Here is a 57,671-nt window from a genome sequence, read left to right on the forward strand (position 1 = left end):
ATTATGGGCGAAAGCCGGCGACAGCGGCAAACTTGACGGTGCAGTCAACGCCGAGCGGCTTTAGCCGACCGGGCATTCGGGGCTATGCTCGGAGCATGACGCCCTTCGACACGCTGACCGACCTGCCCACGCAACTGCACCAACCCCCGGTGCGCGACCTGGCGTGGGCACTGCTTTCGCCACCCCTGCTCGACAGCACGCCCTTGGCCCAGCGCCATCCACTCAGCGCCAGCCGCTGGAGCCGCCAGCCGGGCCTGCTGGCCGACTGGCTGCGCGGCCTGGATGCCGACAGCACCGCGCTGCAGCACTGGCTGGCGCAAAGCTCGGTACGTCGCCTCGGCCTGTACTACGAACGGCTCTGGCAGTTCGCTCTGAACGCCGCCCCCGATGTCGATGTGCTCGCGGCCAACCTGCCCATCCGGCAACAGGGGCATACCCTGGGCGAGCTGGATCTGCTGCTGCGCGATGAACAGGGCGTGCATCACCTGGAACTGGCGATCAAGCTCTACCTGGGCCCGGCACAGGCCGGCGGCGAGGATCACGCACACTGGTTAGGCCCCGGCAGCCATGACCGCCTGGACCTCAAACTCGCCCACCTGTGCCAGCACCAGCTGCCCCTCTCGGCCGGCAGTCAGGCCCTGTCGGTACTCGCCGAACTGGATATTCAACAGACCCAGGCCGCCCTCTGGCTGGCGGGCTACCTGTTCTACCCCTGGCGGCACGGTTGCAACCCGCCGCAAGGAGCCAACCCGCAACACCTGCGCGGGCGCTGGCTGCATAGACGTGACTGGGCGGAATTCGTCAGCCACCCCGCCGCCGGCTATTGGCAGCCCCTGGCGCGCCAGGCCTGGCTGGCACCGGCGCGCTTGGCAAGCACGGAACTGTACACGCCCGCACAGTTCGAGCAATGGCTGGCGGCATTGCCGGCACAGGCCAATGCACAGCTGCTGGTGCGTCTAGTCGAAAGCCCCGCAGGGGACTGGGTAGAGGCCGAACGGCTGTTTCTGCTCAATGACCTCTGGCCCGACCAGGCGAGCTGACAGCCCTCGACCGCTTAGCGGCTGCGCTCGGTGCGCCCGCCCGAACGTGCCAGATAGCCGGAGCCACTTTCACAGAGCAAGGCATCGCGCTGCACCGCCGGCAGGGCATCAACACCGTCGCGCAGGGCGTAGGCACTAAAGCCCAGCTGCGACAGCAGAAAGACCGCACTGGCACTGCGCTTGCCGCTGTCGCAGTAGCACAGGTAGATGCGCTGTTTATCCAGCAGGCGCGCCTTCAGGCGCAGCAACTGCAGGGGCATATTCAGCGACTCCAGGGCATGGGCGCGCTCGTACTCACTTTGCAGGCGCACATCCAGCCACTGCGCCCCCGCGCTAAGCAGGCGCGAGGCCTCACCCAACGAAACCTCATCGACCACCGGGGCCTTGAGCAGAGAAAAGAAATCCTGCCGATCCAGGCGCAGCACCACCCCGGCTTCGAGCATGGTCACCGTGGCGTTGCGCGGGCTGTCGGCGAGCAGTGCTTCCTCACCAAAACAGGCCCCCACTTCCAGCTCGGCCAGCACCTGCTGGTCGCTACCGGCCCCGCGAATCACCTCGGCCCGGCCGCTGTTGAGGAAGTAGCAGCAATCGCCCGACTCACCCTCGCTGAGGACCCGGCTGCCCGCGGGCAACTCGACACGCTGCAGGCGTTCGAGCATGGCGCGCACGTTGGAGGGCGGCACCTTGGCGAACAGCGGATTCTCCAGCAGCTGCTCCAGCCACTCCACTTCTTCGTGATTCTGGCCGAGTTCGAGCAGCAGGTCCTGATAGGCCAGCCGCCAGGTCAGCAGGCGGTTAAGCGTTGCACTGTCGAGCGCCAGCACACTGGCATCGCTCAAGGCGCGCGCCTCGTGCAAGCGCGGCAGGCTGGGCGACAAGGGATGGCAAGTGGCCTCAGTACCAGCGCGCAACAGCTGCTGCTGACCATCGGCGGACTGCAATTGCAGCTCACCGGCCAACAGGTAATAGGTGACACGGGCCTGATCGCCCAGACGGAACAACGACTGCCCAGCCAACAGCGGCTGCGGCACCAGCTGCCCGCGCAACTCACGCCACTGCTGCTCAGACAACACATTGAGTGGTGTAAGGCTGCGCAGCTGTTCGGGATTGAGGGGTTCGCTCATGGAAATGCTCAGGCTCCGCTGGTCAAGAGTCAGTCTAGCCGGCCGGCTTGCTGATATCGCTGCAGTGCTGCTGTACGCCCTTGCAGGCCACCCGTGTGGACAAACAGCAGGCGGCTGCCACGGGCAAAGTAACCGGCCTCGACCTGCCCGCGCAACGCCATTAATGCTTTGCCGGTATACAGCGGTTCCAGCGGCAAGCCACTGGCCGCCTCGCTGGCGAAGATAAACTCGAGCAACTCGTCATCGACTGCGGCAAAGCCGCCACGGCAGGCCTCCAGCAGCCGAAAGGAGCCACCAACCAACCCACCGGCCTGCACAATGGCCTGCACCTGCTGCTGCACCCCGTAATCGGCCGGCACCGCCAGCGCGCCATACACCGGGTGGGCACCCGCCTCGGCCAGCACCAGGCCGGCCAGGGTAGTGCCAGTACCTGCAGCCAGCCACCAGCCGTCATAGTCGTCCCAGCCCAGGCCAGCCAATTGCCGACGCGCCAGGGTCAGCAAGGCGGCGCAGCCCAGGGCACCGGGTAAACCGCCGCCACCCTCCGGCACCGTAGAGAAGCCCGGATAAAGCGCCAGCCATGGCTCCCAGAATCCCACTTGATGACGGGCGCGATAACCGCCATAGCCGAGCCAGTGCAGTTGCATGCCGAATGCCTGCAGATCGCGCACAGTGGGCGTGTCCTGCGGCTCACCGCGCAGCAAGCCCACAGTGGCGAAGCCGAAGCGCCGACCAGCCGCAGCCAGGGCGTGCAGATGATTGGAATGAGCCCCGCCCAGACTGATCAGGCCCTCGGCCGCCGCAGCTGCGGCGGCCTGCAGATGATGGCTTAGCTTGAACCACTTGTTGCCGCTGATCAGCGGATCGATCAGGTCCAGGCGCAGCACCGCCAGTTCGATACCGGCGGCAGCCGACCAGTCGAAACCCAGGTGCTGCAGCGGTGCATCGGGGGTCCAGTCAGGCAGAACAACTGGCACTAACTGACGGTACGCAGGCGGCTACTGGCCTTGTGCCGGGCACAACAGTTGCTGTCGTCGAGGATAAAGCGACTCGGCGTGTCCACCCGATCGATTGGAATGGCGCAACGTTCGCCGCTGGGCAACAGCGCCTCGCAGCTCGGCTGTTGATAGTGCAACAGCCAGTGGCGGTACTGATCTTCGTTGACAAAGCACTTGGCCGCCGCATAGGCCATGGGATTGTCCTGGTAGGCAGAGATGTCCTGCAACGCAATGGTCAGGTGCCCGGCTCCCGGGTGATACACCACAAACACCACACCGAGCTTGGCCAGGCGCTCCAGAATCTGATCTCCGCCCTGGCTGGCGAGTTCGGCATAAGCGCGCTTGAGTCGGGTGATTTCCTGCAGCGACTGCGTGTCCTGCTCCTTGCGGTAGGCCAGTTCCATATCGCGAATGGCAATCTGTTCCTTGTACTCCACCACCGCCGAGGCGATTTTGGCCTGCATCTCGCTCTCGAACTGCGCGCGCAACACATCGCTCTCGCTGCGGCCGTGCAGTTCCAGATTGCGCAGTTGTTCGGTCATGTCTTCGCGCGAGGTCTGGAAGCTGGCGGCCTGCACCGCCAGTTGCGCCTTGAGGCTGGCATTCAGCTCGACCTGCTGGCGCAACGCCTGCTGCAGTTCCTCGACTTGCCCCTGACGCTGTTTGTTATCGGCCTCGCCGGCCAGCTTGAGCTTGGCCAGCTCCTCCTCGTGTTGCTGGCTGAGGCTGCTGATGCGCAAACGCTGCTGCTTGATCAGTTGCGCGGTTTTCAACCGATGCTCCTGATCGAGCTTGTCCTTGGACTTGGTACCCTCCTCCGGGACGAAGTCCGGAGCGTACCATTTGTCCTCGGAGGCCATTTGCAGGCGTTCGGTCACTACCGACTGAGCGTTTTCCTCTTCGACCAGAATGCCCAGGTTATTGCGCCGCACTGCGTCGCGCAGCAGCACCAGATCATTCTGCCCAGGAGCCAGATTGGGGTCCCACAGGTGCATCTGGTGCCAGGACACCGGGCACTGACTACGGCAGCCCAGACGAATCGGCCCGGCACCCAGATCGGGACCGCGCCCGGCACGCTCGGCCAGGTGCTGCAGGGGAATATTCCAGCCGGAATCGGGCGCGCCCTTCTCGTCGAAATCCAGGTAGAAAAACACCGCGGCCTTGATCATCAGGCGCGGGTTGATCGAGACATAGGCAATGCGCATCTGCTGGTCGGCAAACTCCGGCATATTGACCACGCCGTCGAGCAAGGCCTCGAACTCGGTAAAGAACATTTGCTTGCAGATACCGCCGCGTTCACTGAAGAACATCACGGCTTCAACCATCTGCGGCTTGTTCTGCATGCTCATCGGTTTCCCTCTAGGGCCGAAACGGAACAATCCGTTCAGCTGGCGCACAGCCTGCACGACAGCGAAAAACCGCCATAGCGAGCATGCACCAGCAAGATTTGGCAGGTTATACGCGGCCTCTGATACAGGCGCTACACCCTTATTCAGCCAAGTCTAGGGGAAAAACCGCAGCCAGCAATGTGACTGGGTTGGCAGTCGACCTGTCGACTAGCCGATAAATGTCTGCGGTGGAGCAAAACTGTGATGGGCTTGGTGCAACGGCTCAGGGTTTAGCCCCGGCCAGATAGGGTGCCAGGCGTCGCCCCATCTCCTCGCCAAGCGCCTGCAGGCCACTGAGCGGGCGAATCATGACCTCGAACTCGACGATCTTGCCGGCCTCATCGAAGCGGATCATATCGATCCCCTTGAGCTCGCGCTCGCCCACCTTGGCGCTGAACTCCAGCACCACACTGAGGCCGTCGGCACTGGCCAGCTCGCGGTGATAGGCAAAATCGACGAAGACCTTGCTCACGGTATTGAGAATCAGCGACACCATGGGCGCGCCGACGTACGGCTTGTGCGCCACGGGCGAACGGAACACCGCCTGCGGGTGCAGCAGTTCGGGCAAGGGGCTCAGGTCGTTGTTTTGCATCAGGCCATGCCACTGCGCAAGGGTGGCGGCAGCAGCCGGTTGCAGTTGAGGGTTATGGGACATAACGGGCTTCTCCTTAATTGTTGTAAGCCACATACAAAACGCCCCGCACACAGGTCTGTTCCTGCTTCAATTCGCGAACCGCGAATGAAGCAGGAACAGACCCCTGGGGCGTTGGCTGTTTAGAGTACGGCGGCGAGGCGCGAGCCCTGGTTGATCGCGCGCTTGGCGTCCAGCTCGCTGGCCACATCAGCACCGCCAATCAGGTGCACGTTCTGCCCGGCGCTTTCCAGGCCTTCCTGCAGCTCGCGCAGCGGGTCTTGCCCAGCGCAGACAATCACCGTATCCACTGGCAATACCTGCGGCTCGCCACCGGCGATGCTGATATGCAGGCCGGCGTCGTCGACCTTGAGGTACTCGACCGAGTTGAGCATCTGTACATTCTTGTTCTTCAAGCCGGTGCGGTGAATCCAGCCGGTGGTCTTGCCCAAACCGTCGCCCACCTTGGACTTCTTGCGCTGCAGCAGGAACACCTGACGCGCCGGGGCGTGGGGTTCGGCCTTGATCCCGGCAACACCGCCGCGGGCCTCCAGAGCCGCGTCGATGCCCCACTCCTTCCAGAACTCCTCGCGATTGAGGCTGGTCGACTCGCCCTGATGGGTGATGAACTCGGACACGTCAAAACCAATGCCGCCGGCCCCGATCACCGCAACCTGCTGGCCGACCGGCTTGCGCTTGAGGATGGCGTCCAGGTAGCTGATCACCTTGGCATGTTCGATACCTGGAATAGCCGGGGTACGCGGCGCGATACCGGTGGCCAGGATGATTTCGTCATAGCCACCCTGCGCCAGCTCGGCGGCCGAAACGCGGGTATTGAGGCGCAGATCGACGTTGGTGGTTTCCAGCTTGCGCTTGAAATAACGCAGGGTTTCGAAGAACTCCTCCTTGCCTGGCACGCGCTTGGCCACGTTGAATTGGCCGCCGATTTCGCTGGCGGAATCGAACAGGGTCACGCTATGACCACGCTCGGCGGCCACGGTGGCGGCGGACAGCCCGGCGGGGCCGGCACCGACCACGGCAATCTTCTTCACCGCAGTGGTTGGAATGTAGTTCAGCTCGGTTTCGTGACAGGCACGCGGGTTGACCAGGCAACTGGTCAGCTTGCCGCCAAAGGTGTGGTCCAGGCAGGCCTGGTTGCAGCCAATGCAGGTATTGATTTCGTCGCTGCGGCCTTCTGCAGCCTTGTTGACGAAATCCGGGTCGGCGAGGAAGGGACGCGCCATCGACACCATGTCGGCGTCGCCCTCGGCCAGCACTTGTTCGGCGATTTCCGGGGTGTTGATGCGGTTGGTGGTGATCAGCGGAATGCTCACTTCACCACGCAGCTTGGCGGTGACCTTGGTAAAGGCCGCACGCGGCACCTTGGTGGCGATGGTCGGGATTCGCGCTTCGTGCCAGCCGATACCGGTGTTGATCAGGGTCGCACCGGCTTTCTCGATGGCCTTGGCCAGCAGGACGATTTCGTCCCAGGTGCTGCCACCCTCCACCAGGTCGAGCATGGACAGACGGTAGATGATAATAAAGTTCGGCCCCACAGCCTCCCTGACGCGGCGAACGATTTCCACCGGCAGGCGCATGCGGTTTTCGTAGCTGCCGCCCCAGCGGTCGGTGCGATGGTTGGTGTGGGCGACCAGAAACTGGTTAATGAAGTAGCCTTCCGAACCCATGATCTCGACGCCGTCGTACTCGGCCTGCTGGGCCAGCACGGAGCAGTTGATAAAGTCCTGGATCTGCTTCTCGATGCCCTCCTCGTCCAGCTCGCGCGGCTTGAACGGGTTGATCGGAGCCTGGATGGCGCTAGGGGCCACCGACTTGGGGCTATAGGCATAGCGCCCGGCGTGGAGGATCTGCATGCAGATCTTGCCGTCGGCCTCATGCACCGCACGGGTGACGACCTTGTGCTTTTCGGCCTCTTCGGCGGTGGTCAGTTTGGCCGCCCCGGAATACACCCCACCTTCCTCATTCGGGCCAATACCGCCGGTCACCATCAGGCCGACACCGCCACGGGCACGCTCGGCGAAATAGGCGGCCATGCGCTCGAAGCCGCCCGGTTTCTCTTCCAGACCGGTGTGCATGGAGCCCATCAGCGCACGGTTCTTCAGGGTGGTAAAACCCAGGTCCAGCGGGGCAAGCAGGTGCGGGTAAGGAACGGCGGTCATGGGAGTCTCCACATCAGACATAGCTATTTCACGGAAATGCCGCGGCTTCGGTCGAGCCACAGTCGATATGGGATAGACGATAAAGAGCCAACCCGCACGGCTCAATGACCCAAAGTGACAACTTATTGATCAAAACGTGCAGCACTGCTTGGCAAGCACAGCGGCGCACCCTACCCTGAGCCTTCACTATTTCAGCAGCGCCCGAGCCATGCCTGAACGCATCAGCCAGTCCTTCCTTAGGGAATACCGATGAAACGCTCAAGAGTCCGCCTGGGCGACCTGGCGGTGGGGTTTGTCGACAGCCTGGCAGCCGCCATGCGCAGCCTGGGGCAAGACCCGCGGCCCCTGCTGCTCAGCTATGGCCTCGACCCCGCGCGCCTGGCCGAACCCCGCGCGCGGCTATCGATTCCACGCTATATGCGCCTGGGCCATAGCGCCATTCAGCAAACCGCAGAGCCCGGCATCGGCCTGTTGATGGGCCGCTGCAGCCGCCTCAGCCAGGTCGGCCTGGCCGGCGTGACCGCAGCCCAGGCCCCCACCGTGCGCGAAGCCGCGCGCACTCTGATCCGCTTCGAGCCGCTGTATGCGGCCAACTACCGTGGCCAATCCAGCCTGCACGAGGACGCCCAGGGTGCCTGGCTGCGCTTCTATTCGATCAGCCCCTACAACGACTACAACCGCTTCGTGATCGACTCAGTGCTGGCCAGCTGGGCCCAGCAACTGAGCAAGCTGGCGCAGCAACCACTGCCCGTGGAAAAGGTGCAGATCGAATTCCCCGCCCCCGGCTATGCCGCGCAATACTCCGAACTGTTTGCCTGCCCGGTGGAGTTCGCCTGCGCCCATAACCAGCTGCGCCTGAACCAGCACAGCCTGAATATGCGCAATCCGGAACACTGCCCGAGCACCTGGAAACACCTGCTGGAAATCTGTGAGGGGGAACTGGAACAACTGACCCGTACCCGCAGCCTGCGCGAGCGCATCACCCAGTTGCTTGGCCCCCTGCTGCATGGCCGCGAACCGGACCTGAGCGAGGTGGCCGCGCGCCTGCAACTGCCGAGCTGGACATTGCGGCGCAAGCTGGCCGAAGAAGGCACGCAGTTTCGCACCATCCTCAACGACACCCGCCGCGACCTGGCCATGGCCTATATCCGCGACACCGAACTGGCGTTCGGCGAGATCGCCTACCTGCTCGGCTTTGCCTCAGCCGAAGCCTTCCAGCGCGCCTTTAAGCGCTGGAACCAGCAAACCCCGGGGGAATACCGCCGCGAGCAGCGGCGGGCGCTATAACAACTCTAAAACGGATCAGAGCTCGGTAGCGTCTTCGTCGCGCTCCGGCACATCCTGCTCGGTGGCGCGAGCTTCCAGCAGCTCTTCTTGATAATCGTCCATTGCCTGTTCCTCCCACTCGATATGTCAGCAACCGCTCATTGCGTAAACAAAGAGCATGCCAATAAAGCTAGAGGAAGCTGATGAACGCAAGATGACAGGTTGTCGCGCAACCAGGTTCAGGCCAATCGCCAGAAATCAAAGACAATAAAAAACCCGCTGATATCGCTATCAGCGGGCTTCATATATGGCGCAGCGGACGGGACTCGAACCCGCGACCCCCGGCGTGACAGGCCGGTATTCTAACCGACTGAACTACCGCTGCGTGTCGGTGGACTTGCGTCCATGGAACTCTTGCTTCATCTGATGAGGCCGCCGGTGAGGGCTTTTTCATCTCAGCCTGAGCGAACTCAAGCTGGAAAATATGGCGCAGCGGACGGGACTCGAACCCGCGACCCCCGGCGTGACAGGCCGGTATTCTAACCGACTGAACTACCGCTGCGCGTCGGTGGACTTTCGTCCGGTTTCACAAGAGTGGTGGGTGATGACGGGATCGAACCGCCGACCCGCTGCTTGTAAGGCAGCTGCTCTCCCAGCTGAGCTAATCACCCGCTGCTTGCGAGGCGCGAAATTTACGCAAGGGCCGATGCTAAGTCAATACCCTGCTTCAAGTTTTTCTAAAAAGATGGAAAACCCAGTGCCCCCATGCGGTGCCCATTTACCGCGTCGCGCACCGCCATGCAGCCTGGCGCGGCGCTTATGGCGCGACCCGCAGGCTCAAACGTGCAGCTACCTTGCTGTCCTCGGCACGGTCCAGCCCCGCCTCGACAATCTGCACCCCCTGGGCCTCCAGCGCGGCGAACCAGCGCAGCAACTGGGCAAAAGATGCCGGCTGCACACTGACCTGCAAGGCACCGCCACTGTCGCTGTCCAGCCGTTCGATGCTCAGGCCCTGCGCCCCGGCACTGGCCGTCACCAGACCCTGCAGGCGCGCCGGTTCGACGCTCACCTGGGGCCGGCTCGCCAGGCTGCGCGCCAGCGGAGCCCGGCTCTGCAGGTAGGCATGCAATTCGCGCTGGGTTTCGAAGGCGCTACGCGCACTCGCCAGACGCTGCTGGGCGGGCTGCCAGAGCGCCAGGTAGAGCAGCACCAGCAGGACAAACAGCGCCAGGCAGGTCAACGACAGTCGATCGCGAGGGGCCAGGGCGCGCCAGCGCTGGACCAACACCGAGCGTTCCAGCTGGGCAGCAAAACCTTTATCGAGCTCGAGCATACTCATCCTCCGATCACCACGCGGGCACTGACACCATCGGTTTCCCGGCTGGCCGAGCCCAGTTGCACGGCCAGCCCGCTTTCCTGCAGGCGCTCACGCAGCCGTTCCAGCTCGGCAAAGCCTGCGGCCTGCACCTGCATGGCCAGGTCGCCGCGGTTTTCGCTAAAGTCCACCTGCCTGATTTGCACCTGCCCGCCCTCGGCCACCACGGCCTGGCTGACCTGCGCCAACAAACTCAGCAAACGCGCCTGGCCCGGCCCACTGCCCGCCCCCAGATGCTGATCGAACTGCGCCCGCAAGTTGACCAGTTTGCTGTCCTGGGGAAACAGCTCCTGATACAGCGCGGCGCTGGCCGCAGCGTAGTTATCGGCCTGGCGCTGCAAATGCCAGCCCTGGGCCAGGTCGAAGCCCCATTGCAGCACCAGCCAGATGCCGAGCACGCCCAGCAGCGGTTTCCAGCGCTGCCACTGGCCGCCACTCGACTGCGCGGCAAAGGCCTCCTGCGCCAGGTTGGTGCCCGTTGTCTGCTGCGCCAACCAGAGCAGCGGTGCGTCGATCTGCACACGCTCATCCACCGGCTGCGGGGCCTCCTGGCCGGGGCAACACCAGGCCTGCTGCGGGTGCGCGCAAAGCGCCGCCAAGGCCGGCCAGTCGGCAGCCGTCAGGGCCAGGCGGGCAACCCCTTCGCCCCCCAGCAACCAGCGGCCATGCAGCTCCAGCAACTGGCTGCCGGTTGCCGGCAGCAAATCGGCATCGACGACGATGCGCTGCGGTGGCGTGTCGCATAGCGCCAACCAGGCGGCCAGCCAGCTGCGGCGTACGGCAATCACCCGATAGCGACCATCGGCCAGGGCCTCCCCCAGCGCCAGATGCATCAACTCGACATCCTCGGCCAGCAACTCCTCCACGGCGAAGGGCAGCGCCTGACGCAGCCAGCGCGTTTTGCGGGTCGGCAGATTGACCGCGCAGGCGGTCACCGCCTCGACCGGCAGCACCAGGGTCCAGTTGCCTGACAGCTGCGCCTGCACCTCAGCGAACGGCAGGCACTCGCTGTGCCCCTCCGCGACCCGCTGTACTGGCAGATCCGGGCGGGCACCGGCGCAGGCCGCGGGCGGTAGAAATATATGCAACTGACTCATGGCTCGACTTCCTCGACGGGCGCAGCCGGCATGCCGCTGAGCCCCAGATCACGGGCTAATACATATATCCGGCCATCGCTGGCACGGTGCAAGGTGCTGCGCAGAACCTGTCGGCGATCGCCGATGCGGACTTCGCTGACCACCTGAAAATACTGGCTACCGACACCCAGGGCCTGGCTCTGCGGCTGCAGGCCAACAAGCCGCCCGGTAAAGCTCGCCGGCTTGTCGTAGCCCTCGCTGCCGCGTGCGGCGACCAGCCCCAGGGCGGCGCTCAGCGACAAGCCATCAGCCACGCTGGCCAACACCCGGGCGCTGGCGGTATTGACGTTCAGGGTCACCCCCGCCGGCAAGGCAGTGACATAGGGCGACACGCGCTGGTAGTCGACCTCGTTCATTTCCAGCAGCAGACGCAGCTCCGATACATCCGCCAGCGCCCGATTACCGGCGCGATAGGGCGGCTGTTGCAGCAGGTACTGATTGTCCTCGGCCCCGTAAGCCCCGCTGGCCTGGTCGTCGGCATCCAGCCAGTCGAGCAGGCGTTCGGCATAGGGCGCCTCGATCTGCAACCCCAGCAGCAACCGGCGGAACTGGGCCATGGCGGCGTCGTTGGGCTGTCCCTCGCGCACCAGGCTGTTGAGGTTGAAGCGCGCACTCAGATCACTGATCTGCACCCGCAATTCGCCGCCCTCATCCAGGGCAAAGGGAGCCAGGGGCTTGGCCCATGGCTCGTTCAGGTGATCGACCGGCACACGCGGGTCGCCCTGACGCAGATCGCGCAGCAGCACCGCCTTGGCCAGGGTCTCGCCGCCCAGGGCGTAGTGCCAGGCCTGGCGCACATGCAGCTGGTTGGTGCTGCTGCGAATCGACAGCTGCTGACGGGCGATGATCCCGGCACTGACCACCGTAACCACCGCCACCACCAGCAATACGGTGATCAGGGCCATACCGCGCTGGTGCCTCATGATTGTGGTGCCCCCTGCTCGTCGCCCGCCTCGTCCTGCGGAGTTTCGGGGTCCTCCCCGGGGATCTGGCCCAGGCGTTCGGGCAGCCTATCGGGCAAACGCAGCAGGCGGCGCAGCTGGCCATAGCGGCGATGTTCCAGCAGCAACTCAAGGGCCTGGGGCAGCATGGCCAGGCGATCCTCCCCCGGCCCCGACTCGGGCGGCCAGCTGTCATGCCATACGCCCTTGGCATCCTGATAACGCAGCTGCAGGTCCGTTACCCCATCCAGGGCCTGCTGCACCTGCGGCTGGCTGTCCTGGGCCTGATCGAGCACCGTCCAGTACAGGCGCTGCCATTGCTCGCCACTGCGCTGCCAGCGCACCCGCTGCAGCGAGGCCCGTGGCTGCGCCAGGGGATTGCGCCAACCACTGCGGCTGAGTTCGAGCGCGCCCTCATCGCCCGCCTCGGCGAGCAGCGCCGCCCGCGGGTCGCCGAAGGGGTCGCGCACCGGCCTGGCCTGCACCTGCAACACATCCCGTTCGAATGCCGCCATGGCCCGCACCAGCTCGCGCAGCTGCGCCTCGTGGCTACGGGTGACCTTGTCGGTTTGCAATACGCTGTCGAGCATGCGGTAGGTGCCCAGGCCCAGCAGCGCGAAAATCGCGATGGCGATCAGCAATTCGAGCAGAGTAAAGCCCCGCGCCGCCTTCATCGCCCGTCCCCGAGGAAACCTTCGAGGCTGATCAAGGCGCGCTCGCGCACCTCGCCGATATTGCCCTGCTCGGCACGCTCCGCCACCCACAGGGTGACGCGGCGCAGCGCCGGCTCGCTGGTCGCCCGGATTTCGCTCTGCCACTGCCAGCGCCGCCCGGCGAACATCAGCTCACCCTGGGCGCGGCCATCGGCCACCGGGGTTTGCGCCAGCTGCAGCTCGGTCAGTTGGTTGTCGGCGATCCACATCGCCAGGGTCTTGTCTTCCAGACGCGAAGCGGTTTGCAGACTACGCGCGGTGGCGGTCAGCACGCTGGCCGCGACCATGGCGAAGATGGCCAGCGCCACCAGCACCTCAAGCAGGGTAAAACCGGCCATGCGCTTCATCCGGCGCGTCCTGGTGGCGATTCGACTTCCACCCTGGGCAGGCGAAAACCGTCGCTGCTCAACACCAGGCGCAGGCCATCGGCACGCCGCTCCGCCAGACGCAGGCGAAAGGGGCTCATTTCGCCGCTGGAGAGCAACAGCAACTGCGGCAGCAGCACCTTACCCTTGCTGCCCTCGGCCTTGTCCTCGGGCAGCGGCAGGGCCAGGGCTGCCCCCTCCAGCTCGACACTCAGCTCGGCCCAGGTGGGCAATCGATGGGGTTTGCCGGGCAGCGCCTGCCAGCTCAGGGTCAGCGAGTCGTAGCGCAGCACCTGGTAGCTGTCAGGGCTGAGCAACAGGCCATATTCACGGTTATCCAGCACCGCCTCCTCGGCCAGCACGCCAATCAGGCCGGCCAGGCGTTCAGCCTCGCTATGCAGCTCCCGCCCCGGACCGACGATGCCCAGGCTGAGCACCGTCAGGCCGATCAAACTGCCGAGAATCACCAGCACCACCAGCAACTCGATCAGGGTAAAGGCCCGCGACCCGGTTGCGGCTGGAGCCCGCATGGCGGCACGGCGCACTCAGCAGCGCCCCATCAGAGGTCCCAGTTACCGATATCGGCATCATTCTCGCTGCCGCCTTCCTTGCCGTCGGCACCCAGCGAATAGAGGTCGAACGCGCCCTTGGTGCCCGGCGCCAGGTATTGATAGCCATTGCCCCAGGGATCCATCGGCGCGCGTTTGAGGTAGCCATCGCGGTTCCAGTTCTTCGGCTGCGGGTTGCCCGAAGGTTTTTTCACCAGGGCTTCCAGACCCTGCTGGGTGCTCGGGTAGCTGTGATTGTCCAGTTTGTACATATCCAGGGCGGCAGCAATCGACTTGATATCACCCTTGGCCACGGTGACCTTGGCCTGATCCGGCCGGCTCATCACCTGCGGCACCACCAGGGCGGCAAGAATGCCCAGGATCACCACCACCACCATGATTTCGATCAGCGTAAAACCCTTTTGCCCCTTGTTCACGTGCTTACCCCACCAATTGATTGAGCGACAGAATCGGCAGCAGGATCGCCAGAACGATGACCAGCACCACTGCTCCCATAAAAACCAGCATAAAAGGTTCGAACAACCCGACCAGCAGCGCCACCTGGGCCCCCAGGTCGTTTTCCTGATTGCGCGCGGTGCGCGCCAGCATCTGATCCAGTTCGCCGGAGCGTTCGCCGCTGGCGATCATATGCAACATCATCGGCGGAAACTGACCACTGGCCTCCAACGCGCGGGTCAGGCTGCCACCTTCGCGGACCTTTTGCGCGGCGATTACCACATCGGCGCGAATCACCCGGTTGGCGATCACCTGTGCGCCGATACCCAGGGCCTCGACCAGGGGCACGCCGCTGCGGGTCAGGATCGCCAGGGTCGAGGCAAAGCGCGCGCAATCGGTGGCCCGAATCAGTCGTCCGACCAGCGGCAGGCGCAACAGCAGGCCATGCCAGCGCGCCTTTAGCGCATCGTCACGCAATGCCCAGCGCAGGGCGAACACCGCCGCCACGGCCAGAATCACCGCCAGCCAGCCCCAGCTCTTGACCCAATCACTCAAAGCAATCAGGCCGCGGGTCAGGGCCGGCAAGGTCTGCCCGGAGTCGACGAACACCCGCACCACATCCGGTACCACATAGCCGAGCAGAAAGCCGACGATCAGCAGCGAGGCGCACATCAGAATCAGCGGGTAGAGCAGCGCCAGCTGGATTTTCTGCCGCGACTGCTGGCGTTGCTCGGTGTAATCGGCCAGTTGCTCCAGCACGGGCCCCAGATGCCCGGCGTGCTCGCCCGCCGCCACCGTGGCGCGGTACAGCTCGGGAAAGGCCGAGGGGAATTCCTTCAGGCTGCTGGCCAGGTCATGGCCCTCCAGCACCCGCGCGCGCACAGCCAGGAGCATGCTCTGGACCCGCGGCGAACGGGCCTGGGCCGCCGCCGCGCGCAGAGCCTCCTCAATCGGCAAGGCCGCCTGGATCAGCGTCGCCAGCTGGCGCGTCAGCAACGCCAGATCGCTGGCCGACAGGCCGCGACTAAAGCTGAAATGGCTACCGCCGCTGGCGTGCTCGCGGGTCCGGGTCGGTTTGACGTCCAGCGGGGCGAGCTGGCGGTCGCGCAGCACCTGGCGCACCTGGCGGGCGCTGTCGGCCTCCAGCACGCCTTTCTGCTGGCGGCCCTTGCTGTCGAGGGCGAGGTATTCGAAAGCGGCCATGCTCTTATTCCTCGCGGGTCACGCGCAGCACTTCCTCAAGGGTGGTCACCCCGGCCAGTACGTTACGCATGCCGTCGGCCCGGATACTCGAACCCAGGGTGCGGGCGTGACGAACCATGTCCTGTTCGGAGGCGGCATTGTGGATCAGGGTGCGCAGCTGATCGTCGAACACCACCAGCTCATAGATGCCGGTACGTCCGCGATAACCCTGCTGATGGCATTCGGCGCAACCGCGGGCGTGATACAGGCTCGGCGGCGATGCAGCACTTACCCCCAGCAGCGTGCATTCCGCCGCATCGGCCTGGTAGGCCTCCTTGCAGTGCGGGCAGAGCACCCGCACCAGGCGCTGGGCCAGCACCCCGAGCAAGGACGAGGACAACAGAAAGGGTTCGACGCCCATATCCACCAGGCGCGTAATGGCCCCGATGGCGCTATTGGTGTGCAAGGTCGAGAGCACCAGGTGACCGGTCAGGGAGGCCTGCACGGCGATCTCGGCGGTTTCCTTGTCGCGGATCTCGCCGACCATCACCACGTCCGGGTCCTGACGCAGGATGGCACGCAGGCCGCGGGCGAAGGTCATGTCGACCTTGGAGTTGACCTGGGTCTGGCCGATACCTTCGAGGTGGTATTCGATCGGGTCCTCGACGGTGAGGATATTGCGGCTGCGGTCATTCAGGCTGACCAGGCTGGCGTACAGCGTGGTGGTCTTGCCCGAGCCAGTGGGGCCGGTCACCAGCAAAATGCCGTGGGGCTTGCGTACCGTGGCTTCCATCAGGTCGCGGTCGCGGGCGCTCATGCCCAGGTGCTGCAGGTTGAGACGGCCGGCCTGCTTGTCGAGCAGACGCAGCACCACCCGCTCGCCATTGGCCGAAGGCAGGGTCGACACCCGCACATCCACCTCACGACCGCCGACTTTCAGGGAAATCCGCCCGTCCTGGGGAATACGCTTCTCGGCGATATCCAGACGCGCCATGACCTTGATCCTTGAGACCAGCAAGGCGGCCAGCTCGCGCTTGGGTTCGAGCACCTCACGCAGGATGCCATCGACCCGGAAGCGTACGACCAAACGTTTCTCGAAGGTTTCCAGGTGGATATCCGAGGCATTTTCCTTGATCGCCTCGCCGAGGATGGCGTTGATCAGGCGAATGATCGGCGCGTCGTCTTCCTGCTCCAGCAGGTCCTCGGTTTCCGGCACCTGCTCGGCCAGGGCCGCCAGATCCAGGCTGCCGCCGATGTCCTCGGCCAGCTGCATGGACGCCGAATCATGTTGGTAAGCCTGGCCCAGGGCCTGCTCGAAGGCCTCTTGGGTCAGGCCACGCAGCGCCAGTTGCGCGCCGATCATCCGCTGGGCTTCGGCCAGGGCCACCAGTTCGACCCCCGGACGATAAGCCAGACAGGGACCATCACGCTCGCTCAGCAAAACCACGCCGTGGCGCCTGGCAAAGCTGAACGGTAAACGCCGTAGTGGCACTTCGGTGAGCAGCGCATTCATGGGGTAACGGACCTTGACCACGGTAACCAGGCGTCTGTCGCAAAAGCAGCAACCGAACGCTCAACACCTAGGGTTCCACGAGTTAATTGTTGTAAGTTGCCTGCAATAGAACGCAAACAAAGGCGCGCTATCTTTAGCACATTGAGCCGACCGACACACGCCCCCGACGGGGGGCTGTCAAATCAACGGCAACTGTCTATGATCAGCGCGCGATCCAGGCCACAGAATAATAAAACGCGGAGTGACGCTTTTGCCCGTTTCGGCAACCCAACACTGGCTTCAGCGGCATGCCACCACCCTGGCAGCCATCGCTGTAGTTCTCGCCATGAGCATCAGCCTGGCTTGGCAAAGCGCCGAGTGGCTGCGCCTGTTGCGTACCCCACCGGCTACCAGCGAGCTCAACCCCAGTGCCCCTAGCGCCCCGGCAAGCCATCCGCAGCTCGGCCAGCTGTTCGGCCACAGCCAGCCCGACAACGCCGACGCCCCGGCCACCAACCTGCGCCTGACCCTGCTGGGCAGCTTCGTGCACGCCGACCCCAAACGCTCCAGCGCGATTATTCGCAGCGAAGGCAGCCCGGCTCAGCGCTACAGCGTGGACAGCGAGATTAGCAGCGGCGTGCGCCTGCATGCGGTGAGCGCCGATCGGGTCGAGCTGCTGCGCAATGGCCGCCGCGAGAGCCTGAGTTTCCCGCTCAGCCAACCCCAGGACAGCGCCAACACCTATAACAGCAACAGCGCCGAGGACCCACTCGAGCAGCTCAGCGAAATGGAAAACGACAACCTGGTGCAACTGCGCGAACGCATGGATGCCCTGCGCCAGCAGATGGAAGCCTCCGGCACCTTGCCAGCGGACGCTGAACCCACCGATCAGCCTACGGAAAACGACTGAACCGATGACCCCGATCCTTTCGCGCCTTACCTTCGCCCTACTCGCCGCCGGCCTGGCTTGCAGCCCGCTGCCGCTCAGCGCCGCCGTCAATGCCGTGACCCCGAGCGCCAGCCAACAGGAAGAAAGCTGGACCATCAACCTCAAGGGTGCCGATATCCGCGAGTTTATCGACCAGGTGGCGCAGATCAGCGGGCAGACCTTTGTCGTCGACCCCCGGGTCAAGGGCCAGGTCAGCGTGGTGTCGAATACCGCGCTGAATCTCAGCGAGGTCTACCAGCTGTTTCTCTCGGTGATGGCCACCCACGGTTTCAGCGTGATCACCCAGGGGGACCAGGCGCGTATCGTGCCCAATGCCGAAGCCAAGGCCGACGCCGACTCCGGCCCCGCCGCCCCAGACCGCCTGGAGACGCGCCTGATCCAGGTGCAGCATGGCTCGGCGACCGAGCTGATCCCGCTGATTCGCCCGCTGATTCCGCAATATGGCCATCTGGCCGCGGTCAGTTCGGCCAACGCCATTATCATCAGCGACCGCAGCGCCAATATCGAACGCATCGAAGACCTGCTGCGCCAGCTCGATCAGAAGGGCCAGAACGACTACAGCGTGCTCAACCTGCAACATGCCTGGGTCATGGACACCGCCGAGGTGCTGCGCAGCGCCATCGACCGCGGCCAGGCCAAGGGCACGACCGGCACCCAGGTGGTGGCCGACGGCCGCACCAACCGCCTGATCCTGCTCGGCCCACCGGCCGCGCGCGCCAAGCTGATGGCCCTGGCGCAATCGCTGGACACCCCCACCAGCCGCTCGGCCAATACCCGGGTGATTCGCCTGCGCCACAGTGATGCCAAGAGCCTGGCGGAAACCCTCGGCGAGATTTCCGAGAAGCTCAAGCCGGAGTCCGGCGGCGAAAGCACCGGCAAACCGCAGACGGTATTGATCCGCGCTGACGAGAGCCTCAACGCCCTGGTGCTGCTGGCCGAGCCCGACGTGGTGGCGACCCTGGAAGACATCGTGCGCCAGCTCGATGTGCCGCGCGCCCAGGTGATGGTCGAGGCGGCGATTGTTGAAGTCTCCGGCGATATCAGCGACGCCCTGGGCGTGCAGTGGGCCGTGGATGGCCGCGGCAGCACCGGCGGCCTAGGCGGCACCAACTTCAGCGGCACCGGCCTGTCGATCGGCAGCGTGCTACAGGCCATTCAGGATCAGGGCAATGGCACCGACAACGCCACCCTGAGCAATCTGCCGGATGGCGCGATCATCGGCCTGGGCACCGACAGCTTCGGCGTGCTGATCACCGCACTGTCGGCCAACAGCAAGAGCAACCTGCTGTCCACTCCCAGCCTGCTGACCCTGGACCACCAGAAGGCGGAAATTCTGGTCGGGCAGAACGTACCGTTTCAAACCGGCTCCTTTACCACCAGCGGTTCGGGTGCCGACAACCCCTTCACCACCATCGAACGCCAGGACATCGGCGTGACCCTCAAGGTCACCCCGCATATCAACGACGGTGCCTCGCTGCGTTTGGAAATCGAGCAGGAAATTTCCTCCATCGCTCCCACCAGCCAGGGCGTCAATGCGGTCGACCTGATCACCAACAAGCGCTCGATCAAGAGCACCATCCTCGCCGAAAACGGCCAGGTCATCGTGCTTGGCGGGCTGATTCAGGATGACGTCACCCAGGCCGACTCCAAGGTCCCGCTGCTGGGCGATATTCCCCTGCTCGGCCGGCTGTTCCGCTCGACCAAGGAAACCCGCGTCAAGCGCAATCTGATGGTGTTCCTGCGCCCGACGGTGATCCGCGATGCAGCCGGTATGGCGGCGTTGTCCGGGAAGAAATACAGCGATATCCGCGTTCTCGGCGATATCCGCGAGAACTACCGCCCCGGCATCCTGCCGCGCAACCCGGTGCAACTGTTTGACCAGGCCGAGCCAGAAGCTATCGACCTGCGCGAGTAGACTTACGGCCTTGTAGGAGCACGGGTAAAAAAATGCCTCGGTATCGACCGAGGCATTTTTGTTTACCGCAACTAACGCTTATTTGTCTTCGTTACGCTGGTGTTTGAAGAACACCCCGCCGTCACCGAACGCCGAGGCAATAAAGGCCGAAGTCAGCTCCATCTCGCCAATTTTCACCGCGCTGTTACGCCGTTGCGCGGCGTAGTTGCTACTGATGGACGGGATGATCGAGCTCTTGATCTCCATCGACGTGGCATACACGTCATAGACCTTGGTACCGGCATTCAAGGTCAGCAGATCCGTGCGGAAATCATGGGCGGTGCTGGCAAAGCGCTCGCGCAGTTCAGTGCGCGGCACAAAGTAGATCTGCGTCGGTGCCTTGGGTTTGGTCACGACAGCGCCCGTCTGGGTCACCTCGGCCATATCGTTGAGCAGCAGCAACGTAGGTTTAAGGCTTACGGCCGAGAACAGAATGGTAGAGCCCAGGGTGTCGTTGGCTTCCGGCAGCACGTACTGCGACAGCTCGTTGGCGAAGAAATTATGGTTGCTGCCCTGCCCGCTCAGGGTGTACAGCGCCGAAACGTTCTCCGACGGTTTGCCGTCGACAAAGGCCTTCCACGCCAGGCCTGGCGCAAAGCCGCGGTCGGCGGGATCACCGGTCACCGACAAACGCAGCAGACCGCTATCGGAGCCCTGGAACAGGCCGCTATAGGGGTTGTTCGGCACCGCAACGAACTTGACCTTGGCCATCACGCCATGGGGATGGATCGGCTTCTCGTAACCGGGCGGAGCCACGTCACTGCGGGTTTTCACCTTGTTCCACAGAATCGAGCCGATCAGCCCGCCGACATTCACCGGCTGCAACGCCGGCAGCTGGTCTGCCGCGTACTGGGTGCGCAGCGCGCCGTTGACCCAGAGATTTTCCTGCTTGTTGGCCCCTGGCCAGCTTTCGTAATCCTCCGGAATATTCAGGCCCCAGGGTTTGAAGGCGTTTTCCACGCCAGCCAGACTGGCTTGCAGCTGTGGGTTATGCCGACGCAGAACATCGACCATGGTGGTGTGTTCAACCCAGTCGATACCTTCCTGGGTGTACACCTCAGGGCGGTAGTCCTTGGTGTAGAAGCGGTCGGCCATCAGCCGCCGTGAGGCGTTCATGATAAAGATCTGAAACGCCGTCTCGCCAAAGGCAAAGCCTTCTGGACGCACGGTTTCCGCCAGTTGGCCGACCAGGGTGTCGATCTTCTCGATGTCGTTGTCGTACAGGCGCTTGAGCTCGGCCAGGGTGGCTGCGTCGGTGGTCAGGTCCTCGAACTCGGTGATCGGGTTGAGGCCAATCTGCCGACGGAACTCGTTGTAACGCGGGATGCCACGTTCACGGTCACGCAGCACGTCGATGGCCGCCAGATCGATATCGCCCACCAGCGGCATCGACAGGTTACGCAGGAAATTCGGGTAGTTGTTCAGCGTCAGCGAACCCGGGTTGGTGATCCCGAAGGAGTACCACAGGCGCTCCGGGCGCTCGTCATTGAGCAGGCTTTCGGCATCGCGGTCACGGGTGTTCTGCAGCGCGATGGTGCGTGAAACCTGGTTGGAGCCGATGTCATACACCTGCACGTTGTCACGCATCAGTGGGTGCATGCGATACACCGCGACAAACTCTTCGGTGAGGGTGAACGGCACGTCGTAGTTGTTCGGCGCGGTCGAGCCGACGATACCGCTGAAGGCGTGGTCGAAGGCGCTGTTGCCGACCCCGGGAGCGATATTGGGGTCGAAACCGAGGATGCGTTTGACGAAAGAATCGGACTTGGCCAGATCCTCCTGCAGCACGCGCACTTCTGCCTGGTAATCGTCACGCGGCCCGCCCTGGCCCAGCAGCCCCCACCAGTTGGCATACATGGCCCGCTCGGTGATCGGGTTGGCGATCACCGCGGGGGTCCACTCCACGGTGTGGATCTTGGCCATCAGGGCCGAGTTGATCAGCCGTGCACGGTCGTACAGCCACTGGTCGCTCTGCGCTGGGTGCTTCTGTTTGAGCGCGCTGGCGATGGCGTTGTGTTCCAGGGTAAACAGCTGATGCAGCATGCTCAGGCCCACCCACCAGTTCTCGCTGAACCCGGTGACCGGTTTGCCGCTGATCAGTTCGGTAGGCAAGGTGCCATCGGTATTGATCTTGAGCTTGCCGCCCTCAAAGGAGCGCACCTTGTCGTTGGCTTCCTTGCTGCTGCCATACAGCTGCGAGCCATCCCACCAGTGGGTGTTGTGGTTGCGGTAGGTTTGCGGCTTGCCAGCGTCACTGCTGCTGCGCGTCGGGTCCGGCTGCGTGCGCTTGACCGACATGCTGCCGCTGCCCAGCACATCACCGGGTGGCAGGGGGAACTGGATCGGGTCGGCGTCGGCATTCGGGCCGTGGTCGAACCAGTCGTGCACCATAAATTGAATCCAGGCGGCGGCGATAAAGTTCAGGCTCGCTGCCGGCTTGAACTCCTCGCGCGCCATCAGGCTGTTGCTCACATCACGCGGGTTGGGTGTGAGCAGGGTGCTGGTCTCGCCCTGGGTCACGGCCGGGTCGACGTTGCGGCCAAAGCGCCGATACACCGAGCCCTCGGCCGGGTTGCTGAGAATGTTGCAGGTGCCATCCTCGGTACGGGCCGCCAGGCTGCGCGCATCGCAAGTGATATCGGCGTTGTAGCCTGCGTAGTTTTCAACATCGAAGAGGTTGTTCTCGAACAAGGCTTGGCGTTCGACCGCCAGCACCAGTAGTCCGGAGACTACGCCCAGTGTTCCCAGCTTGGTCAAAGCTGGCCAAGTGACCCATACCGACATGGCTGTTGCTCCCGTTTTATTGTTGTAGGGACAAGGCGGCTACTGACATAGCAGCGCAGGATCAAGCCTATCGACGGGTATGGCGCAGCACCCCCTTCCAGCGGAGGGTATGTGGCCGATCAGAACGCAGAGAGCGCTAGCTGAGCGAGGCGCGCGGCCTTACGGCGAGAATCGCCTCGGTGCGACTGGAGACGTTGAGCTTGGAATAAATGTTCTTCAAATGCCATTTGGTGGTGGACAAGGCGATACCCGTCTTGTCGCTGATCTGGCTATTCGACAGGCCGCTAAGCAGGCACTCGAACACCTCCACCTCGCGCCCGGTCAGCAGGGCGCTGGCCAACGCATTGAGCGGCGGTGCCGCCTGAATGCCCTGGAAAAACTCGCCGTAGTGCTCACGGTACTTGTCCGGCACCACCAGCAGCCCAGCTTGCGCCAGGCCCAATACGCCCGCCGAAAAGCCCGGGGCTTCATCGAACACCGAGCGGTTGATATTGACGATGCCATAGGTCTCGACCAGCCCCGCCAGAGCCGCCAACTGTTGGCTCTTGCTCTGGGTGGGCACCGCCAGCACCAGGCGGTTGGCCTCGACGATCAGCAGCCTTGCGCGCATCTCGCTTTTGCGCAACGAGGCCGCCAGCACCTTGAGAATTCGCTCAGCATGAGCCTGCGCGCCGCGCGCCTGCAGCCAGTACACACAAGCCAAACCCTGGCGCTCCCAGCTTTCGTCATACGCGCGCACGCTCTCCCACTCCCCCGCCTGCAGCCGCGCCGCTAGATCGTGGCGTTGGGCCACGGCATCCATAGCGGCACTCTTACCGCTGAGTAGGGCCTGGCGCATGCTTTCCTGCGCCACCTGGCTAACAAAGCGGGCGTAGTTGCCCAGCTGCAGGATGCACGACAGCTGATCGAGCAAACGGCCGGCGCGCTCCGTCTGCTGCTGCCGATGCAGCAGCCGCGACAAGGTGATGTAGACAGTGGCAATCGCCTCGGTGGCCGAGGACGAGTTGACCATCGCCATCAGCTCGTCACACAGCTGCTGCGCTTCGACCAGCTGATTCTGCTCATACAGCACCACCACCATGGCCGTGGCGCGGTTGACCCAGGCGGGTGCCGTTTTATCGGCCCCCTCATAATCGAGGCATACCTGCTTGCGGGCATGGGTGGCGTGGCCGGCGTTGCGATGACAGAGCGCGATGATCAGGTCGGTGTAGCTTTCCAGAAAGCTGTGCCCGCACTGCGCGAGCAACTGTTTGGACTCGCTGGCAAAACGGGTAGCGTCCCGCAGGCGCGCGGCCAGCAAATGCTGATAGGCAATCACCGCCAGCGTGCAGGCCCGGATTTCCAGGGCCTGGCCTGGCCCGAGCAAATCGCGCCAGGCCGGCGGCGCAACGAAGTTCTTATCCTGCTCAAACAAGCCCAGCAACAACGCCAGAAACTGCCGCATCGCCGGTTCCAGGGTCGCGCCAGACGCGCTGTGCTCGAGGCTATCGAGCAACTCCAGATGGTAGTGCGCCTGATGGAAACGCCGTGACAGCGACAGCGCGGCAATCAGCCAGCCGAGTAGCCTGGGCTGAGCCAGCAGCAGCGCCTCTGGCAGCGGCTCGATCCAACGCAGCATGTCGCCAAACTGCCCCCTGCGTACCCAGGACGCGCAACAGTGCTCCAGCAACCCGAGGAAAATATTCTGATCGCTACAGTGCCGAGCATGCTGCAGCGCCTGCTCATACTCGCCCAGGCTCAGGTAATAGTCGGCGGCGCGACTGTGCAACTGATCCAGCCGCGCGTATTCCTCGATCAGCAGGCGGCGACAGAGAAAATCCTGCAACAGGGCATGAAAGCGGAACCAGCCCGGCTGGTTCTCCACCGGCAATAGAAACAGCTGGCGCTCAGCCAGCTCCTCAAGCAGCAAAGCCGAGCCCGTGCGCTGCATAACATAATCACAAAGCGCACCATCAAAACGCTCGAACAGGCCGCTACAGAGCAGAAACTCGCGCAGATTCGGCGGCAACTGGCGCAGCACCACATGGCCGAAATAGTCGACGATTTCCGGCTGGCTGCCGTTGAAACGCTGCAACGCCTGGGTGCCAAAGCGCGCATAGGCCAGCAAGGCAATTTTCACCCCCGCCACCCAGCCTTCGGTCATACCCAGCAGGCTGTCGACATACGCCTGGCTCAGTGTCTGCCCGCCCAAGTGGGTGTTTAGCTGCTGCACCTGCTCGGCCGACAGGCGCAGGTCGTACTGGTCGATACACAGCAGGCGGTTTTCCAGCTTCAGCTGGCTCAGGGCAAAGCCTGGGTGATTACGGCTGGCGATGATCAGACGGACATGGGCTGGCAGCTTGTCGAGCAGCGCGGCCATCACCTCAAGAATGCTGCACGACTCGATCCACTGAAAATCATCGAGCACGATAAACAGCGGGCCGTCGATACGCTCCAGGGCATCACCCAGCAGATCGCCCAAGAGCCGTGGCGACAGACTGGATGCCACCAGGGGGTTGAGCCAGGACGTATCGAAATCGCCCACCTGGGCGCGGATGCTGTCCGCCAGGCGGCGGAAAAACCACAGCGGGTCGTTGTCCCGCGCCTGTAGCGGGTAATGCACCAATGCCGCCGCACAGCGGGCACGCCAGTGCTGCAGCAAGGTGGACTTACCAGAGCCTGCGGGTGCCAACAGCAGCGTCAGGGCAAAGCGCTCACTGCGCGTCAGCAGATCCAGCAGGCTCTGACGGAGCACACCGTTGGCAGGCAGCACGCATGGTTGGGGTTGGTCCATCAGGCAGACCCTGTTCTTATTATTCTTCCTGCGGTCAGACGCCGCGCCTGGCGGTGAATGCTAGCGCCTGCGCGTCTTCAGACTTTGAAGTGCGTCATGTTTTACCCGCCGCTAGCCGAAGGTTGGCCCACAGGCATACGCGCCAACCAATGTGGCGAGGCAGGGGCGTGTTTAGGGAGAGATGAAGCGACCTGACGGGCCCGTAAAGGCCCGCCAGGCAAGGAGACCGACTTAGAGCGCCGCCAGACCGCGGGCCAGATCGGCCTTGAGATCGACCAGGTCTTCCAGGCCGACCGCGACGCGGATCAGGTTGTCGCGGATGCCGGCATTGGCGCGCTCGGCTGGAGTCAGGCGGCCGTGGGAGGTGGTCGCCGGATGGGCGATGGTGGTCTTGGTATCACCCAGGTTGGTGGTGATGGAGATCACCCGGGTGGCGTCGATAAAGCGCCAGGCCGCTTCCTTGCCGCCCTTGACCTCGAAACTGACCACCGCGCCAAAGGCGCTCTGCTGCAGTTTGGCCAATTCATGCTGCGGATGGCTGGGCAACCCGGCGTAGTAAACCTGCTCGACCCCGGGCTGCTGTTCCAGCCACTGAGCCAGTTGCAGGGCGCTGGCACAGTGAGCCTGCATGCGCACGCGCAGGGTTTCCAGGCCCTTGAGAAAGATCCAGGCATTGAACGGGCTAAGGGTCGGCCCGGCGGTGCGCAGAAAGCCCACTACCTCCTTCATCAATTCGGCGCGGCCGGCGACAACGCCGCCCATGCTGCGGCCCTGGCCGTCGATATACTTGGTCGCCGAATGCATAACGATATCGGCCCCGAGCTTGAGCGGCTGCTGCAGCGCCGGGGTACAGAAGCAGTTGTCCACCGCCAGCAGCGCACCCTTGCCATGGGCAATCTCCGCCAGGGCGGCAATATCCACCAGCTCGGCCAGGGGATTGGACGGCGACTCGACAAACAGCAGCCGGGTATTTTCCTTGAACGCCGCCGACCAGGCATTCAGGTCGGACAGCGGCACATAGTCCACCTCGACGCCGAAGCGCTTGAGGTACTTCTCGAACAGGCTGATGGTCGAACCGAATACGCTGCGCGACACCAACACATGGTCGCCGCCGCTGCACAGGCTCATGACCATGGCCAGAATCGCCGACATGCCGGACGAGGTGGCAACCGCCTGCTCGGCCCCTTCCAGGGCGGCGATGCGCTCTTCAAAGGCGCGCACCGTGGGGTTGGTGTAACGCGAATAGACATTGCCCGGCACCTCGCCAGCAAAGCGCGCGGCGGCGTCGGCGGCGGTGCGGAACACATAGCTGGAGGTGGGGTAGATCGCCTCGCTGTGTTCGCCCTCAGGCGAGCGATGCTGCCCGGCGCGCACTGCCAGGGTGTCGAAACCTACGCCGTCCAGATCGCTATCCAGACGCCCTGCTTGCCATTCTTCGCTCATACCTACCTCACACAGCCGTAGCCCGGATGCAATCCGGGTTGCTCATCCCAAAGGCTCCCGGATTGCATCCGGGCTACACGCTTGCAGCTTGCGACTTGGAGCCTGCAGCTTAGTTGTTGTACAGATCGATAATCGCGCTGACCGCCTGGGACTTGACCTTGGAGAGGTCGTTACGCGCCTGCTCGATCTTGTCCAGGTAAGCCGCGTCGACATCGCCGGTGACGTACTTGCCGTCGAACACCGCGCAATCGAAATGCTCAATCTTGATCTTCTTGCTACCACTGACCGCTTCGATCAAATCAGGCAGATCCTGGTAGATCAGCCAGTCGGCACCGATCAACTCGGCCACTTCCTCGGTGCTGCGGTTATGCGCGATCAGCTCATGGGCGCTGGGCATGTCGATGCCATACACGTTGGGATAACGCACCGCCGGCGCGGCCGAGCAGAAGTAGACGTTCTTCGCCCCGGCTTCGCGGGCCATCTGGATAATCTGCTTGCAGGTGGTGCCACGCACGATGGAATCGTCCACCAGCATCACGTTTTTGCCGCGAAATTCCAGCTCGATGGCGTTGAGTTTCTGCCGTACCGACTTCTTCCGTGCGGCCTGGCCCGGCATGATAAAGGTGCGGCCGATATAGCGATTTTTGACGAAGCCTTCGCGAAACTTCACGCCCAGGCGATTGGCCAGCTCCAGCGCCGAGGTGCGGCTGGTGTCGGGAATCGGGATAACCACATCGATATCGTGTTCGGGACGCTCACGAAGGATCTTGTCGGCCAGTTTCTCGCCCATGCGCAGACGCGCCTTGTACACCGACACGCCGTCCATGATCGAGTCGGGACGGGCCAGGTAGACGTGTTCGAAGATGCACGGCGAAAGCTTCGGGTTGCTCGCGCACTGGCGCGTGGTCAGCTTGCCGTCTTCGGTGATATACACCGCCTCGCCCGGCTCCAGGTCGCGGATCAGGGTAAAGCCGAGCACGTCCAGCGATACGCTTTCCGAGGCGATCATATATTCCACGCCTTCATCGGTGTGGCGCTGACCGAAGACGATTGGGCGAATGCCGTTGGGGTCGCGAAAGCCGACGATGCCGTACCCGGTGATCATCGCCACCACCGCATAACCGCCGATGCAGCGCTCATGCACCTGGCTGACCGCGGCGAAGATATCTTCCTCGGTCGGCTGCAGCTTGCCGCGCTGGGCCAGTTCGTGGGCGAACACGTTGAGCAGCACTTCCGAATCGGAGTTGGTGTTGACGTGGCGCAGGTCGGACTCGTAGATCTCCTTGGCCAACTGCTCGACGTTGGTCAGGTTGCCGTTGTGCGCCAGGGTGATGCCGTAGGGCGAGTTGACGTAGAACGGCTGCGCCTCCGCCGAACTGGAGCTGCCCGCAGTGGGATAGCGGACATGGCCGATGCCCATATGACCGACCAGGCGCTGCATATGCCGCTGTTGAAAGACATCGCGCACCAGGCCGTTATCCTTGCGCAGGAACAGGCGGCCATCATGGCTGGTGACAATACCGGCAGCATCCTGGCCGCGGTGCTGGAGGACGGTGAGCCCGTCGTACAGCGCCTGATTGACGTTCGATTTACCGACGATACCGACAATGCCGCACATGTGACGCAACCCCTACTCAATGAAACAGGATGATTCTGAATGCGCTTACGGCAGCCTAGGCTGCTGCAGCACCTCTTTGAACGGTAATTCAACCGGCGCAGATACGCCGCTGGCGAGCCACTGACTGGACAGGCTCAGGATAAGGTTCTTCGACCAGTCGGCCACCAGCAAAAAATGCGGCAGCAGACTCGATTCCTGCCACCAGCTGTCCTGCTGCACCGGGGCCAGACTGACCAGGCCGACCAGTACCACCACCAGCAAGCCGCCACGGGCAGCGCCAAACACCATGCCGAGAAGGCGATCGGTCCCGGACAACCCGGTCACCCGAATCAGCTCGCCGATCAGGTAATTGATCAAGGCACCGACCAACAAGGTGACCACGAACAGAATGGCGCAGGCGACGATGACCCGCGCCGAGGGTGTTTCGATAAATTCGCCAAGATGCTGCGCCAGCGCGCCACCAAACATCCAGGCCACCACGCCGGCAATAATCCAGGTCAGCAGCGACAACGCTTCTTTTACGAAGCCCCGGCTTAGGCTGATCAGGCTGGAGATGGCGACAACGGCGATAATCGCCCAATCGACCCAGGTAAATATCACGATGTGGGTTACCGACGGAAAAGGCGCTGCATTTTAGCAGAGCCCCCGAGCTGGGGTAAGCAAAGGATTGAACGCCCGCCGAAATGTCTCAACGCCGGGCGCGACTCTGCGCTCGGCCGGCCTGGCTCAGCTGGATTCGGGCTGGAAACGCACGACAAAACCGTTGAGCTTGTGCTGCCGATTGAGCTGATCACGCAGGCGATCGGCCTCGCCACGCTCGATCAGCGGCCCGACAAAGACCCGATTCATGCCGTCCACGGTACGGATATAGGCGTTATAGCCCTGGCTGCGCAGGGTTTTCTGCAAGCTCTGCGCACCATCGCGACTGGACAGGCTGGCCAGCTGCACCGACCAACTGATCGGCAGGCTATTGGCATCCAAGCGGCTGGTGGGAGCAGGAGTCGGCGCACTCGGCTTGGCCTGCGCCACAGCGGGAGCGGCTGACTCGGCAACCGGGGCTGGAGCTGGAGCTGGAGCTGGAGCTGGAGCCGGGACAGCTTCGGGGGCAGTAGCCGGCTCAGCAGCCTGAACATCGTCGCCTGCGACGAGCGGCTCATCCTCCAGCGGCTGCGGCTCGGGGACCACCACCGGCTGCATCTCGATTTGCGGCATGGTGGGCGCAGCGGGCATGGACGGCGCATCGACCACGACACGACCCAGCTCATCCTCACGCGACAACAGCATCGGCAGGAAGATAACCGCCAGCGCCAGCAACACCAGCGCCCCCACCATCCGCTGCTTCAATCCTTTATCCAGCAAAGCCATCCTGCACGCCCCCATTGGCTTGGCGGGCCAGCCAATCCAGGGCCTCGGCCACGCAGTAGAAAGATCCGAACACCAGTATTTCATCACCGGCTGCCGCCTGCTCGCACTGAGCCTGCAGCGCCGCCTGCACATCGGCATAGGCCGCTACCTGGGCACCGCTATTGTGCAACTGAGCCTGCAGCTCGGCGGCATCACGGCTGCGCGCGGTTGGCAGAGGGGCCACGGCCCATGCCTGCACCTCAACCAGCAGCGGCCTCACCACTCCAGCCAGGTCCTTGTCCGCGAGCAGACCGAATACTGCCCGACGCCCCTGCACAGGCCGATCGGCCAGATGCTGGGCCAGGTACTCGGCCGCCTGGGGATTATGCCCAACATCGAGCAGCAGTGTGAGTGACTTACCCTGCCAATTCACAACTCGGCGATCCAGTCGCCCGATTACCCGGGTGCGCAGCAGCGCTCTGCCGATCTGTTCGGCCTGCCAGGGCAGCCCCGTCAGGGCATAGGCCTGCAGGGCCAGGGCGGCGTTTTCCATGGGCAGGTCGAGCAGCGGCAAACGCTCAAGCTGCAGCACTTCGCCCTGGCTATTGAGGCCATACCAGGACCAATGCTGCGCCTCGATGCTCAGGTCATAGTCGCGGCCGCGCAGAAAGAATGGCGCATCCAGCTCGGCCACGCGATCAAGCAAAGGCAGCGGCGGCTCTAGATCACCACACAGCGCTGGCTTGCCCGCGCGGAAGATCCCGGCCTTCTCGAACGCCACCGACTCACGGGTATCGCCCAGCCAGTCGGCGTGATCAATACCAATACTGGTGACCAGAGCAATGTCGGTATCCACCAGATTGACCGCATCCAGCCGACCGCCCAGGCCGACCTCAAGCACCACCGCATCCAGGCCCGCCTCGCGGAACAGCCAGAACGCCGCCAGGGTGCCCATTTCGAAATAGGTCAGGGAAATATCGCCACGCGCCGCCTCGACCATGGCAAAGGCCTGGCAGAGCACGGCATCGCTGGCGGTGACGCCGGCGATCTGCACGCGCTCGTTGTAGCGCAACAGATGGGGCGAGCTGTACAGCCCGACACTGAGCCCCTGCTCTTGCAGCAAGGAAGCTATAAATGCACAGGTCGAACCCTTGCCGTTGGTACCGGTTACCGTGATCACCCGCGGCGCAAGCTGGGTCAGGCCCAGCCGCTGCGCCACTTCAGCGCAGCGCTCCAGGCCCATATCGATGGCGCTCGGGTGCAATTGCTCCAGGTACGCCAACCACTCGGCAAGGGAGCGCTCGGTCATGCAGTTGCCGGTAGCGCGGCAGGCGATGGCAAACGCGTCAACTGGGCCAGCAGACGCGCCAGACGCGGGCGCAGCTCGGCACGGTGGATGATCATGTCGATGGCACCGTGTTCGATCAGGAACTCGCTGCGCTGGAAACCTTCCGGCAGCTTCTCGCGCACGGTCTGCTCGATCACCCGCGGGCCGGCAAAGCCGATCAGGGCCTTGGGCTCGGCCACGATCACGTCGCCAAGCATGGCCAGACTGGCGGAAACCCCACCATATACCGGGTCGGTCAACACCGAGATAAAGGGAATCCCTTCTTCACGCAGGCGCGCCAGTACCGCGGAGGTCTTGGCCATCTGCATCAGGGAGATCAGCGCTTCCTGCATGCGCGCACCGCCTGAAGCGGAGAAGCACACCAGCGGGCAACGCTGTTCCAGGGCCGCATTGGCGGCGCGCACGAAGCGCTCGCCGACGATTGCGCCCATGGAGCCGCCCATAAAGGAGAACTCGAAGGCACAGGTCACGATCGGCATGCCTTCGAGGGTGCCGCGAATGGCAACCAGGGCATCCTTCTCGCCGGTCTGCTTCTGCGCCGCGACGATACGATCCTTGTACTTCTTGCCATCGCGGAATTTCAGGCGGTCAACCGGTTCCAGATCGGCACCCAGTTCTTCGCGCCCTTCGGCGTCGAGGAAGATATCCAGGCGCTCACGGGCCCCGATCCGCATGTGGTGATTACATTTGGGGCAGACATCCAAGGTCTTTTCCAGCTCGGGTTTGTACAGCACCGCATCGCATGACGGGCACTTGTGCCACAGGCCTTCCGGCACCGAACTCTTCTTGACCTCGGATCGCATGATCGATGGGATCAGTTTGTCTACTAACCAGTTGCTCATGCTCTTGATTCTCCAAAGCGTTAGAGCCGGACAAGCCTGCGACGCCAGGTCGCCAGACCGATCCAGGCAAATTCACGAGGGCAGTCATATCAGGGGCCGGCGTACGCGCCCAGCGGGCTATTCACGCAACAAACCCGCCACCTGCACTTCGACTGCCTGCAGTATTCATGCAACACCTGCAACAGGGTTATGGACGGCCAAGGACAGCGCGTCGTCACATCACCCGCTGGCCGTCTTGACCGCACGCATAAACGCCCGGATCTTTTCTGCATCCTTGATGCCCTTGCTGGCCTCAACGCCACCACTGACATCCACCGCGTAGGGCCGCACCTGCCTGATCGCCGCTGCCACATTCTCCGCCACCAGGCCACCGGCCAGGATAATCGGCTTACTCAGGCCCTGCGGCACCAGCGACCAGTCGAAAGCCTCGCCCGTGCCACCGGGAATGCCCGGCACATAGGTGTCGAGCAAAACCCCCGACGCCTGGCCATAGGCCGCGACCTGAGCCGCCAGATCATCACCGGGCTTGACCCGCAGCGCCTTGATATAGGGCCGCTGCAAGGCCTCGCAGAAGGCCGGGCTCTCATCCCCATGAAACTGCAACAGGTCCAGGGGTACGGCCGCGAGAATTTCGTCGAGTTCCTGCCTGCTGGCATCGACAAACAGCCCCACCGTGGTCACGAAGGGCGGCAAGGCGGCAATGATGGCCCGCGCCTGCTGCACACTGACCGCACGCGGGCTCTTGGCATAAAACACCAGACCGATGGCATCCGCGCCCGCCTCGGCGGCCGACAATGCGTCTTCTATGCGGGTAATGCCACAGATCTTGCTGCGAACGACTGACAACAGGATCACCTCAAGAAATTCGACCAGAGCCGGATGCTAACAAATAGCCTTTCAGGCGTCAGCCGCCACATCCGCCAAACCGGAGAGAAAGTGTGGCCCCAGATAACGCTTGGGCAAATCGAACTCGGCTGGATAATCGACCTGCACCAGATACAAGCCATAAGGGTGCGCCGTCACCCCGCCGGTGCGCCGCACACGGGTTTCCAGTACTTCCTGCGCCCATTCAACAGGCCGCTCCCCCGCCCCGATGGTCATCAGCACCCCGGCGATATTGCGCACCATATGGTGGAGGAAGGCATTGGCGCGGATATCCAGCACGATAAAGCGCCCGTGCTGCAGCAGCTCCAGGTGATGCACCGTCTTGATCGGCGACTTGGCCTGGCACTGGCGCGCGCGAAAGGCGCTGAAGTCGTGGGTGCCGACAAAAACCCTGGCCGCCTCACGCATGCGCTCGATATCCAGCGGCCGATGATTCCAGGTCACCTCTTCGGCCATATGCGCCGGACGGATCTGATCGTTGTAGATCACATAACGATAGCGCCGCGCCTGGGCGCAGAAGCGCGCATCGAAATGCGCCGGCATCGACTTGGCCCAGGCCACGCTGATATCGGCGGGCAGGTTCATGTTCGCCCCCATCACCCAGGCGTGCATAGAGCGCTCGACAGTGGTCGCGAAATGCACCACCTGGGCACTGGCATGCACCAGGGCATCGGTGCGCCCGGCACAGCTCAGGGTAACCGACGCGCCGCCCGCGACTTTCGACAGGGCTTTTTCCAGGGATTCCTGAATCGAAGGCACACCCGCCCGCTGGCGCTGAAAGCCACGGTAGCGCGAGCCTTTGTATTCGACCCCGAGGGCGATTTTGAAAACGCCAACGGCAGCCGAATCGGCTGCCGCTGTAGTGAGACCATCAGACATGTATCAAACCAGTTTAGCGATCAGCTCGCGGGCTTCCTGCTGCTGACCATCGTTACCTTCGGCGATGACTTCATCGAGGATGTCGCGAGCACCTTCGGTGTCGCCCATATCGATATAAGCGCGCGCCAGATCAAGCTTGGTCGCGGTTTCATCGGTACCGGAGAGGAAGTCGAAGTCGTCGTCGCCATCCATTCCTGAATCGGACAGACCGGAGCTGGCTGGCATGGTCAGATCATCCGGCTGATCCAGATCACCGGACAGCAGGTCCAGCTCCGCATTCACCTCGTCGAGCTGGGCAGCAAAGCTGTCGCTGCTCGGCTGGGCGGGCTGCTCGTCATTCAGCGCCAGATCGAAGTCGGCCGACAGATCGAAGCCGTGGTCAGCCTCCTCTGCTGCAGGCTCGGGGGCCGATGCGGGCAGTTCATTCTTGACCGGAGCAGCACTCGGCTCATCATCCAGGCTCAACAGAAACTCGTCTTCGGCGGCCGTTTCAAGCTCAAGCGGCGCGTCCAGATCCAGGCTGAAATCGGCCAGATCATCTTCCGGCTCCAGGCTTTCCCCAGCGGCCTCGTCCAGGCTCAGATCGAAGCCCAGTTCGTCGTCTTCTTTGGCTTTCGGCTCGACCGGCGCACTGAAGTCCATATCGCCATCCAGCGACAGGCTGTCCATATCGTTCGGGCCAGCCGCTTTACCGGCCTCCTGCAGATCACGCTCCAGGTCAGCTTCCAGATCGTCCAGGCTAAGGTCGAAGGCATCGTCCAGATCGCCGCCCGCAGCGGGTGCAGCCGGCTCATCCAGCGCCAGGTCATCGAAGCTGAAGTCGCTCAGGTCGTCATCTTCGGCATTGGCAGCCGCCACGAAACCGGCAGCCCCGGCAGCGGCAAGCATGGCAGGGTACTTGGCCTTGATCTGATCGACTTCGGAAGCACTGCCGCCGATTTCACGCAATTCATTGTCCTGACGGGCAAAACCATCGCGGTCGCCCAGCTCGGCATAGACTTCCATCAGCTTCAAGCGCAGGTCGCTGCGCTGCGGCTCATCATTGATGGCACCCTGCAGCAACTCCGCGGCCTGATTGAAGCGACCGTAAGCAATGTAGATATCGGCCTCGCCCAGGGCATCGCCGGTTTGCGCGGCTACACGCTCTTCAGCCGGGGCAAGATCCTGCTCGGTCGCCAGATCATCCGAGGTGTCGAAGCTATCGTCTGGCAGAGCCATATCAGCACCCAGATCAACACCCTGCCCGTCTGTGGCCAGGCTTTCCTGCAGTTCGGCTTCCTTAAGGGCATTGCGGCGCGACAGCATCATCAACGCCAGCAGCAAAACCAGCAGCGCACCGCCACCGGCGATGCCCAGCATCATCGGATTGGCCAGCAGCTCATCGAGCGGGCTGGTCTCGACCGGCGGCTCTACCACTGGCGGCGCAACGGCAACCACAGGGGCTGCCGGCTTGACCGGAGCTGGTTTGGCCGGCGCTGGCGGCTCGCTGACTTGCGGCGCGGCCGCCTCAGGCTGAGCAACAGGAGCTGGCTCTTCGCTGTAATTGAAATCCTGCTCGGGCTCGGCTACTGGTTCGACAGGGCTAGCCGGCACCACAGCCTCGGGGGTTTGCGCGAGTACAGGCTTCTCGGCACTGACCTCAGGGGCCGGCGCAGGCGCAGCGGCTTCGACCGCCGGAGCCACTGCAGGAGCTTGCCCTTGAGCGGCCAGATCGGCCTGCAACTTGGCCATTTGATCGTCTTTGAGCTGAATCAGGCGCTGCAACTTGTCGAGCTGGCTCTGCAGATCGCCCATGCGATCCTGCAGCTCGGTATTTTCCCGACGAGTGGAGTCGAGACTTTCCTGAGTCACCGCCAGCTTGTCGGCCAGGGCCTTGCTGTCGACAGTGCCGGTATCGCTACCGGCGGTGGCCTTGCCGGTATCGGCCGCGACCAGTTTCAGACTGTCGCCAGCCGCCGCTTTGGCAGGTGCATCGCCGGCCACGGTACGTTTGGTGGCATCCAGCTGACGTGCGGTACCGCCGGCCAGGCTACGGCCTTCGCGCCATGCGGCGTTCTGCTCGGCGACCTGGGCAATGGCCTCGGCCTGACCTCGGCTCTTGACCTGCTCGGCGTCCGGCAGACGCAATACCTGACCGCTTTTCATGCGATTGATATTGCCGCCGATAAAGGCATCCGGGTTCAGCGCCTGGATGGCCAGCATGGTTTGATGCACGCTACCGCCGGGTACGCGCTGGGCAATTTCCCAGAGGGTGTCATTGGCGGTGGTCTTGTATTCGTTGCCATCCAGTGCCCGTGGCGCGACAGGCGCGGCTGGGGCCACCGGCGCACCGCTGGCCTGGACCGGACGTGGCGTAGCGGCGACTTGCGGGCGCGGCGCGGGAGCCGCAACCGGCAGCCGCGGTGCAGCGGGTATCACGGCCTGCGGGCTATAAAGAGGTGGGTCGAGCAGCAGGGTGTACTCACGCAGCAAGCGACCGTTAGGCCACAGCACTTCAACCAGGAAGTTCAGGTAGGGTTCGCGCAGCGGCTTGCTCGAGGTAACGCGGATAACGCTCTTGCCGTTGGGCTTGAGTATCGGGGTGAACTTGAGATCGGTCAGAAAATACTGACGATCCACACCCGCCTTGTTGAATTCTTCGGGAGACGCGAGGCTGGGCCGCAACTCGCTGGAAGTCAGGTCACGCACTTCCAGCAGTTCGATTTCAGCCACCAACGGCTGATTCAGCGCCGACTGCAAGGTCACCTCACCCAGTCCCAGCGCATGCGCCATACCGGAGGACAGTGCCGAAGCAGCTGCGATTGCCAGCACCAGTTTGCGAACCCGAACCATAGCGTTATCCCTTGTTTTATCTTTTTTTCTCGCCAGGCGAGAGGATCTTGAAAATTGCTGCCTGCACCACCCAAAGGTGTAGCCCCATCCAGCAATTAACTCAGCCAGTATTGCCAAGCTCGAAAGATTCTTCAAATTTCCAGCTAAGTATCTTTTACAGATAGTGTTTTATCAACAACTCGGCTAATTGCACAGCATTTAGCGCAGCGCCTTTTCTTACATTATCAGACGCAATCCACAAATTGAGTTCACAGGGATCATCCAGGCCGGCGCGAACACGGCCGACATAGACCTCATCCTGCCCCACCGCGTCGCCCACCACCGTCGGATAATCGCCGGATTCTACATATTCCACAGCCGGCGCGGCCTCCAGGGCATCACGCAGAGTCTGCAGATCGAATGCCGAGGCGCACTGCAGCGATACGCTGAAACTGTCGCCAAAGAACACCGGGGCCTGTATGCACGTGGCCGACACCTGCAACTGCGGAGCCGCCAGCAGGGTTTTCAGTTCGAGGGCCATGCGTCGCTCCAGGGCACCATGGCCTTCGCCATCGCACTCATCGACCTGCCCCAACAGATTGAACGCCATCTGCCGATCAAACAGTTGCGGCTCGAAAGCACGGCCATTAAGCAGCTCGGCGGTCTGCCGCGCCAATTCGGAAACCCCTGCCCGGCCGCGGCTGGAAACCGCCAGACAGGCGGTAACTGTCAGCCGTTGCGGGCTCAGGTGCGCACCCAGCACCGCCAGCACGCTGGCCAGGGCGATGCTCGGCGCACTCGGGCTGGCCAGCAGATAGGGTGCTGCCAGCGTCGTCAGGACCTCGGCATTCACTTCGGGGATGACCCGCGGGGCTTGCTCCTGGGGCAAAGCCCCGGTCAGATCAATCACCGCACACCCCGCCGCCCGGGCCTGGGCGGCATATTCCAGGGTCACGGCCGCACCGGCGGTAAAGAACGCCAGCCGCACATTGGCAAAGTCGAAGGATTCGAGTGAGCGTACCCGCAGGTTCTTGCCCTTGAAGGACAGTGAGCCACCTGCCGAATCACCACTGGCCATCAGATGCAGGTTCGCCACCGGGAAATCGCGCTCCTCGAGCAACTGCACCAGGGTTTCCCCCACACTTCCGGTGGCACCGATCACTGCGATATCAAAACTACGGGTCATGGCAAGGCTTCTAGCGAAATAAGCCCAGCACTGTATAACCGCATCAGCCAAATGCAAAGAAGCGGGCTTGCCGGCGGTCGAACTTTCATTCGATCACCAGCAAACCCGCTTCCTTAGCGTGAAAGTCGCGCAGCGACGCCCTCCTTTTTCCTTCTCCCCCCGGGAGAAGGTGGCGCGAAGCGCCGGATGAGGGCGGCGGGTATGCCGCGAAGGCTCTCATGATTCGGGGCCTCTCGCGGCATGACCGTTAACACCACAGCAGTCTCGTCAGCAGAGACTCAGGGCATCAACGCTCCAGCAGAATCCGCAGCATGCGTCGCAGTGGTTCCGCCGCGCCCCACAACAGCTGGTCACCGACGGTGAACGCGCCGAGGTACTGCGAACCCATATTGAGCTTGCGCAGACGACCGACCGGCACGCTCAGGGTACCGGTTACTGCGGTCGGACCCAGCTCGCGGATGCTCGCCTCACGCTGGTTCGGCACCAGCTTGACCCAGGGGTTGTGCTGGCTGATCAGGCCCTCGATATCGGCCATGGGCACGTCTTTGTTCAGCTTGATGGTCAGTGCCTGACTATGGCAACGCATGGCACCGATGCGCACGCATAGGCCATCGACCGGAATCGGGTTCTTGAATCGACCGAGGATCTTGTTGGTTTCCGCCTGACCCTTCCATTCTTCACGGCTCTGCCCGTTAGGCAGTTCCTTGTCGATATAAGGGATCAGGCTGCCAGCCAGGGGCACGCCAAAGTTGTCCACCGGGAACGACTCGCCGCGCATGGCTTCGGCCACCTTGCGGTCGATATCCAGAATGGCGCTGGCCGGATCGGCCAACTCATCGGCCACCGAGGCGTTGATCGCGCCCATCTGCTTGATCAGCTCGCGCATATTCTGCGCGCCGGCACCGCTTGCCGCCTGATAGGTCATGGCACTCATCCACTCGACGAGGCCGGCTTCGTAGAGGCCGCCCAACGCCATCAGCATCAGGCTGACGGTGCAGTTGCCGCCGATATAGTTCTTGGTGCCGGCATCCAGCTGCTGGTCGATCACCTTGCGGTTGACCGGATCGAGCACGATCACCGCGTCATCGGCCATGCGCAGGGACGAGGCGGCATCGATCCAGTAGCCCTGCCAGCCAGCTTCGCGCAGCTTGGGGAAGACTTCGCTGGTGTAGTCACCGCCCTGACAGGTGAGGATCACGTCGAGGCTTTTCAGCTCATCGATGCTGTAGGCGTCCTTCAGCGGGGCAATCTCCTTGCCAATCGCCGGACCCTGACCGCCGACATTGGAAGTGGTGAAGAACACCGGTTCGATCAAGTCGAAATCCTGTTCTTCCAGCATGCGCTGCATCAGCACGGAACCCACCATGCCACGCCAACCGATCAGACCTACACGTTTCATAGCCACTGCACCTTTATAAACAAGCAGACCGCCGGAGTTAGCGCCGACGGGCAGAGAAGATTACAGACTGCGCAGCGCGGAAACCACCGCATCGCCCATTGCCGCCGTACCGACCTTGGTCGTACCGGCAGAGAGAATATCGCCAGTGCGCAGGCCCTGATCCAGCACCAGGCTGACCGCCTGCTCGATGGCATCAGCCGCCGCGGCCTGATTGAAGCTGTAACGCAGCATCATCGACACCGACAGAATGGTCGCCAACGGGTTGGCGATGCCCTGCCCGGCGATATCCGGCGCGCTGCCGTGACACGGCTCATACATACCCTTGTTGTTGGCATCCAGGGACGCCGACGGCAGCATGCCGATGGAGCCGGTAAGCATGGAGGCCTCGTCCGAGAGGATGTCGCCGAACATATTGTCGGTGACCATCACGTCGAACTGCTTGGGCGCGCGCACCAGTTGCATGGCGGCGTTATCCACATACATATGGCTGAGTTCGACGTCCGGGTAATCCTTAGCCACTTCCTCGACCACAGCACGCCACAGTTGGCTGGAGGCCAATACGTTGGCCTTGTCCACCGAGCAGAGCTTTTTACCGCGGACACGGGCCATGTCGAAACCGACGCGGGCGATACGGCGCACTTCGCTTTCGCTGTATGGCAGGGTGTCGTAGGCCATGCGCTCGCCGTTTTCCAGCACCTTGCTCTCGCGCGGCTGGCCGAAGTAGATGCCACCGGTCAGCTCACGCACGATCAGGATATCCAGCCCCGCCACCACTTCCGGCTTCAGCGAGGAAGCATCAGCCAGCTGCGGGTAGAGAATGGCCGGGCGCAGGTTGGCGAACAGCCCCAGCTGCGAACGAATTTTCAGCAGGCCGCGCTCGGGGCGGATGGCCGGGTCGATCTTGTCCCATTTCGGCCCGCCAACGGCACCGAGCAGAATGGCGTCGGCGGCGCGGGCGCGCTCCAGGGTTTCGTCAGCCAGCGGCACACCGTACTTGTCGACGGCTGCGCCGCCCAGTTCGTCGAAGCTCAGTTCGAAACCCAGGCTGTACTTGTCGTTGACCAGCTCCAGCACCTTGACCGCTTCGGCCATGATTTCCGGGCCGATACCGTCGCCAGGGAGAATCAGAATCTGTTTGCTCATCTTGCCCTCAATACGCCGTAGGGTGCGCCGTGCGCACCATTTATTCGTTGAACCGATGCGCGCGGCCTAGACGACCTCGCCCACCCTCGCTTATTTGATTGCGCCGAACAACCAGGGGCTGCGCTGCTGGTAACCGACCTCAAAGGCCTTGATCGCATCGCTGTCCTGCAGGGTCAGGCCGATATCGTCCAGGCCATTGAGCAGGCAATGCTTGCGGAAGGCATCGACCTCGAAGCTGTACTGCACGCCATCGGCGCGGGTCACGGTTTGCGCAGCCAGGTCGACGGTCAGTTGGTAGCCAACCGAGGCTTCGGCCTGTTGGAACAGCGCATCAACCTCATCCTCCTTGAGGATGATCGGCAGCAGGCCGTTCTTGAAGCTGTTGTTGAAGAAGATATCGGCAAAGCTCGGCGCGATAATCGTGCGGAAGCCGTATTCCTCAAGCGCCCAAGGCGCATGTTCACGGGATGAGCCGCAACCGAAGTTCTCCCGCGCCAGCAGCACGCTGGCACCCTGGTAACGCGGGAAGTTCAGCACGAACTCCTGATTGACCGGGCGCTGAGAGTTGTCCTGATTGGGCTGACCGATATCGTGGTAGCGCCATTCATCGAACAGGTTCGGGCCAAAGCCTGAGCGCTTGATCGATTTCAAGAACTGCTTGGGGATGATCTGGTCGGTGTCGACGTTGGCGCGATCCAATGGAGCGACCAGGCCGGTATGTTGGGTAAAAGCTTTCATGGTCGAGTCCTCAGGCCTGGATCAATTCGCGCACATCGATAAAACGACCGGTCACCGCCGCCGCTGCGGCCATGGCCGGGCTGACCAGATGGGTACGCCCACCGGCACCCTGACGGCCTTCGAAGTTGCGATTGGAAGTGGAGGCGCAATGCTCACCACTGCCGAGTTTGTCCGGGTTCATCGCCAGGCACATGGAACAGCCCGGCTCGCGCCATTCAAAACCGGCTTCGATAAATATCTTGTCCAGCCCTTCCTTTTCCGCCTGGGCTTTGACCAGACCGGAGCCCGGCACCACCATGGCCTGCTTGATAGTTGCGGCGACCTTGCGGCCCTTGGCCACTTCAGCGGCGGCGCGCAGGTCCTCGATCCGCGAGTTGGTGCAGGAACCGATAAACACCCGGTCCAGCTGGATATCGGTGATCGCCTGATTGGCCTGCAAGCCCATGTATTTCAGGGCGCGGATGATCGAGTCCTTCTTCACCGGGTCGCTTTCGGCGGCCGGGTCCGGCACGTTCTGATCCACAGCCAGAACCATTTCTGGCGAAGTGCCCCAGCTGACCTGCGGCTTGATGTCTTCGGCACGTAATTCAACCACGGTGTCGAAGTGCGCATCGGCATCGGACACCAGGTCCTGCCACTGCGCCACGGCCTTGGCCCAATCGGCACCCTTGGGTGCGAACGGACGGCCTTCGACGTAATCGATGGTCTTCTGATCCACCGCCACCAGGCCGACACGGGCACCGGCCTCGATCGACATATTGCAGATGGTCATGCGCCCTTCCAGCGACAGCTCGCGGATCGCGCTACCGGCGAACTCCAGGGCATGGCCATTGCCGCCGGCGGTGCCGATCTTGCCAATGACCGCAAGCACGATGTCCTTGGCGGTGACACCGAAGGGCAGCTGGCCTTCGACCAGCACTTGCATGTTCTTCATCTTCTTCGCCACCAGGCACTGGGTCGCCAGCACATGCTCGACCTCGGAGGTGCCGATGCCGTGGGCCAGCGCGCCGAATGCACCGTGAGTCGAGGTGTGCGAGTCGCCGCAGACCACGGTCATGCCCGGCAAGGTCGCGCCCTGCTCCGGGCCAACCACATGAACAATGCCCTGACGCACATCGTTCATCTTGAATTCGAGGATGCCGAAGTCATCGCAGTTCTCATCGAGGGTCTGCACCTGAATCCGCGACACTTCATCGGCGATGGATTCCAGACCGCCCTGACGCTCGGCCTTGGTGGTCGGCACGTTGTGGTCTGGGGTGGCGATATTGGCGTCGATGCGCCACGGCTTGCGGCTGGCCAGACGCAAGCCCTCAAAGGCCTGGGGCGAGGTCACTTCGTGGAGGATATGCCGGTCGATATAGATCAGCGACGAACCATCATCGCGGCGCTTGACCTCATGCATTTCCCAGAGCTTGTCGTAGAGCGTTTTGCCGGCCATCAGCGTGTTCCTCATCAGCGTCTTTCGGGCACCTCTAAAAACTACCTGCGTTGCCATCGCTGCGTTAAAAACAGGCTCACAGCCGAAGGCTGAACGTGCATTAGCACGGCCCCGAAGGGGTGAGCGAAGCGAATCAAATGCTCATTTACAACTCGTAAACTCCGCTTTTTCGCCTGTTTTTGCCTTGCGCTGGCTGCCTCGCCTACGTTTTTGGAGGTGCCCTTTCTATGCCTAGGGCGAATGGCCCTCTGGCTTATGGGGTAATCCTATGGGCTGCCATCGAATTACTCAAATTCATATTTTTTATTCGAAGGATTCCTTGCAGGAATAGCGATAGTCTGCAAGCCTCAAGCTACAAGCAAGGACCCGCAGCCTTGCTCTTGCAGCTTATGGCTTACCACTTGGAGCTAGTGCGTTATGGACCTCGCCACCCTCAACGCCTTTATCGCCATCGCCGAACTGGGCAGCTTCTCCGAAGCGGCTGAACGCCTACATCTGACCCAGCCGGCGGTGAGCAAACGCATCGCCAGCCTGGAGCTGCAGCTCAATGTGCGCCTGTTCGACCGCCTGGGCCGCGAGGTGAGCCTGACCGAGGCCGGCCGCGCCCTGCTGCCGCGGGCCTACCAGATTCTCAATGTACTGGATGATACGCGCCGCGCCCTGACCAACCTCAATGGCGAGATCAGCGGTCGCCTGACCCTGGCCACCAGTCACCATATCGGCCTGCACCGCCTGCCGCCGTTGCTGCGCGCCTTTACCCGCGCCCACCCGCAAGTGGCGCTGGATATCCAGTTTCTCGACTCCGAGGTGGCTTATGAAGAAGTGCTGCATGGCCGCGCCGAGCTGGCGGTGATCACCCTGGCCCCGGAAACCCGCGAACCGGTGCATGCAGTGACCGTGTGGGACGACCCGCTGGATTTCGTCGCCGCCCCCGAGCATCCGCTGGCACGCAGCAAGGTGATCAGCCTGGCCGACGTGGCGCATCACCCCGCGGTATTTCCCGGCGGCAACACCTTTACCCACCATATCGTGCGCCGCCTGTTCGAAGCCCAGGGGCTGACGCCGAATATCGCCATGAGCACCAACTACCTGGAAACCATCAAGATGATGGTTTCCATCGGCCTGGCCTGGAGCGTGCTGCCACGCACCATGCTTGACGACCAGGTTGCCCGCCTGCCCTTGCCGGGCATTCAGCTGTCGCGCCAACTGGGTTACATCAGCCATACCGAACGCACCCTGTCGAATGCCGCGCGGGCCTTTATGACCCTGCTAGACAGTCAACGCGACAGCCTTGCACTGCCGGCAGACAAGAGGCTAACGTGAGGTATAACGATAAAAAAGGCCCGCACATGAGCCAAGCATCTCGACCTGACCACGGTTGCACCACCCGATTACCCACAGGAAGAGTCGGTTGTGACCCAATCCAGTGACCGCCGCCCACCACTGCCTTTTATTCCGGCACTGGATCCTGCCGAATTCGAGAAAACCTGGAACGATGCCCCGCGCCTGCTGCGCGCCTTGAACGGGGCCAAACTGGGCACCTGGTACTGGGACATCGAAAGCGGCCGGGTCAGTTGGTCACGCGGCGCGCAGGCATTGTTCGGCCTCGACCCGAAGAAACCCCTGCGTACCCAGGTCAACTATATCGACCTGATTCCGCCCGAAGATCGCATCGAAGTCCTCAAGCTGTTCGAACAGTTACTGGCCGGCACTCCCAGCACCCGCGCGTTTCGCCACCGCATCATCTGGCCGGACGAAAGCGTGCACTGGCTGGAGATCAGCGGCAGCCTGCAACTGGACGCCGACGGCAAGCAGCGGGTGATGGGTGTAATCCGCGATATCAGCGGGCAACAGGCGCGCGAACAGGCCCTGCGCAGCAGCGAGGAAAAGTTCGCCCAGGCCTTCCACTACACCCCCGACGCCGTGATCATCTCCGACAAGGCCACGGGACGCTTTATCGAGGTCAATGCCGGTTTTACCCGCCAGTTCGGCTGGACCAGCCAGGAAACCCTGGGCCGCACCGCGGTAGAACTGGGCATCTGGGCTGAACCCAGCGACCGCCTACGGATGCTCGAGGCCATCGACAACAACGCCCTCGACGGCCTGGAAGTCAGCCTCTACCATCGCGATGGCGACATACGCCGCAACCTTCTGTTCGGCGGTACGATGCTGCTGGACGGCTGCACCTGCCTGGTACTGTCGCTGCGCGACATCACCGAACAGCGCAAACAGGAACAGGCCCTGCAAGACAGCCAGGAGCGCCTGGATCTGGCCCTGGAATCGGCCGACCTGGGCACCTGGGACTGGCATATCCCCAGCAATATGCTGTTTGGCTCGGTGCGCGCCGCGAAGCTCCACGGCCTGGCGGAAGCCCCCTTCCATGACGACTTTCGCAAGTTCTTCAACTTCGTGCCCCTGGAAGACCGCCGCGCCATGCGCGAGCACTACAAGCGGCTGGCCGAAGGCAGCACCCAGGACTACCAGGTAACCTACCGCGCCGTCTATGCCAACCAGGAAGTGCACTACCTGGAGAGCACCGCCAAGCTCTACCGCGACGCCCAGGGCAAACCCGAGCGTATGGCCGGCATCCTGATCGACATCAGCGAGCGGGTCCGCCGCGAACAGCGCCTGGCCGCCTCCGAGGAAAAATTCGCCACCCTGTTCCAGGCCAGTCCCGACCCCATCGCCCTGACCACGGTGCCGGACGGCCGCGTAGTGGAAATCAACCCCAGCTTCACCCAGGTGTTCGGCTGGCAGCCCGAGCAAGTGGTCGGGCGCACCATGCTGGAGCTCAACTTCTGGGCCGATGTCCAGGTGCGCACCACGCTCTTCGTAAAGTTCTACCGGCAGCAGAAGCTGGATAACGAGGTCGCCGACTTTCTCGACCGCCTGGGGCGCAAGCTCACCTGCGTGGTCTCGACCCGGCCGATCGAAATCGGCAGCCAGGCCTGCATCCTTACCTCGTTTCGCGATATCAGCGCGCGCCAGCAGGCCGAAGCCGCGCTCAAGGGCAGCCAGGAGAAATTCGCCAAGGCCTTCCACTCCAGCCCCGACGCTATCACCATTACCGAGCGCGACACGGGCCGTTATATCGAGGTCAACCCGGGCTTCACCCGCCTGACCGGCTACCAGGCCGACGAGGTTATCGGCCGCAGCTCAGGGGAACTCAGCGTCTGGGCCGACCCGCAAGAGCGGGTGCAGATGGTGCAGCGGCTGATGCAGGACGGCCATGTCTACCATATGGAGATGCACGGCCGGCACCGCGATGGCACGGTCAAGCTGGTCGAGGTCTCGGTTCAGCCGATCGAACTGAATGCCACCCCCTGCCTGCTGCTGACCGCCCGTGATATCAGCGAACTCAAGCATGCCCAGGCCCAGGTGCAGCACCTGGCCTACCACGACTCACTGACCAACCTGCCCAATCGCGCCCTGCTGCTCGACCGTCTGACCCAGCAGATCGCCCTGCTCAAGCGCCATGAGCTGCGTGGCGCACTGCTGTTTCTTGACCTTGACCACTTCAAACACATCAACGACTCCCTCGGCCACCCGGTCGGCGATGCCGTGCTCAAGCTGGTCACCGCTCGCCTGGAAGCCAGCGTGCGCCAGGAAGACACGGTGGCGCGCCTGGGCGGCGACGAGTTCGTGGTGCTGCTCTCAGGCCTGGAAGGCAAGCGTTCGACCGTGGTGCGCCAGGCCCGCGGGGTGGCGGAGAAACTGCGCCACTTGCTGGCCGAGCCCATGCTGCTGGATGGCCAGAGGCTGCAGGTCACCCCCAGCATCGGCATCGCCCTGATCCCTGATCATGGCGACACCCCGGCGGACCTGCTCAAGCGCGCCGATATTGCCCTGTACCGCGCCAAGGACTCGGGGCGCAACTGCATCCAGCTGTTTCGCAACACCATGCAGAAGGCCGCCAGCGAACGCCTGCGCCTGGAGAACGACCTGCGCCTGGCCCTGGCCCGCGGTGAGTTCGAACTGCATTTCCAGCCCCAGGTCGACGCCCGCAACAACCAGATCATCGGTGCCGAAGCCCTGCTGCGCTGGTGCCACCCGACCCTGGGGGCACAGTCGCCTGCTCTGTTTATTCATGTGCTGGAAGAAAGCGGGCTGATTCTCGAAGTCGGCGGCTGGGTTCTGGCCGAAGCCTGCCACGCCTGCGCACAGCTGCTCAAGGACGGCCTGGTCGACGCTAGCCAGTTCAGCCTATGCGTAAATATCAGCCCACGGCAGTTCCGCCAGAACGACTTCGTCGAGCGCGTGGAAAGCAGCCTGGCCGCCAGCAAACTACCGGCCGGCATGCTCAAGCTGGAAATCACCGAAGGCATCGTGATCCAGAATATCGACGACACCATCGCCAAGATGAACCGCCTTAAACGCGTCGGCGTCAGTTTCGCCATGGACGATTTCGGTACCGGCTACAGCTCCCTGACCTACCTCAAGCGCCTGCCGGTGGACGTGCTGAAGATCGATCAGTCGTTCGTGCGTGACGCCACCCTCGACGTCAACGATGCGGAAATCATCCGCGCCATCGTCGCCATGGCCCGCAGCCTGGGCCTGGCGATGATTGCCGAAGGGGTCGAGCAACGCGATCAGCTGGACTTCCTTCAGCAGCAGGGTTGCCACCACTACCAGGGCTATCTGTTCAGCAGACCGGTGCCCCTGACACAGTTCCGCAGCCTGCTGGAGGAAAACAGCCAGCCCGGCCCGATGAAAACAACAAGGGCACCTTAGGTGCCCTTGTTTATCCACTTAACGACGCACGGTTAACGCTGCAGAACAGTGCGCTCCGCGCTGATGGGAATGCGCTTGGCCTTGGCCTCCTCCGGCACGATGCGCACCAGGTCGATATTCAGCAGGCCGTTGACCAGGTTGGCCGCCCGGACCTCGATGTGATCGGCCAGGCGGAACGACAGTTTGAACGCGCGTTGGGCGATGCCCTGATACAGGTAGGTGACGTTCTCAGCACTGGTGTCGCGCTTGCCGCCGGTGACGGTCAGCACGCCGCGCTCGACCTGCAGTTCCAGGTCTTCTTCCTGAAAGCCCGCGGCGGCGACCACGATGCGGTACTGATCGTCGGCATACTTCTCGACGTTGTAGGGTGGGTAGCTGCTGCCCGCCTCGTTGCGCATGGCCGACTCGAACAGGTCATTGAAACGGTCGAAGCCGACGGACTGACGGAACAGCGGGGTCATGGAAAATGCAGTGCTCATAGTTAAATCTCCTGAAATTCAGCGAGTCGTTAATTGCGGAACCCGACTTCGGCATCCCGCATGACTAAAAATGTGGCTACTCAGGTAGATTTCAAGCCTCTGCAAAATTTTCTTACAGGGAGCAACTCGATGAGCAAGGTCATGCTGATTACCGGTGCCAGCCGTGGTATTGGCGCTGCCACTGCCAGGCTGGCGGCCGCCCAGGGTTACGCGCTATGCCTCAACTACCACCGGCAACAGGATGCGGCTGAGGCGCTGGTGAGCGAGATCACTCAGGCGGGCGGCCAGGCCATTGCCGTGCAGGCCGATGTAGCCGATGAAGGCCAGGTGATGCAGCTGTTCGCCCGCCTGGATCAGCACTTTGGTCGCCTCGATGTGCTGGTCAATAACGCCGGTATGCTGGAAACCCAGATGCGCCTGGAGCACATGGATCTGGCGCGCTGGCAGCGGGTATTCGCCACCAATGTATTCGGCAGCTTTCTCTGCGCCCGCGAGGCGATCAAGCGCATGTCCACCGCCCACGGCGGCCAGGGCGGCAGCATCGTTAACCTGTCATCGGCGGCCGCCCGCCTCGGCGCGCCTGGCGAATATATCGACTATGCCGCGGCCAAGGGCGCGATCGACAGCATGACCCTGGGCCTGGCCAAGGAAGTCGCCGCCGAAGGCATCCGCGTCAACGCCGTGCGCCCCGGGGTGATCGACACCGAAATCCATGCCAGCGGCGGCGAGCCGGCGCGGGTCGCGCGGGTCAGCCAGAGCGTGCCCATGGGGCGTGGCGGCTTGGCCGAGGAAGTGGCCGAAGCGATTCTCTGGCTGGCCAGCGAGCAGGCGTCCTATACCAGCGGGGCGCTACTGGATGTCAGTGGCGGGCGATAATCCCACAGTGGCCATTCGTAGCCCGGAGTATTCAGCTTATGCGCCCGGCTCAAGCGCAAGGTAGGGTGGACATAGCGAAGCTTTGTCCACCGCCCCACCGCTGGCGGACAAGCCTTCGGCATCTCCGCCCTAGGATATTGCAGGCCCTGCGGATAGCCACAGGATCGACTGCTAACCCGTGCTCAGCCGCTCCATCAGCGGGACCTCGATGCCAAGCAAGGCATCGATACGCAGGCAATCATTCTCGCGGCGCAGCAGGTTGAACAGCTCGGTGGCCTCGGGGTAGCTGCGGGTCAGCATCGCCAACCATTGCTTGAGGCGTCCCGGCGCGTAGCGTGGCGACATCTTGCGCCGCGCCTGCAGCCAGAAATCCGCCAACAGCGGCTGCAGTTCGGCCCAGCGCATAGCCACCACCGCCTGACCGGCCCGAGCAGCGGCGATCTGCCGGGCCAGATCAGGACGCGCCACCAGGCCGCGGCCGAGCATGATGTCCTCGACCCCACTGACCTCACGGCAACGCCGCCAGTCCTCCAGGCTCCATATCTCACCATTGGCGAACACCGGCACCTTGACCGCTTCCTGCACCCGCGCCACCCACTCCCAGTGCGCCGGCGGCTTGTAGCCTTCGAGCTTGGTCCGCGCATGCACCACAATCTGCGTCGCGCCGCCATCGGCCAGGGCCTGGGCACACTCCAGGGCCTGGTCCTTGTGCTCGAAGCCCAAGCGCATCTTGGCGGTCACCGGGATATGCGCGGGCACCGTGCGGCATACCTCACGGACGATGGCATGGAGCAACTCCGGCTCTTTGAGCAGCACCGCTCCGCCCCGGGACTTGTTCACCGTCTTGGCCGGGCAACCGAAATTCAGGTCGATCACCGGAGCCCCCAGGGTGCAGGCGAACGCCGCGTTATCGGCCAGGCAAAGCGGGTCGGAACCGAGAAACTGCACCCGCAGCGGCGTACCGGCAGCCGTCTGCGCGCCACTGAAGAGCTCGGGAGCGAGTTTTTCATAGGTGCTGGCCGGCAATACCCGCTCGGTCACGCGGATAAACTCGGTCACACACCAGTCGATGCCACCCACCCGGGTCAGTACATCACGAAGGATCTCGTCGACCAACCCCTCCATCGGGGCCAGGGCGATTTGCATAAATCAATTCTCAGAAAACCGCGGCCCTCGGGGAGCCTGCGCAGGAGCGCTAGTGTACGCGGAGCATCGTCTTGAATGAACGGGCCCCGGATAAACCGGATGGAACACCGCAGCGCTCAGGGAGTCCATTTCGAAGAGCCTCAAACACCCTGGAGAACACGATGCGTCACCTGATACTGCTTAGCAGCCTCTTCCTCGGCATAGGCCTGAACCATGCCGCAGAACCGACCGACAGCGAGGCGCAGGCACGCCAACAGAAGCCCGCCCAACTGATTATCAGCCGTGACGCCAAGGTGCCCGCAAGCTGCAACGTGGAGTTGCTGCTGGAGGAAAAGCAGGTGGCGCAACTACCGGCCGGCGAATCCACCAAGCTGGAGGTCGCCCCCGGCACCCTCTACCTCAGGGCCCAAGTGCTGCCTGCCAGCGACTGCAGCGCGGGGGGTCTGGCCAGCGGCCAGTCGGTGTTGCTCGAACCCGGCGAAACCCGGCATTACCGACTGATGTTCGATAACGACGCCCTGTTCCTCGCCCCGCAGCTGGAATGACCCCAACCGTTACAGCTCCAGCGGAAACGGCGGCTGCAAGGCCTGCCCGTACCCCTCAACGAACTCCGCAGGCATACGCTTGGGCTTGCCGCTGGACAGCTCGATGCAGACAAAGGTGGTCTTGGCCCGCAGCAGGGTAACGCCATCCTCAGGGCGTAGCAGCTGAAAGCGCCGGTCCATCTTCAGGCGCTGGTCAGACTCGACGATCCAGGTGGCCATCTGCAGCGCCTGGCCTTCATAGGCGCTGGCCAGGTAATCGATCTCATGACGCAGCACCGCCATGGCCCGATCGAGACGGCGATACTCGGCCAGATCCAGCCCCAGGTATTGCGAATGCCGCCAGGCACAACGTTCCAGCCAGCTGACATAAACCGCATTGTTGGCATGACCGAGACCGTCGATGTCCTCGGCCACGACATCGATATCGATAACAAACGGATTGGCGAGATCCCAACTCATGGCTATGGCTCCATGTTTGCGCTCAAGACGCGGGTTGCGCCAGCCCATGGGCTGGCCAGGTAAAAACAGCGTACTTAGGCCGTCCGCGAGCACAGCCGGCCAGCAATAGCGATCAACGGCCACTAACTTGACTCAGGGCATTGGCCAGGGCAAACACTGGCACTAAGCTATCGTCAAGGCACAAGGGAGCAGCATAATACGTCCTCGCCGAACAACCTGCCCCCCACCACAGCGAGTAACTTGCATTTGATCGCCCTGCTCCGCCTGTGCCTACTGCTGTTACTCCCCCTGACGGGTCACACGGCTTTGCTGTCCTTGCCGGCCAGCGAACAGCCCGTGCTGCCCGGCCCCTTTATGCAGGTTTGGCAGGATCCTGAAGGCCAGGCGCAGATAGCCACCGTACGCAATCTGCCCGACTCGGCCTGGCAAGAGGTCGCCAGGCGTGATGCCAGCTTCGGCTATGGCGGCCAAACCTACTGGCTGCGCCTGAGTCTGCACAATCCTGAAACACAGACCATGGACTGGGTATTGCAGGTCGGCAATCCGTTGCTGGACTACCTGGATGCATACGGCCTGGATGGCGAGCGGGTGTACCAAGCTGGCGATCAGCGCCCCTTTCAGCAGCGCTGGGTCGAGCACCGCCAGTTTGTCCTGCCCCTGCGCCTGGCCGCTGGCGAACAGCGTGAACTGTTCCTGCGCATGCAGACCGAGGGCTCGGCCAACCTCAGCGCCAGCCTGATGACGGCGTCCGCCTTCAACCACCACGAACAGTCGATGTTGCTACTGCAGGGCCTGTTCTTCGGGGCCTTGCTGGTGATGCTGATCTACAACCTGTCGATCTTCGTCATCACCCGCGACCGCAACTACCTCTGGTACAGCCTGTTTGTCGGCAGTTTTAGTCTCTATCAGTTTATTCAGCTGGGCTTTGCCTTCCAGTGGCTATGGCCCCAGGCCCTGTGGTGGCAGCAGCTGAGCTTTCCGTTCAGCTCCGCCCTCGCCACCCTGTTCGGCATTCTCTTTACCTATGGCGTGCTTGATCTCAAGAGTGGTTCCGCGATCTATACCCGCATCACTCAGACCCTGCTGGCCGGTAGCCTGGTAGTAATCGCCCTGGCGCTCGCCGCCCCCTACAGCGTGGCGCTGATCGCCAGCTTTGTCCTGCTGGTAATCTGCGCGCTGATGGCCTTCGCCTTCACCCTGCTGCGCTGGCGTGCCGGCTACCAGCCGGCCAAGCTGTTCGCCCTGGGCTGGTCCATGCTGATCTGCGCCAGCCTGTTCAGCATCCTCAGCGGCACCGGGATAATCGCCCATTCCCTGTTAACCCTGCACGCCCAGCAGATCGGCGGTCTGCTCGAACTGGTGATCTTTTCCATTGCCCTGGCCGCGCGCATCCGCCAGGCCCAGCACGCCGAACGGCTGGCCCAGGCTCAACTGCTCAGCCATGAACAGCAACTGCGTGTGGAACAGGCGAAAAGCCTCGACCTGCAAAAGCAGATCAGCGAGGGCCTGGAGCTGCGCGTAGAACAACGCACGGCCTCACTACAGCGGGCCCTGCAGGAGCTTTCCGCGGCCAATCAGCGCCTGGCCGATCTCAGCCGCCACGACGGCCTGACCGGCCTGTTCAACCGCCAGGTACTCAATGACGAACTGGCGCGAACCCTGGCCCAGGCCAAGCGTTCGCGCCAACCGCTGGCGATCCTGATGATGGACTTGGACTACTTCAAGCGGGTCAACGACGAGCATGGCCACCTGGCCGGCGATGCCTGCCTGCACCACGCGGCCCAGCGCATGCAGCAGCGCATGCGCAACAACGACCTGCTGGCGCGTTTTGGCGGCGAAGAATTTGCCGCGATACTGAGTGACACCGACCTCGCTGGCGCGACCGAGCTGGCCGAACAGCTACGCGTCGACCTGGCCAGCCATCCCTGCCAGCATGAAGGGGTCAGTATCGCGCTAAGCCTGAGCATCGGCGTCTGCGCAATGGTTCCGCAAGCCGACAGCAACAGCGAACAACTGCTGCGCCACGCCGACCAGGCCCTCTATCGAGCCAAGGCCGCCGGGCGCAACCGGGTGGAGTGCTACGAAGCCAGCGCGCTCGACGAGGTATGACGGGTAACTCCCAACAGCTGCACCACCGCCTCGTGCAGACGCGGGTCGGCCAGTACCCGCTGATGGCCACCCGCCTCCAGACGCAGTAGACGACTGTCGAACCAGGCCTGATGAATGATCTCGGCCTCGTCGAAAGGCACCACCGGGTCATCCGCGGCGTGCACGATCAGGCCCGGGATATCCAGCTGGTATTGCTTTACATCCAGCTTGCCCGCGGGCATACCGGCCTTCTCCTCGACCAGGCGCACGAAATGCGCCCCGGCCTGCGCCGGCAAACCCATATAACGGGCGAAACGGCGCAGCACGGCGAGAATCCGGCTCGGCGCGGCAATGCTCACCAGCGCTTCCGCCCGCAACCCCATCTGGGTAGCCAGCAGCATGCTGGCCCCGCCCATGGAGTGGCCGATCACCGCCTTGAGCGGCGGCAACTCGTTGGCCGCCTCCAACAGCGCATGGGCAAACTGCACCACCGTGGCCTCCTGCCCTGGCGAACGGCCGTGGGCCGGGCCGTCCAGCGCCACCACCCCATAGCCGGCCTCGACCAGCGCGCCGATCAAGCCGGCGAACTGGGTAGGCCGCCCTTCCCAGCCGTGCATCAGCAGCACAGTCGGGCCACTGCCCCAACGCAAGGCCGACAGACCAAAACGCAAAGTAATGCGCTCGGCCTGGCTCAGCAGCGGCAACTCCCAATCCCGCGGCAACGACTCTCGCGGGGTTATAAACTCACGACGCAGCTTGCTCGCCAGCGCATGGGGAGCCAGCAAGCCCACAGACGCGTTGAAACCACGAATCCAGCTTATATTGCTCATTGCCGTTCTCCTCACAGGATTGCCGACTTGGCGGCACGCAAGACGCGGTCAGACAACTCACAGGGACCCAGCGCCCGCGCCAGCGCCAGCCCCCCGACCATCAATGCGATATCGGCCAGCACCTTGTCGGCCTCCTCGGGACTGGCCGCCAATTGCGCCGTCATCAGTTCCAAGTGCTGCGCCAACGCCTGGCGAAACCCTTCGGGTAAGCGGTTCAGCTCGCCCAGCGTACTGGGCAGCGGACAGCCCTGATCGCTGGCATCGCGGTGCTTGCGTGAGAGGTAGAAGGCAGCCGCCAGAACCCGCCGCTGATCCGCCGGTAGTTCCTGATCCAGCGCCCCGAGCAAGTCGCGGCGCTGACAGAGCATCTGCTCAAACACCTCCAGCATCAGCGCGTCCTTGCTCTCGAAATGGGCATAGAAACCGCCAACGGTCAGGCCTGCTACCCCCATCACCTCACCGACGCTGGGCTCGACCGGGCCGCGCTGCAGTAGCGCGGTGCTGGCCGCGGCCAGAATGCGTTCACGGGTTTGCGCTTTCTTGTCGTTCATGCTCGCCTCCACAAATATTACAGCTGTAATATTATGCTCGTAATAATTTTAGGCAAGGGCCAAATGCGACCACTGATCGGACGGCAAGAAAAAGTTTTCAGAAGGTGGAAAAAATTGCCTGGAGCAATTTTTAACGTCGCGTAGCGACGGCCCGCAGGGTGACCGCAAGGGATGGCAGGCTATAAAAAATCGCCGGGAGCGATTTTTAACGTTGCGCAGCGACGGCCCGCAGGGTGGCCGCCAGGGATGGCAGGCCATAAAAACAAAAGGGCCATTCAATAAAGAATGACCCTTCAAAATCCCGCAGAGCGGGCAAAAATGGCGTCCCCTAGGGGACTCGAACCCCTGTTACCGCCGTGAAAGGGCGGTGTCCTAGGCCACTAGACGAAGGGGACGAAACCTTCGAAAAACAAGGCCAGCTTTACGCTGGCCCCGTGGCAGTGATTACTACTGCAAAATTGGTGGAGATAAACGGGATCGAACCGTTGACCTCTTGCATGCCATGCAAGCGCTCTCCCAGCTGAGCTATACCCCCAGATTTATCGCCTCTCGGCTCACAGCCCAAACCGGCACTGCTTTTTGATACTGGCGTCCCCTAGGGGACTCGAACCCCTGTTACCGCCGTGAAAGGGCGGTGTCCTAGGCCACTAGACGAAGGGGACGTAACCCTTCTACAACCAACCAGCTGCAAGAGCTGATTGTGGCAAGCCTTTCGGCTTTGAAGATGGTGGAGCTAAACGGGATCGAACCGTTGACCTCTTGCATGCCATGCAAGCGCTCTCCCAGCTGAGCTATAGCCCCATCTCAAGGACGGGGCGCATGTTAAGAGCACGCCCCACATCTGTCAACACTATTTTTACCTATACCTGCATTCTTTATGCTGACAGAACAACCACTTACCCCATCCCAGCGCGTCAAAACGACGACCGGGCGAGGCAATCAGCGGCTTAGAACCTGCTTCGGAGCTCGCGAGCTAGAGTGAGACAAGGCGCTACGTTAGTAACAGCCTCCGGCTGGTCAAGATGGCCGAGGAAGCGGAGTTTACGGGCTGTAAATGAGCATTCCGAGGCCATTTTTAACGCAGTATCGCCGACGCGCAGCAGATCCGAAGGAGGTTCTTAGGCGATGGCCGCCAACAGCTTCTCCCACTCCTTGTTCTCCTTCTTCGACACACCACCGAGCAGCTCGATGGCCTGGCGCAGGCGGAAGCGAGTCAGATCCGGGCCGATGATTTCCATGGCATCGAGCACCGACACCGAGCTGGCCTGACCGGTTATTGCAGCAAACATCAGCGGCATGGCATCGCGCAGCTTCAACTCCAGGTGCTCGACCACAGCCTGAATACAGCCGGTGATCTTGTCCTTTTCCCACTGACGCAAGGCTTCGAGCTTCCACAGGATCAGCTGCATCACCTGACGCACCTGATCGGCCGATAGCTTCTTGCTCTCGAACAGTTTGGCATCGGGGCTGACGCCACCGGCGAAGAAGAAACTGGCCAGCGGCGCGATCTGACTGAAGGTTTCCACCCGGCCCTGCACATGGGGGGCGATCTGCATCAGGTAGTCGGAGTTGAACGCCCATTTCTGCGCACCGGCAGCGAATTCCTCGACGCTCAGTTCGCGCATCCACTGGCCGTTAAGCCAGGACAGCTTCTCCAGATCGAAAATCGGCCCGCCCAGCGACACCCGATTGATATCGAAGTGCTCGACCATCTCGTCGAGGCTGAACTTCTCGCGCTCATCCGGCATCGACCAGCCCATGCGGCCCAGATAGTTGAGCATCGCCTGAGGCAGGTAACCCATGCGCTCATAGAAGGTGATGCTGGTGGGGTTCTTGCGCTTGGACAGCTTGCTCTTGTCCGGGTTACGCAGCAGCGGCATATAGCACAGCTGCGGCTTGTCCCAGCCGAAGTACTCGTACAACAGAATCAGCTTGGGTGCCGACGGCAGCCATTCTTCACCGCGCAGCACGTGGGTGATGCCCATCAGATGGTCGTCGACCACGTTGGCCAGGAAGTAGGTCGGCAGGCCATCGGTCTTCATCAGCACCTGCATGTCCATACGGTCCCAGGGGATCTCCACTTCGCCACGAAGCATATCCGGCACCACGCACACGCCTTCGGTCGGCACCTTCATGCGCACCACGTTCGGCTCGCCAGCGGCCAGGCGCTGTTGCACCTCGGCGGCGGGCAGGTGCATGCAGTGGCCGTCATAACGCGGGGTCTGCTTGGCTTCCATCTGCTCGGCGCGCAGCTTGTCCAGACGTTCGGCGCTGCAGAAGCAGTGGAAGGCATGGCCCTTGCCCACCAGCTCGGCGCTGTACTTCTGGTAGATATGCCCACGCTCGCTCTGCCGATACGGGCCGTGCGGGCCGCCGACGTCCGGACCTTCGCTCCACTCGATACCCAGCCAGCGCAGGGCGTCGTAAATCTGTTGTTCCGACTCGCGGGTCGAGCGCACTTGGTCGGTATCCTCGATGCGCAGGATAAATTCGCCACCGTGCTGACGGGCGAAGCACAGGTTGAACAGGGCGATATAGGCGGTGCCTACGTGCGGATCGCCAGTAGGCGACGGCGCAATACGGGTACGGACGGTGGTCATGGCGGCTCTCAGACAGGCAAAGCGGATTAAATCGAGGCGGCGATATTAACAGGCTGGCCGCCGCCGGCTCCAGCAAGCGCGGCATACCTTTGTGGGAGGGGCTTTAGCCGCGACAGGATCACTGCTGTTCGCGGCTAAAGCCCCTCCCACACCAAGCCCGGCCCACATTTAGCCAATCAGACCTGCAACAGCCGCTCGCGCAGCTTGTGGATTTCATCGCGCAGCTGCGCCGCCGCCTCGAACTCCAGGTCGCGGGCCAGCTGGTACATCTTCTCTTCCAACTGGCGGATGCGTTTAGTGATCTCGCTCGGCGAGCGCAGTTCGTTCTCGTAGCGCGCGCTTTCTTCGGCCGCCTGGGCCATGCCCTTGCGCTTCTTGCTGCGCGAGCCCGGCACGGTCGCCCCTTCGAGAATGTCCTGAACGTCCTTGAATACGCCTTTGGGGATAATGCCGTTGGCTTCGTTAAAGGCGATCTGCTTGTTACGGCGGCGCTCGGTTTCGCCGATGGCGCGCTCCATCGAGCCGGTCATGCGATCGGCATAGAGAATCGCCCGACCATTGAGGTTACGCGCGGCGCGGCCGATGGTCTGGATCAGCGAACGCTCGGAGCGTAGGAAACCCTCCTTGTCGGCATCGAGAATCGCCACCAGCGACACTTCCGGCATATCCAGGCCTTCGCGCAGCAGGTTGATCCCCACTAGCACATCAAACGCACCGATACGCAGGTCGCGGATAATCTCAACCCGCTCCACCGTGTCGATGTCCGAGTGCAGGTAGCGCACCTTGACGCCGTGGTCGGCCAGGTAATCGGTCAGATCCTCGGCCATGCGCTTGGTCAGGGTGGTGACCAGCACGCGCTCCTCGATAGCCACGCGCTTGTGGATTTCCGACAGCAGGTCATCGACCTGGGTCCGCGCCGGACGCACCTCGATCTGCGGGTCGACCAGGCCGGTGGGCCGCACCAGTTGCTCGATCACCCGCCCGGCATGCTCGGCTT

The 57,671-nt window shown here is 62.9% G+C and carries 46 protein-coding genes and 7 tRNA genes (1 of these 53 cut by a window edge); 9 read left to right on the plus strand and 44 right to left on the minus strand.

Annotation, left to right across the window (positions count from 1 at the left end; all coding sequences use genetic code 11):
* Positions 1 to 95: 95 nt before the first annotated feature.
* Positions 96 to 1,040, plus strand: a complete 945-nt coding sequence (locus tag VMP31_RS19285; protein ID WP_325509313.1) for a DUF1853 family protein — start codon at positions 96 to 98, stop codon at positions 1,038 to 1,040.
* 14 nt (positions 1,041 to 1,054) lie between these two features.
* Here VMP31_RS19285 and VMP31_RS19290 read toward each other — a convergent pair whose 3' ends face one another.
* From VMP31_RS19290 to VMP31_RS19310, 5 genes are all read right to left on the minus strand, one after another.
* Entirely contained in the window at positions 1,055 to 2,164 is a 1,110-nt protein-coding gene (locus VMP31_RS19290; RefSeq protein WP_325509314.1) for a cyclic nucleotide-binding domain-containing protein, read from the minus strand.
* A gap of 29 nt (positions 2,165 to 2,193) precedes the next feature.
* Positions 2,194 to 3,141 (minus strand): 1-aminocyclopropane-1-carboxylate deaminase/D-cysteine desulfhydrase, encoded by a 948-nt coding sequence (locus VMP31_RS19295; protein WP_325509315.1) that lies wholly within the window; start codon positions 3,139 to 3,141, stop codon positions 2,194 to 2,196.
* A complete protein-coding gene (locus tag VMP31_RS19300; RefSeq protein ID WP_325509316.1) occupies positions 3,141 to 4,511 on the minus strand; it encodes a chromosome partitioning protein ParA in 1,371 nt (456 codons plus the stop codon). The genes VMP31_RS19295 and VMP31_RS19300 overlap by 1 nt, the downstream gene beginning before the upstream one ends.
* A 262-nt stretch (positions 4,512 to 4,773) precedes the next feature.
* Positions 4,774 to 5,205 carry a nuclear transport factor 2 family protein gene (locus VMP31_RS19305; protein ID WP_325509317.1) on the minus strand — a complete coding sequence of 144 codons (432 nt, stop codon included), beginning with the start codon at positions 5,203 to 5,205 and terminating at the stop codon, positions 4,774 to 4,776.
* A 119-nt stretch (positions 5,206 to 5,324) separates the two neighbouring features.
* Positions 5,325 to 7,361: an NADPH-dependent 2,4-dienoyl-CoA reductase gene (locus VMP31_RS19310; RefSeq protein WP_325509318.1), complete on the minus strand. Its 2,037-nt coding sequence runs from the start codon at positions 7,359 to 7,361 to the stop codon at positions 5,325 to 5,327.
* A gap of 249 nt (positions 7,362 to 7,610) precedes the next feature.
* Between VMP31_RS19310 and VMP31_RS19315 the strand changes: the two genes are divergently transcribed.
* A complete protein-coding gene (locus VMP31_RS19315; RefSeq protein WP_325509319.1) occupies positions 7,611 to 8,648 on the plus strand; it encodes an AraC family transcriptional regulator in 1,038 nt (345 codons plus the stop codon).
* Between the two features lie 287 nt (positions 8,649 to 8,935).
* Here the strand turns inward: VMP31_RS19315 and VMP31_RS19320 are convergent.
* The 12 genes from VMP31_RS19320 to gspE form a co-directional block, all read right to left on the minus strand.
* Positions 8,936 to 9,012: transfer RNA gene (locus VMP31_RS19320), tRNA-Asp, on the minus strand.
* Between the two features lie 100 nt (positions 9,013 to 9,112).
* A tRNA-Asp gene (locus tag VMP31_RS19325) sits at positions 9,113 to 9,189 on the minus strand.
* A gap of 33 nt (positions 9,190 to 9,222) precedes the next feature.
* A tRNA-Val gene (locus VMP31_RS19330) sits at positions 9,223 to 9,298 on the minus strand.
* 146 nt (positions 9,299 to 9,444) lie between these two features.
* Entirely contained in the window at positions 9,445 to 9,960 is a 516-nt protein-coding gene (locus VMP31_RS19335; protein ID WP_325509320.1) for a type II secretion system protein M, read from the minus strand.
* 2 nt (positions 9,961 to 9,962) lie between these two features.
* Positions 9,963 to 11,099: a type II secretion system protein GspL gene (gene gspL / locus VMP31_RS19340; RefSeq protein ID WP_325509321.1), complete on the minus strand. Its 1,137-nt coding sequence runs from the start codon at positions 11,097 to 11,099 to the stop codon at positions 9,963 to 9,965.
* Positions 11,096 to 12,061 (minus strand): type II secretion system minor pseudopilin GspK, encoded by a 966-nt coding sequence (gspK, locus tag VMP31_RS19345; RefSeq protein ID WP_325509322.1) that lies wholly within the window; start codon positions 12,059 to 12,061, stop codon positions 11,096 to 11,098. Before gspK ends, gspL begins: the two co-directional genes overlap by 4 nt.
* The gene (gene gspJ, locus VMP31_RS19350; protein ID WP_325509323.1) at positions 12,058 to 12,753 is read right to left on the minus strand and encodes a type II secretion system minor pseudopilin GspJ; all 696 of its coding nucleotides are present in this window, start codon (positions 12,751 to 12,753) and stop codon (positions 12,058 to 12,060) included. Before gspJ ends, gspK begins: the two co-directional genes overlap by 4 nt.
* Entirely contained in the window at positions 12,750 to 13,139 is a 390-nt protein-coding gene (gene gspI, locus VMP31_RS19355; RefSeq protein WP_325509324.1) for a type II secretion system minor pseudopilin GspI, read from the minus strand. The genes gspJ and gspI overlap by 4 nt, the downstream gene beginning before the upstream one ends.
* On the minus strand, positions 13,136 to 13,687 hold the full coding sequence (gene gspH / locus VMP31_RS19360) for a type II secretion system minor pseudopilin GspH (protein WP_325509325.1): 552 nt from the start codon (positions 13,685 to 13,687) through the stop codon (positions 13,136 to 13,138). Before gspH ends, gspI begins: the two co-directional genes overlap by 4 nt.
* 29 nt (positions 13,688 to 13,716) lie before the next feature.
* Complete coding sequence (gene gspG / locus VMP31_RS19365) at positions 13,717 to 14,142, minus strand: type II secretion system major pseudopilin GspG (protein ID WP_325509326.1); 426 nt, start codon at positions 14,140 to 14,142, stop codon at positions 13,717 to 13,719.
* A gap of 4 nt (positions 14,143 to 14,146) precedes the next feature.
* Positions 14,147 to 15,364, minus strand: coding sequence for a GspF family T2SS innner membrane protein variant XcpS (gene xcpS / locus VMP31_RS19370; protein WP_325509327.1), 1,218 nt, complete (start codon positions 15,362 to 15,364; stop codon positions 14,147 to 14,149).
* A gap of 4 nt (positions 15,365 to 15,368) precedes the next feature.
* Positions 15,369 to 16,856 carry a type II secretion system ATPase GspE gene (gene gspE / locus VMP31_RS19375; protein WP_325509328.1) on the minus strand — a complete coding sequence of 496 codons (1,488 nt, stop codon included), beginning with the start codon at positions 16,854 to 16,856 and terminating at the stop codon, positions 15,369 to 15,371.
* Positions 16,857 to 17,097: 241 nt separating this feature from the next.
* On the opposite strand from gspE, the gene VMP31_RS19380 reads away from it, so the two are divergent.
* Positions 17,098 to 17,745, plus strand: coding sequence for a type II secretion system protein N (locus tag VMP31_RS19380; protein WP_325509329.1), 648 nt, complete (start codon positions 17,098 to 17,100; stop codon positions 17,743 to 17,745).
* A gap of 4 nt (positions 17,746 to 17,749) precedes the next feature.
* Positions 17,750 to 19,699, plus strand: a complete 1,950-nt coding sequence (gspD, locus tag VMP31_RS19385; protein ID WP_325509330.1) for a type II secretion system secretin GspD — start codon at positions 17,750 to 17,752, stop codon at positions 19,697 to 19,699.
* Between the two features lie 78 nt (positions 19,700 to 19,777).
* Here the strand turns inward: gspD and VMP31_RS19390 are convergent, their stop codons facing one another.
* The 16 genes from VMP31_RS19390 to leuC all read right to left on the minus strand — a co-directional run bounded on the left by VMP31_RS19390 (position 19,778) and on the right by leuC (position 42,369).
* Entirely contained in the window at positions 19,778 to 22,522 is a 2,745-nt protein-coding gene (locus tag VMP31_RS19390; RefSeq protein WP_325509331.1) for a peroxidase family protein, read from the minus strand.
* Positions 22,523 to 22,658: 136 nt separating this feature from the next.
* Entirely contained in the window at positions 22,659 to 25,295 is a 2,637-nt protein-coding gene (locus VMP31_RS19395) for a LuxR C-terminal-related transcriptional regulator (RefSeq protein ID WP_325509332.1), read from the minus strand.
* Positions 25,296 to 25,526: 231 nt separating this feature from the next.
* Positions 25,527 to 26,738, minus strand: coding sequence for an O-succinylhomoserine sulfhydrylase (locus tag VMP31_RS19400; RefSeq protein ID WP_325509333.1), 1,212 nt, complete (start codon positions 26,736 to 26,738; stop codon positions 25,527 to 25,529).
* Positions 26,739 to 26,847: 109 nt separating this feature from the next.
* Positions 26,848 to 28,356 carry an amidophosphoribosyltransferase gene (gene purF, locus VMP31_RS19405; RefSeq protein WP_325509334.1) on the minus strand — a complete coding sequence of 503 codons (1,509 nt, stop codon included), beginning with the start codon at positions 28,354 to 28,356 and terminating at the stop codon, positions 26,848 to 26,850.
* A 45-nt stretch (positions 28,357 to 28,401) separates the two neighbouring features.
* On the minus strand, positions 28,402 to 28,956 hold the full coding sequence (locus VMP31_RS19410) for a CvpA family protein (protein WP_325509335.1): 555 nt from the start codon (positions 28,954 to 28,956) through the stop codon (positions 28,402 to 28,404).
* A gap of 126 nt (positions 28,957 to 29,082) precedes the next feature.
* Positions 29,083 to 29,721 (minus strand): SPOR domain-containing protein, encoded by a 639-nt coding sequence (locus VMP31_RS19415; RefSeq protein ID WP_325509336.1) that lies wholly within the window; start codon positions 29,719 to 29,721, stop codon positions 29,083 to 29,085.
* Positions 29,705 to 31,009: a bifunctional tetrahydrofolate synthase/dihydrofolate synthase gene (gene folC / locus VMP31_RS19420; protein WP_325509337.1), complete on the minus strand. Its 1,305-nt coding sequence runs from the start codon at positions 31,007 to 31,009 to the stop codon at positions 29,705 to 29,707. The genes VMP31_RS19415 and folC overlap by 17 nt, the downstream gene beginning before the upstream one ends.
* On the minus strand, positions 31,006 to 31,890 hold the full coding sequence (gene accD, locus VMP31_RS19425) for an acetyl-CoA carboxylase, carboxyltransferase subunit beta (protein ID WP_325509338.1): 885 nt from the start codon (positions 31,888 to 31,890) through the stop codon (positions 31,006 to 31,008). The genes folC and accD overlap by 4 nt, the downstream gene beginning before the upstream one ends.
* A gap of 219 nt (positions 31,891 to 32,109) precedes the next feature.
* Entirely contained in the window at positions 32,110 to 32,736 is a 627-nt protein-coding gene (locus VMP31_RS19430) for a phosphoribosylanthranilate isomerase (RefSeq protein ID WP_325509339.1), read from the minus strand.
* Positions 32,737 to 32,787: 51 nt separating this feature from the next.
* On the minus strand, positions 32,788 to 33,654 hold the full coding sequence (gene truA, locus VMP31_RS19435) for a tRNA pseudouridine(38-40) synthase TruA (protein ID WP_325509340.1): 867 nt from the start codon (positions 33,652 to 33,654) through the stop codon (positions 32,788 to 32,790).
* 3 nt (positions 33,655 to 33,657) lie between these two features.
* Complete coding sequence (locus tag VMP31_RS19440) at positions 33,658 to 36,486, minus strand: FimV/HubP family polar landmark protein (protein WP_325509341.1); 2,829 nt, start codon at positions 36,484 to 36,486, stop codon at positions 33,658 to 33,660.
* A 154-nt stretch (positions 36,487 to 36,640) separates the two neighbouring features.
* Entirely contained in the window at positions 36,641 to 37,651 is a 1,011-nt protein-coding gene (locus VMP31_RS19445; protein WP_325509342.1) for an aspartate-semialdehyde dehydrogenase, read from the minus strand.
* A gap of 286 nt (positions 37,652 to 37,937) precedes the next feature.
* A complete protein-coding gene (asd, locus tag VMP31_RS19450; protein WP_325509343.1) occupies positions 37,938 to 39,050 on the minus strand; it encodes an aspartate-semialdehyde dehydrogenase in 1,113 nt (370 codons plus the stop codon).
* A 60-nt stretch (positions 39,051 to 39,110) separates the two neighbouring features.
* Positions 39,111 to 40,193, minus strand: a complete 1,083-nt coding sequence (leuB, locus tag VMP31_RS19455) for a 3-isopropylmalate dehydrogenase (protein WP_325509344.1) — start codon at positions 40,191 to 40,193, stop codon at positions 39,111 to 39,113.
* A 90-nt stretch (positions 40,194 to 40,283) separates the two neighbouring features.
* Positions 40,284 to 40,931: a 3-isopropylmalate dehydratase small subunit gene (leuD, locus tag VMP31_RS19460; RefSeq protein WP_325509345.1), complete on the minus strand. Its 648-nt coding sequence runs from the start codon at positions 40,929 to 40,931 to the stop codon at positions 40,284 to 40,286.
* Positions 40,932 to 40,941: 10 nt separating this feature from the next.
* Positions 40,942 to 42,369: a 3-isopropylmalate dehydratase large subunit gene (gene leuC / locus VMP31_RS19465; protein WP_325509346.1), complete on the minus strand. Its 1,428-nt coding sequence runs from the start codon at positions 42,367 to 42,369 to the stop codon at positions 40,942 to 40,944.
* A 417-nt stretch (positions 42,370 to 42,786) separates the two neighbouring features.
* Here leuC and VMP31_RS19470 point away from each other — a divergent pair, with 417 nt between their 5' ends.
* Positions 42,787 to 43,692, plus strand: coding sequence for a LysR family transcriptional regulator (locus tag VMP31_RS19470; protein ID WP_325509347.1), 906 nt, complete (start codon positions 42,787 to 42,789; stop codon positions 43,690 to 43,692).
* Positions 43,693 to 43,782: 90 nt separating this feature from the next.
* Positions 43,783 to 47,100, plus strand: a complete 3,318-nt coding sequence (locus VMP31_RS19475) for a PAS domain S-box protein (protein WP_325509348.1) — start codon at positions 43,783 to 43,785, stop codon at positions 47,098 to 47,100.
* Between the two features lie 32 nt (positions 47,101 to 47,132).
* On the opposite strand, the gene VMP31_RS19480 is transcribed toward VMP31_RS19475, so the two are convergent.
* Positions 47,133 to 47,579 (minus strand): Hsp20 family protein, encoded by a 447-nt coding sequence (locus tag VMP31_RS19480; protein ID WP_325509349.1) that lies wholly within the window; start codon positions 47,577 to 47,579, stop codon positions 47,133 to 47,135.
* 129 nt (positions 47,580 to 47,708) lie between these two features.
* On the opposite strand from VMP31_RS19480, the gene VMP31_RS19485 reads away from it, so the two are divergent.
* Positions 47,709 to 48,455, plus strand: coding sequence for an SDR family oxidoreductase (locus VMP31_RS19485; RefSeq protein WP_325509350.1), 747 nt, complete (start codon positions 47,709 to 47,711; stop codon positions 48,453 to 48,455).
* Positions 48,456 to 48,626: 171 nt separating this feature from the next.
* Here VMP31_RS19485 and VMP31_RS19490 read toward each other — a convergent pair whose 3' ends face one another.
* On the minus strand, positions 48,627 to 49,601 hold the full coding sequence (locus VMP31_RS19490) for a tRNA-dihydrouridine synthase family protein (protein ID WP_325509351.1): 975 nt from the start codon (positions 49,599 to 49,601) through the stop codon (positions 48,627 to 48,629).
* A gap of 161 nt (positions 49,602 to 49,762) precedes the next feature.
* Between VMP31_RS19490 and VMP31_RS19495 the strand changes: the two genes are divergently transcribed.
* Positions 49,763 to 50,146, plus strand: a complete 384-nt coding sequence (locus VMP31_RS19495) for a hypothetical protein (protein WP_325509352.1) — start codon at positions 49,763 to 49,765, stop codon at positions 50,144 to 50,146.
* A gap of 9 nt (positions 50,147 to 50,155) precedes the next feature.
* Here the strand turns inward: VMP31_RS19495 and VMP31_RS19500 are convergent, their stop codons facing one another.
* Positions 50,156 to 50,605, minus strand: a complete 450-nt coding sequence (locus VMP31_RS19500) for a thioesterase family protein (protein ID WP_325509353.1) — start codon at positions 50,603 to 50,605, stop codon at positions 50,156 to 50,158.
* A 246-nt stretch (positions 50,606 to 50,851) separates the two neighbouring features.
* Here VMP31_RS19500 and VMP31_RS19505 point away from each other — a divergent pair, with 246 nt between their 5' ends.
* On the plus strand, positions 50,852 to 52,714 hold the full coding sequence (locus VMP31_RS19505; protein ID WP_325509354.1) for a diguanylate cyclase: 1,863 nt from the start codon (positions 50,852 to 50,854) through the stop codon (positions 52,712 to 52,714).
* Here VMP31_RS19505 and VMP31_RS19510 read toward each other — a convergent pair.
* The 8 genes from VMP31_RS19510 to uvrB form a co-directional block, all read right to left on the minus strand.
* Positions 52,684 to 53,523, minus strand: coding sequence for an alpha/beta fold hydrolase (locus VMP31_RS19510; RefSeq protein ID WP_325509355.1), 840 nt, complete (start codon positions 53,521 to 53,523; stop codon positions 52,684 to 52,686). The genes VMP31_RS19505 and VMP31_RS19510 overlap by 31 nt on opposite strands.
* A gap of 11 nt (positions 53,524 to 53,534) precedes the next feature.
* Complete coding sequence (locus tag VMP31_RS19515; RefSeq protein ID WP_325509356.1) at positions 53,535 to 54,074, minus strand: TetR/AcrR family transcriptional regulator; 540 nt, start codon at positions 54,072 to 54,074, stop codon at positions 53,535 to 53,537.
* A 319-nt stretch (positions 54,075 to 54,393) separates the two neighbouring features.
* Positions 54,394 to 54,469 (minus strand) — tRNA-Glu (locus tag VMP31_RS19520).
* A gap of 64 nt (positions 54,470 to 54,533) precedes the next feature.
* Positions 54,534 to 54,609: transfer RNA gene (locus VMP31_RS19525), tRNA-Ala, on the minus strand.
* A 51-nt stretch (positions 54,610 to 54,660) separates the two neighbouring features.
* Positions 54,661 to 54,736 (minus strand) — tRNA-Glu (locus VMP31_RS19530).
* A 63-nt stretch (positions 54,737 to 54,799) separates the two neighbouring features.
* A tRNA-Ala gene (locus VMP31_RS19535) sits at positions 54,800 to 54,875 on the minus strand.
* Positions 54,876 to 55,192: 317 nt separating this feature from the next.
* The gene (gene gltX / locus VMP31_RS19540; RefSeq protein ID WP_325509357.1) at positions 55,193 to 56,674 is read right to left on the minus strand and encodes a glutamate--tRNA ligase; all 1,482 of its coding nucleotides are present in this window, start codon (positions 56,672 to 56,674) and stop codon (positions 55,193 to 55,195) included.
* Positions 56,675 to 56,850: 176 nt separating this feature from the next.
* Positions 56,851 to 57,671 carry the final stretch of an excinuclease ABC subunit UvrB gene (uvrB, locus tag VMP31_RS19545; RefSeq protein WP_325509358.1) on the minus strand. The gene runs 1,195 nt beyond the window's last position, so only the last 821 of its 2,016 coding nucleotides appear in the window; its start codon lies off the right edge, out of view — the gene reads right to left on this strand; the stop codon is at positions 56,851 to 56,853.

This window comes from Pseudomonas sp. (genome assembly GCF_035512415.1).
In the GTDB taxonomy this organism is placed as follows: Bacteria; Pseudomonadota; Gammaproteobacteria; order Pseudomonadales; family Pseudomonadaceae; genus Aquipseudomonas.

Excerpts from the sequence above, each read along its gene's own strand:
- VMP31_RS19285 (WP_325509313.1), top strand. The coding sequence starts at position 96 with ATGACGCCCTTCGACACGCTGACCGACCTGCCCACGCAACTGCACCAA.
- VMP31_RS19290 (WP_325509314.1), bottom strand. The coding sequence starts at position 2,164 with ATGAGCGAACCCCTCAATCCCGAACAGCTGCGCAGCCTTACACCACTC.
- VMP31_RS19300 (WP_325509316.1), bottom strand. The coding sequence starts at position 4,511 with ATGAGCATGCAGAACAAGCCGCAGATGGTTGAAGCCGTGATGTTCTTC.
- VMP31_RS19305 (WP_325509317.1), bottom strand. The coding sequence starts at position 5,205 with ATGTCCCATAACCCTCAACTGCAACCGGCTGCTGCCGCCACCCTTGCG.
- VMP31_RS19310 (WP_325509318.1), bottom strand. The coding sequence starts at position 7,361 with ATGACCGCCGTTCCTTACCCGCACCTGCTTGCCCCGCTGGACCTGGGT.
- VMP31_RS19315 (WP_325509319.1), top strand. The coding sequence starts at position 7,611 with ATGAAACGCTCAAGAGTCCGCCTGGGCGACCTGGCGGTGGGGTTTGTC.
- VMP31_RS19335 (WP_325509320.1), bottom strand. The coding sequence starts at position 9,960 with ATGCTCGAGCTCGATAAAGGTTTTGCTGCCCAGCTGGAACGCTCGGTG.
- gspL (WP_325509321.1), bottom strand. The coding sequence starts at position 11,099 with ATGAGTCAGTTGCATATATTTCTACCGCCCGCGGCCTGCGCCGGTGCC.
- gspK (WP_325509322.1), bottom strand. The coding sequence starts at position 12,061 with ATGAGGCACCAGCGCGGTATGGCCCTGATCACCGTATTGCTGGTGGTG.
- gspJ (WP_325509323.1), bottom strand. The coding sequence starts at position 12,753 with ATGAAGGCGGCGCGGGGCTTTACTCTGCTCGAATTGCTGATCGCCATC.
- gspI (WP_325509324.1), bottom strand. The coding sequence starts at position 13,139 with ATGAAGCGCATGGCCGGTTTTACCCTGCTTGAGGTGCTGGTGGCGCTG.
- gspH (WP_325509325.1), bottom strand. The coding sequence starts at position 13,687 with ATGCGGGCTCCAGCCGCAACCGGGTCGCGGGCCTTTACCCTGATCGAG.
- xcpS (WP_325509327.1), bottom strand. The coding sequence starts at position 15,364 with ATGGCCGCTTTCGAATACCTCGCCCTCGACAGCAAGGGCCGCCAGCAG.
- gspE (WP_325509328.1), bottom strand. The coding sequence starts at position 16,856 with ATGAATGCGCTGCTCACCGAAGTGCCACTACGGCGTTTACCGTTCAGC.
- gspD (WP_325509330.1), top strand. The coding sequence starts at position 17,750 with ATGACCCCGATCCTTTCGCGCCTTACCTTCGCCCTACTCGCCGCCGGC.
- VMP31_RS19390 (WP_325509331.1), bottom strand. The coding sequence starts at position 22,522 with ATGTCGGTATGGGTCACTTGGCCAGCTTTGACCAAGCTGGGAACACTG.
- VMP31_RS19395 (WP_325509332.1), bottom strand. The coding sequence starts at position 25,295 with ATGGACCAACCCCAACCATGCGTGCTGCCTGCCAACGGTGTGCTCCGT.
- VMP31_RS19400 (WP_325509333.1), bottom strand. The coding sequence starts at position 26,738 with ATGAGCGAAGAATGGCAAGCAGGGCGTCTGGATAGCGATCTGGACGGC.
- purF (WP_325509334.1), bottom strand. The coding sequence starts at position 28,356 with ATGTGCGGCATTGTCGGTATCGTCGGTAAATCGAACGTCAATCAGGCG.
- VMP31_RS19415 (WP_325509336.1), bottom strand. The coding sequence starts at position 29,721 with ATGGCTTTGCTGGATAAAGGATTGAAGCAGCGGATGGTGGGGGCGCTG.
- folC (WP_325509337.1), bottom strand. The coding sequence starts at position 31,009 with ATGACCGAGCGCTCCCTTGCCGAGTGGTTGGCGTACCTGGAGCAATTG.
- accD (WP_325509338.1), bottom strand. The coding sequence starts at position 31,890 with ATGAGCAACTGGTTAGTAGACAAACTGATCCCATCGATCATGCGATCC.
- truA (WP_325509340.1), bottom strand. The coding sequence starts at position 33,654 with ATGTCTGATGGTCTCACTACAGCGGCAGCCGATTCGGCTGCCGTTGGC.
- VMP31_RS19440 (WP_325509341.1), bottom strand. The coding sequence starts at position 36,486 with ATGGTTCGGGTTCGCAAACTGGTGCTGGCAATCGCAGCTGCTTCGGCA.
- VMP31_RS19445 (WP_325509342.1), bottom strand. The coding sequence starts at position 37,651 with ATGACCCGTAGTTTTGATATCGCAGTGATCGGTGCCACCGGAAGTGTG.
- asd (WP_325509343.1), bottom strand. The coding sequence starts at position 39,050 with ATGAAACGTGTAGGTCTGATCGGTTGGCGTGGCATGGTGGGTTCCGTG.
- leuB (WP_325509344.1), bottom strand. The coding sequence starts at position 40,193 with ATGAGCAAACAGATTCTGATTCTCCCTGGCGACGGTATCGGCCCGGAA.
- leuD (WP_325509345.1), bottom strand. The coding sequence starts at position 40,931 with ATGAAAGCTTTTACCCAACATACCGGCCTGGTCGCTCCATTGGATCGC.
- leuC (WP_325509346.1), bottom strand. The coding sequence starts at position 42,369 with ATGGCCGGCAAAACGCTCTACGACAAGCTCTGGGAAATGCATGAGGTC.
- VMP31_RS19470 (WP_325509347.1), top strand. The coding sequence starts at position 42,787 with ATGGACCTCGCCACCCTCAACGCCTTTATCGCCATCGCCGAACTGGGC.
- VMP31_RS19480 (WP_325509349.1), bottom strand. The coding sequence starts at position 47,579 with ATGAGCACTGCATTTTCCATGACCCCGCTGTTCCGTCAGTCCGTCGGC.
- VMP31_RS19485 (WP_325509350.1), top strand. The coding sequence starts at position 47,709 with ATGAGCAAGGTCATGCTGATTACCGGTGCCAGCCGTGGTATTGGCGCT.
- VMP31_RS19490 (WP_325509351.1), bottom strand. The coding sequence starts at position 49,601 with ATGCAAATCGCCCTGGCCCCGATGGAGGGGTTGGTCGACGAGATCCTT.
- VMP31_RS19495 (WP_325509352.1), top strand. The coding sequence starts at position 49,763 with ATGCGTCACCTGATACTGCTTAGCAGCCTCTTCCTCGGCATAGGCCTG.
- VMP31_RS19500 (WP_325509353.1), bottom strand. The coding sequence starts at position 50,605 with ATGAGTTGGGATCTCGCCAATCCGTTTGTTATCGATATCGATGTCGTG.
- VMP31_RS19510 (WP_325509355.1), bottom strand. The coding sequence starts at position 53,523 with ATGAGCAATATAAGCTGGATTCGTGGTTTCAACGCGTCTGTGGGCTTG.
- VMP31_RS19515 (WP_325509356.1), bottom strand. The coding sequence starts at position 54,074 with ATGAACGACAAGAAAGCGCAAACCCGTGAACGCATTCTGGCCGCGGCC.
- gltX (WP_325509357.1), bottom strand. The coding sequence starts at position 56,674 with ATGACCACCGTCCGTACCCGTATTGCGCCGTCGCCTACTGGCGATCCG.